This is a genomic window from Kitasatospora sp. NPDC058046 (assembly GCF_042885595.1).
GTDB lineage: Bacteria > Actinomycetota > Actinomycetes > Streptomycetales > Streptomycetaceae > Kitasatospora.
Map to the genome: position 1 here is coordinate 1 of NZ_JBHVRS010000044.1, position 42424 is coordinate 42424.

General features: G+C 74.7%; 37 protein-coding genes. 13 read left to right on the forward strand and 24 right to left on the reverse strand.

Going from position 1 to position 42424, the window contains the following annotated elements; all coding sequences use genetic code 11:
* Positions 1-406: 406 nt before the first annotated feature.
* The gene (locus ACFVU7_RS43710) at positions 407-1411 is read right to left on the reverse strand and encodes a stage II sporulation protein M (protein WP_049660346.1); all 1005 of its coding nucleotides are present in this window, start codon (positions 1409-1411) and stop codon (positions 407-409) included.
* A gap of 320 nt (positions 1412-1731) precedes the next feature.
* Between ACFVU7_RS43710 and ACFVU7_RS43715 the strand changes: the two genes are divergently transcribed.
* Positions 1732-2772: an RDD family protein gene (locus ACFVU7_RS43715; protein WP_117488073.1), complete on the forward strand. Its 1041-nt coding sequence runs from the start codon at positions 1732-1734 to the stop codon at positions 2770-2772.
* Positions 2773-2829: 57 nt separating this feature from the next.
* On the opposite strand, the gene ACFVU7_RS43720 is transcribed toward ACFVU7_RS43715, so the two are convergent.
* The gene (locus ACFVU7_RS43720; protein ID WP_074003857.1) at positions 2830-3468 is read right to left on the reverse strand and encodes a hypothetical protein; all 639 of its coding nucleotides are present in this window, start codon (positions 3466-3468) and stop codon (positions 2830-2832) included.
* Between the two features lie 108 nt (positions 3469-3576).
* On the opposite strand from ACFVU7_RS43720, the gene ACFVU7_RS43725 reads away from it, so the two are divergent.
* Both ACFVU7_RS43725 and ACFVU7_RS43730 read left to right on the forward strand, forming a co-directional pair.
* Positions 3577-4089, forward strand: a complete 513-nt coding sequence (locus tag ACFVU7_RS43725) for a SigE family RNA polymerase sigma factor (RefSeq protein ID WP_049661338.1) — start codon at positions 3577-3579, stop codon at positions 4087-4089.
* Positions 4086-5111, forward strand: a complete 1026-nt coding sequence (locus ACFVU7_RS43730) for a hypothetical protein (RefSeq protein WP_388052195.1) — start codon at positions 4086-4088, stop codon at positions 5109-5111. Before ACFVU7_RS43725 ends, ACFVU7_RS43730 begins: the two co-directional genes overlap by 4 nt.
* Positions 5112-5183: 72 nt before the next feature.
* Here ACFVU7_RS43730 and ahcY read toward each other — a convergent pair whose 3' ends face one another.
* The 6 genes from ahcY to ACFVU7_RS43760 form a co-directional block, all read right to left on the reverse strand.
* Positions 5184-6632, reverse strand: coding sequence for an adenosylhomocysteinase (ahcY, locus tag ACFVU7_RS43735; protein ID WP_380669085.1), 1449 nt, complete (start codon positions 6630-6632; stop codon positions 5184-5186).
* A 356-nt stretch (positions 6633-6988) separates the two neighbouring features.
* On the reverse strand, positions 6989-7966 hold the full coding sequence (locus tag ACFVU7_RS43740; protein ID WP_049659434.1) for a cation diffusion facilitator family transporter: 978 nt from the start codon (positions 7964-7966) through the stop codon (positions 6989-6991).
* 79 nt (positions 7967-8045) lie between these two features.
* Positions 8046-9296, reverse strand: a complete 1251-nt coding sequence (locus ACFVU7_RS43745) for an SIS domain-containing protein (protein WP_388052198.1) — start codon at positions 9294-9296, stop codon at positions 8046-8048.
* A 104-nt stretch (positions 9297-9400) separates the two neighbouring features.
* A complete protein-coding gene (locus ACFVU7_RS43750; RefSeq protein WP_049659271.1) occupies positions 9401-9583 on the reverse strand; it encodes a Trm112 family protein in 183 nt (60 codons plus the stop codon).
* Positions 9584-9739: 156 nt separating this feature from the next.
* A complete protein-coding gene (locus ACFVU7_RS43755; RefSeq protein ID WP_049659270.1) occupies positions 9740-11125 on the reverse strand; it encodes a phosphomannomutase/phosphoglucomutase in 1386 nt (461 codons plus the stop codon).
* 150 nt (positions 11126-11275) lie between these two features.
* Positions 11276-11641, reverse strand: coding sequence for a DUF3499 domain-containing protein (locus tag ACFVU7_RS43760; protein WP_388052200.1), 366 nt, complete (start codon positions 11639-11641; stop codon positions 11276-11278).
* A 164-nt stretch (positions 11642-11805) separates the two neighbouring features.
* Here ACFVU7_RS43760 and ACFVU7_RS43765 point away from each other — a divergent pair, with 164 nt between their 5' ends.
* Positions 11806-12258: a metallopeptidase family protein gene (locus tag ACFVU7_RS43765; protein ID WP_049659268.1), complete on the forward strand. Its 453-nt coding sequence runs from the start codon at positions 11806-11808 to the stop codon at positions 12256-12258.
* 51 nt (positions 12259-12309) lie between these two features.
* Here the strand turns inward: ACFVU7_RS43765 and ACFVU7_RS43770 are convergent, their stop codons facing one another.
* The 3 genes from ACFVU7_RS43770 to ACFVU7_RS43780 form a co-directional block, all read right to left on the reverse strand.
* On the reverse strand, positions 12310-14091 hold the full coding sequence (locus ACFVU7_RS43770) for a DUF5719 family protein (protein WP_388052203.1): 1782 nt from the start codon (positions 14089-14091) through the stop codon (positions 12310-12312).
* A gap of 6 nt (positions 14092-14097) precedes the next feature.
* On the reverse strand, positions 14098-17952 hold the full coding sequence (locus ACFVU7_RS43775; RefSeq protein WP_388052205.1) for a glycosyltransferase: 3855 nt from the start codon (positions 17950-17952) through the stop codon (positions 14098-14100).
* Positions 17953-18177: 225 nt separating this feature from the next.
* Positions 18178-18450: a WhiB family transcriptional regulator gene (locus ACFVU7_RS43780; protein WP_030062195.1), complete on the reverse strand. Its 273-nt coding sequence runs from the start codon at positions 18448-18450 to the stop codon at positions 18178-18180.
* Between the two features lie 623 nt (positions 18451-19073).
* On the opposite strand from ACFVU7_RS43780, the gene ACFVU7_RS43785 reads away from it, so the two are divergent.
* The 3 genes from ACFVU7_RS43785 to ACFVU7_RS43795 are packed head-to-tail and all read left to right on the forward strand — an operon-like array spanning position 19074 to position 22044.
* A complete protein-coding gene (locus ACFVU7_RS43785; protein WP_380777145.1) occupies positions 19074-19754 on the forward strand; it encodes a cysteine dioxygenase in 681 nt (226 codons plus the stop codon).
* 41 nt (positions 19755-19795) lie between these two features.
* Positions 19796-20755, forward strand: coding sequence for a 2-phospho-L-lactate transferase (cofD, locus tag ACFVU7_RS43790; RefSeq protein ID WP_074003863.1), 960 nt, complete (start codon positions 19796-19798; stop codon positions 20753-20755).
* On the forward strand, positions 20752-22044 hold the full coding sequence (locus tag ACFVU7_RS43795) for a coenzyme F420-0:L-glutamate ligase (RefSeq protein WP_388052208.1): 1293 nt from the start codon (positions 20752-20754) through the stop codon (positions 22042-22044). The genes cofD and ACFVU7_RS43795 overlap by 4 nt, the downstream gene beginning before the upstream one ends.
* Before the next feature lie 15 nt (positions 22045-22059).
* On the opposite strand, the gene ACFVU7_RS43800 is transcribed toward ACFVU7_RS43795, so the two are convergent.
* Positions 22060-22971 (reverse strand): DNA-3-methyladenine glycosylase family protein, encoded by a 912-nt coding sequence (locus tag ACFVU7_RS43800; RefSeq protein WP_375877533.1) that lies wholly within the window; start codon positions 22969-22971, stop codon positions 22060-22062.
* Positions 22972-23056: 85 nt separating this feature from the next.
* Positions 23057-24184, reverse strand: a complete 1128-nt coding sequence (locus tag ACFVU7_RS43805; protein ID WP_074003866.1) for a peptidoglycan recognition protein — start codon at positions 24182-24184, stop codon at positions 23057-23059.
* Between the two features lie 104 nt (positions 24185-24288).
* On the opposite strand from ACFVU7_RS43805, the gene ACFVU7_RS43810 reads away from it, so the two are divergent.
* The 3 genes from ACFVU7_RS43810 (at position 24289) to ACFVU7_RS43820 (ending at position 28250) form a co-directional block, all read left to right on the forward strand.
* The gene (locus ACFVU7_RS43810; RefSeq protein ID WP_380741186.1) at positions 24289-25080 is read left to right on the forward strand and encodes a TIGR03089 family protein; all 792 of its coding nucleotides are present in this window, start codon (positions 24289-24291) and stop codon (positions 25078-25080) included.
* A 36-nt stretch (positions 25081-25116) separates the two neighbouring features.
* The gene (locus tag ACFVU7_RS43815) at positions 25117-26409 is read left to right on the forward strand and encodes an LCP family protein (RefSeq protein WP_074003867.1); all 1293 of its coding nucleotides are present in this window, start codon (positions 25117-25119) and stop codon (positions 26407-26409) included.
* Between the two features lie 224 nt (positions 26410-26633).
* On the forward strand, positions 26634-28250 hold the full coding sequence (locus ACFVU7_RS43820; protein WP_388052211.1) for an LCP family protein: 1617 nt from the start codon (positions 26634-26636) through the stop codon (positions 28248-28250).
* On the opposite strand, the gene ACFVU7_RS43825 is transcribed toward ACFVU7_RS43820, so the two are convergent.
* The 6 genes from ACFVU7_RS43825 to ssuE all read right to left on the reverse strand — a co-directional run bounded on the left by ACFVU7_RS43825 (position 28251) and on the right by ssuE (position 36658).
* Positions 28251-28865 (reverse strand): acyltransferase, encoded by a 615-nt coding sequence (locus ACFVU7_RS43825; protein ID WP_388052213.1) that lies wholly within the window; start codon positions 28863-28865, stop codon positions 28251-28253. It abuts the gene before it with no gap.
* A gap of 127 nt (positions 28866-28992) precedes the next feature.
* A complete protein-coding gene (locus ACFVU7_RS43830; protein ID WP_049659498.1) occupies positions 28993-30033 on the reverse strand; it encodes a glycosyltransferase family 2 protein in 1041 nt (346 codons plus the stop codon).
* Between the two features lie 161 nt (positions 30034-30194).
* Positions 30195-32186 carry a hypothetical protein gene (locus ACFVU7_RS43835; RefSeq protein WP_380777150.1) on the reverse strand — a complete coding sequence of 664 codons (1992 nt, stop codon included), beginning with the start codon at positions 32184-32186 and terminating at the stop codon, positions 30195-30197.
* Positions 32187-32402: 216 nt separating this feature from the next.
* Positions 32403-34973 carry an ABC transporter permease gene (locus ACFVU7_RS43840; RefSeq protein WP_388052225.1) on the reverse strand — a complete coding sequence of 857 codons (2571 nt, stop codon included), beginning with the start codon at positions 34971-34973 and terminating at the stop codon, positions 32403-32405.
* 16 nt (positions 34974-34989) lie between these two features.
* Positions 34990-35778: an ABC transporter ATP-binding protein gene (locus tag ACFVU7_RS43845; RefSeq protein ID WP_049658694.1), complete on the reverse strand. Its 789-nt coding sequence runs from the start codon at positions 35776-35778 to the stop codon at positions 34990-34992.
* A 325-nt stretch (positions 35779-36103) separates the two neighbouring features.
* A complete protein-coding gene (gene ssuE / locus ACFVU7_RS43850; RefSeq protein ID WP_049658692.1) occupies positions 36104-36658 on the reverse strand; it encodes an NADPH-dependent FMN reductase in 555 nt (184 codons plus the stop codon).
* Between the two features lie 448 nt (positions 36659-37106).
* Between ssuE and ACFVU7_RS43855 the strand changes: the two genes are divergently transcribed.
* Together ACFVU7_RS43855 and ACFVU7_RS43860 are read left to right on the forward strand one after the other, a co-directional pair.
* Positions 37107-38456, forward strand: coding sequence for an LCP family protein (locus tag ACFVU7_RS43855; protein ID WP_388052216.1), 1350 nt, complete (start codon positions 37107-37109; stop codon positions 38454-38456).
* Between the two features lie 38 nt (positions 38457-38494).
* On the forward strand, positions 38495-38980 hold the full coding sequence (locus ACFVU7_RS43860; protein WP_388052219.1) for a hypothetical protein: 486 nt from the start codon (positions 38495-38497) through the stop codon (positions 38978-38980).
* Positions 38981-39011: 31 nt separating this feature from the next.
* Here ACFVU7_RS43860 and ACFVU7_RS43865 read toward each other — a convergent pair whose 3' ends face one another.
* Together ACFVU7_RS43865 and ACFVU7_RS43870 are read right to left on the reverse strand one after the other, a co-directional pair.
* Positions 39012-39593 (reverse strand): hypothetical protein, encoded by a 582-nt coding sequence (locus ACFVU7_RS43865; RefSeq protein WP_049650011.1) that lies wholly within the window; start codon positions 39591-39593, stop codon positions 39012-39014.
* Positions 39594-39887: 294 nt separating this feature from the next.
* Positions 39888-40382 (reverse strand): peptidylprolyl isomerase, encoded by a 495-nt coding sequence (locus ACFVU7_RS43870; RefSeq protein ID WP_049650012.1) that lies wholly within the window; start codon positions 40380-40382, stop codon positions 39888-39890.
* Positions 40383-40599: 217 nt separating this feature from the next.
* Between ACFVU7_RS43870 and ACFVU7_RS43875 the strand changes: the two genes are divergently transcribed.
* A complete protein-coding gene (locus ACFVU7_RS43875) occupies positions 40600-40977 on the forward strand; it encodes a MerR family transcriptional regulator (RefSeq protein WP_049650041.1) in 378 nt (125 codons plus the stop codon).
* A gap of 36 nt (positions 40978-41013) precedes the next feature.
* Here ACFVU7_RS43875 and ACFVU7_RS43880 read toward each other — a convergent pair whose 3' ends face one another.
* The 3 genes from ACFVU7_RS43880 to ACFVU7_RS43890 all read right to left on the reverse strand — a co-directional run.
* On the reverse strand, positions 41014-41673 hold the full coding sequence (locus tag ACFVU7_RS43880) for a class I SAM-dependent methyltransferase (protein ID WP_387974186.1): 660 nt from the start codon (positions 41671-41673) through the stop codon (positions 41014-41016).
* A gap of 51 nt (positions 41674-41724) precedes the next feature.
* Positions 41725-42228, reverse strand: coding sequence for a GNAT family N-acetyltransferase (locus ACFVU7_RS43885; RefSeq protein ID WP_388052222.1), 504 nt, complete (start codon positions 42226-42228; stop codon positions 41725-41727).
* Between the two features lie 120 nt (positions 42229-42348).
* The coding region (locus tag ACFVU7_RS43890) for an acyl-CoA dehydrogenase family protein (protein ID WP_374214750.1) at positions 42349-42424 on the reverse strand (76 nt) is incomplete at its 5' end.

Below are 42424 nucleotides of genomic sequence, written 5' to 3' on the forward strand. Positions count from 1 at the left end.
CACGCTGTTGAGTTCTCAAGGAACGGACGCTTCCTTCGGACCGCCTTCCAGCGGACCCTCCGGGCTTCGTTCTTTCGTGTTTCCAGCTTACCAGACGTTTTCCGCTCCGTTTACCGGCGCTTCATTCATCCGATTCCCACTGGGGGGATTTCCTGCGAACTTCGTTCCGAAGTCTATCAAGGCTTTCGGAGTGATCCGTCCGTGGGATTTCGCTTCGTCAGAGGACGCGTATTCCGTGGAACACGCTCGCCTCGATTCGGCGGTGTCGTAGACACTAACGCCCGGGACCGACCGTTGTCCAGTCAGTCCCAACCGTTCAAACCTACTAGCCCACCCTCACCACGTCAATGGTTTTGGCCGGACGAGTAGAAGACTAGCAGGTCAGAGACCTGTCGATCACATCGGCTCAGGCCGCGACGGGCTGGAGGTCCGCCCGGTCGGCCGCGTCCAGATCGCCGAACTCCCCGTCCCCGGCGGCCCGCCGGCCCAGCACCAGGGCATAGAGGAGGAAGGCCGCCTCGGCCAGCACACCGATGGAGATGCGGGCCCAGGTCGGCAGGCCGGACGGGGTCACGAAGGCTTCGAGGACGCCGGAGACCGCCAGGACCGTCGCCAGGCCGATCGACATGCCGATGATCGCGCGGCCCTGTTCCGCCAGGGCCACCGAGCGGGTGCGCGGGCCGGGGTCGATGACGGTCCAGCCGAGGCGCAGCCCGAGGCCGCCGGCCACGAAGACCGCGGTCAGCTCCAGCAGGCCGTGCGGGATGAGCAGGCCGAGGAAGACGTCGAGGCGACCGGCGGAGGCCATCAGCCCGACGCCGATGCCGAGGTTGAGCACGTTGGTCCACATCACATAGAGCACCGGAATGCCCAACGCGATCCCGAACAGCAGGCACTGCACGGCGATCCAGGCGTTGTTCGTCCAGACCTGTGCCGCGAAGGAGCTGGCCGGCCGGTCCGAGTAGTACGTCTCGTACTGGCCGCCGGGGCGGGTCAGCTCCTGGAGGTGTTCGGGCGCGACCAGGCTGTTGCGGACCTCGGGGTGGGTGGCCATCCACCAGGCGAGCAGTGCGGTGGCGACCATCGAGACCACCGCCACCGGCACCCACCAGCGGCGCGAGCGGTAGAGCGCGGCCGGGAAGCTCACCGTGTAGTAGCGGGCGACGTCCTGCCAGCCGTTGGTCCGGGCGCCGGTCACCGCGCTGCGGGCGCGGGAGACCAGGCCGGTCAGCCGGCTCACCAGGGCCGGGTCCGGCGCGGCGGCCTGGACCTTGGCGAGGTGTCCGGTGGCGCGCTGGTAGAGCGTGACCAGCTCGTCGGCCTCCTCCCCGCCGAGCCGGCGCCGGCGGGCGAGGGCGTCCAGTCGGGCCCACTCCCCCTGGTGGGTGGCGACGAAGACGTCCAGGTCCATTTCGGCGGCTCCATAGATCGGCGGCGGGCGCGGACGTGCGTGCGCGGGCGGGTCCGCGGGCGGGCGGGTCCGGGCTGGCGGGTCCGGGCGGACACGCGCGGCCCAGCATGCCAGCAGCGGCCGCCGCCCCGGCCGTCGGGATCTCACTTCCCGTGCGCCCACCGGGCCCCGTATGTTTGCGGCTGCGGATCAGACTGCGGAGAGCGCGTCACGGGGAGCCGGTCCGGGGTGGTTCCCTCCCCCGGCACCGCCGCCCTCCCAGGCGCCGGATCCCCATGGGCGAGCCGTACCGGCTCCAAGAACGTGAACGGACAGGTGTCTTGAGCGACCTGGTGACGGGTGAGGCGGTCGTCCTCGGCCTGCAGACGGCGAAGCTTCCGAGCAGGGCCCTGGCGATCGTGATCGACCTGCTGGTGGAGTTCGCCGCCCTGCTGGTGTTCACGCTGCTGCTGAGCCTCGCGCTGATCGGGCTCGACGGCGCGGCCCTGGCCGCCACGATGATCGGCCTGATGGTGTTCTTCCTGGTCGCCGTGCCCGTGATGGTCGAGACCCTCACCCGCGGCCGCTCGCTCGGCAAGGCCGCGCTCGGCCTGCGGGTGGTGCGCACCGACGGCGGGCCGGTGCGCTTCCGGCACTCGCTGGTGCGCGGGCTGGTCGGCTTCTTCGAGATGATCGTGCTGACCGGCGCCCCGGCCGTGATCACCTCGGCGGTGCACTCGGACGGCAAGCGGCTCGGCGACATCTTCGCCGGGACGGTGGTCGTCCGCGAGCGCACCCCGGGTGCGGGCGGCTCCGCCACCCCGCTGCCGCCGGTGCACCCGCACCTGCTCCAGTCGATGGGCCACGAGCTGGTCGCGATGGACCTGTCCGCGGTACCTGAGCCGCTCTGGCTGGCCGTCCGCCAACTGCTCGGCCGGACGAGCCAGTTGGACCCGGCGGTGATGCACCGGATGTCCACCCGGCTGGCCGAGGACCTGTCCGCCCTGATCGGCCACCCGATCGCGCCGGGGCTGCACCCGGCGGCGTACCTGGGCGCGGTGCTCACCGAGCGCCAGCGGCGGGAGTGGACCCGGGCCCAGCAGCAGCTGTGGGCGGCCGGGCCGATACCCGGCCGACCGATACCCGCCCAGGCGCCCGCCCAGGTACCCGCTCCCCGCCCGGCCTCCGGTCCGCTCCCCGCGCCGGCTCCGACCGGCCCGGCCGACGGACGGCCCGTCCGGGTCCTCGGCCTGCCGACCCAGCAGCCCGCGCCCACGGCTCCCCCGGCCCCCGCCGCAGCCCCGGCAGCCGCACCGACCGCCCCGACGGCCCCGTCCTTCGACAAGCCCGCCGCCGGCAGCGGCTTCGCCCCGCCCGCCTGAGGCGAACCGCCCCGGCCGCAGCAGCCCTGCCGCACGGGCCCCGGCCGCGAAGGCCCGCTACTCCTCCTCCGCCCCCACCCGCCAGGCGTTCGGCGGCGACTCCAGCTCCTCCAGCTCGATCCCCTCCGCCGCCAGCACCACGTCGCCCGCCAGGTGCACGACCTGCTGCTCACCCGTCTCCAGGTCCGCCACCTGGTACCGCTCGACCAGCAGCGGCCCCGAATCCGTCTCGTGGGTGTCGACGCCCTCCAGCAACCACCCCTGGTCGAGGGTGCGCGGCGCCAGCACCGGCTCGGTGAAGGCCACCAGCCGCACCCGCGCGCTCGCCCCCTCCCGCAGCCGCAGCAGCCGGGCGGTGGCGACCAGGAAGCCCGGCGAGCGGCCGGTGAAGGCGTGCGCCCGGTCGTGGCCCTCCGCCGCGTGCTCGCCGCCGGGGTCGGCCGCGTCGGTCCGGACCCAGGCCACCCCGTCCACCGCCCCGCCGCGCACCTGCCAGCCGCCGGCCCGCAGCTCCAGCCGCAGCGGCCGGGCGCGCGAGTCCAGCGTCAGGTCGGTGCTGCCGAGCACCCGGCCGTCCGGCGCGTAGGTCTTGGAGACGTACCGCCACCCGGCCGCCCCGGGCGCGCAACTGAAGCGCTCCTCCCCGAGCGGGACGTGGTCGTGCGGGTCGTGGAGCGAGTACCGGCCGTTGGGCATGCCGGAAAGCCTACGTGCGCGGTTCGCGTGCAACGTTCCGGCCGGTGTCCGCATTAGAGGGGCGGACGGCGCGCCGGTGCGCCGCCACCACGACGAGAGGGGGTGCGGATGGCGAAGCAGACGCGCGACGTGGAGTTCACGGAGTACGTGGCCTCCAGGAGCGGCTGGCTGCGCAAGGTCGCCTATCTGCTGTGCGGGGACTGGCACCGGGCCGACGACCTGGTGCAGGAGTGCGCGACCAAGCTGTACGTGAACTGGTCGCGGGCCGGCCGGGTCGAGAACCTGGACGGCTACGCCCGCAGGGTGCTGGTCAACACCTTCCTCGCCGAGCAGCGCTCGTCCTGGTGGCGGCGGACGTCACGGACCGCGGCGCCGGTGGACGTGGCGTCGGTGGCCGCCGACCTCGACGCCCGGCTCGACCTGCGCAAGGCGCTGGCCGCGCTGCCGCCCAAGCAGCGGGCCACCGTGGTGCTCCGGTACTACTGCGACCTCACGGTCGATCAGACCGCCGATGCGATGAGCTGCTCCTCGGGCAATGTGAAGAGCCAGACCTCACGGGCGCTCGCCACCCTCCGGACGACGCTCTCCCCCCGTCCCACCACCGCCGAGAGGACGTCATGAGGTCGCACGAGCAGCGTGATCTGACCGCCCGGCTGAGCGCCCTCGCCGAGGCCCCGGCACCGCCCGCCGCACTCGACACCTCGGCGGTGATCGCCCGCGGCCGGGTCCGGCTGCGCCGCCGCCGGCAGGCCCTGGTCGGTGTGGTGGCCGGGTCGACCGCCGCCGTCCTGGCCGGCGTCCTGCTGCTGCGCCCGGCCGGGGCGCCGCCCGCGCCGGCCGTCCCCGCGCCCACCGCCCCGGTCTCGCTCGCGCCGTCCCCGACGGCCGCGCCGACCCCGGCGGCGCGGACCGGTCCGCTGAGCGCCGAGGCCCGCTTCGGCTGGCTGCCGTCGTGGCTGGCCCGGCCGGCCGTCGGCTACGCGAACAGCGACAGCCGTTCCGTCGCCACCGCGGCCACCACCACCGCCGTCCTCAACGCGACCCCCGCCCTGAAGCTGGAGCTGCTGCGCGGGCCCGGCGAGTCCCCCGCCCCCGGGCAGCACACCGCCCCCGCGCCCCCGGTCGCCGGCCGGGAGGCCCAGTGGCTGCTCACCGACGCGTCGGGATCCCTGGGCGGGCTGCGCTGGATGACCGCCTCCGGCCGCTGGGCCCAGCTGACCGCCACCCTGTGGTTGGACGCGAAGGTCCAGGACGACCTGCTCCGGGTCGCGGCCGGCGCCGAGTTCGGCAGTCGGGACGTCCCCTTCCCGGTGCGCCCGACCGGCCTGCCCACCGACCTCGGGCTGCGGAACGCCGAGGTCCACCGGCCCACCAGGGACTCCGAGCCCCCGTGGAGCGCCATCCTGTCGTACACCGTCGGCGACAAGTGGCTGAGCGTCACGGTCCAGCCGGACGGCTTCGGCAAGTTCGCGGACGGCCGGCCGAACGGCGGCACCCCGGTGTGCCGGGTCGAGAAGGGCGTCCAGCTCTGCGCCAACGGCACCGCGGCGGGACTCCCGTCCGTCCAGGGGGCCGGCGGACTGGCGGGTCTGCTCGAGCGGTTCGAGGTGCTCGGCGCGGACGAGGCCTCCTGGACCCGCTGAACCGCCCCGGCGGAACGCCGACGGCCGGCGCCCCCGGAGGGGAGGGCGCCGGCCGTCGGATCCGCTGATCGGTCAGTAGCGGTACTGCTCCGACTTGAACGGGCCCTCGACCGGGACGCCGATGTAGTCGGCCTGCTCCTGGCTCAGGGTGGTCAGCTTCACGCCCAGCGCGTCGAGGTGCAGGCGGGCGACCTTCTCGTCCAGGTGCTTCGGCAGCACGTAGACGCCGATCGGGTACTGCTCGGTCTTCGTGAACAGCTCGATCTGGGCGATCGTCTGGTTGGCGAAGGAGTTGGACATCACGAAGGACGGGTGGCCGGTCGCGTTGCCCAGGTTCAGCAGGCGGCCCTCGGAGAGGACGATGATGGTGCGGCCGTCGGCCTTGCGCCACTCGTGGACCTGCGGCTTGATCTCGGTCTTCACGACGCCGTCGAGCTTGGCCAGGCCGGCCATGTCGATCTCGTTGTCGAAGTGGCCGATGTTGCCGACGATGGCCTGGTGCTTCATCCGGGCCATGTGCGAGGCCATGATGATGTCCTTGTTGCCGGTCGTGGTGATGAAGATGTCGGCGATCTCCACGACCTCCTCCAGGGTGGTGACCTGGTAGCCGTCCATCGCCGCCTGCAGCGCGCAGATCGGGTCGATCTCGGTGACGATCACGCGGGCGCCCTGGCCGCGCAGCGACTCGGCGCAGCCCTTGCCGACGTCGCCGTAGCCGCAGACGACCGCGACCTTGCCGCCGATCAGGACGTCGGTGGCGCGGTTGATGCCGTCGATCAGCGAGTGGCGGCAGCCGTACTTGTTGTCGAACTTCGACTTGGTGACCGAGTCGTTGACGTTGATGGCCGGGAACAGCAGCTGGCCGTCACGGTGCATCTCGTACAGGCGGTGGACACCGGTGGTGGTCTCCTCGGTCACGCCCTTGATCGTGGAGGCGACCTCGGTCCACTTGTTCGGGGTGTCCTTGAGGGTGCGGTTGAGCAGCTCCAGGATGATCCGGAACTCGTCGTTGTCCGCGGTGGACGGGTCCGGCGCGACGCCGGCCTTCTCGAACTCGACGCCCTTGTGGATCAGCAGGGTGGCGTCGCCGCCGTCGTCCAGGATCATGTTCGGGGTCTTGCCGTCAGGCCAGGTCAGGGCCTGCTCGGTGCACCACCAGTACTCCTCCAGGGTCTCGCCCTTCCAGGCGAAGACCGGCACGCCCTGCGGGTTCTCCGGGGTGCCCTCCGGGCCGACGGCGATGGCGGCGGCCGCGTGGTCCTGGGTGGAGAAGATGTTGCAGGAGCACCAGCGGACCTCGGCACCGAGCGCCGTCAGGGTCTCGATCAGCACGGCGGTCTGGATGGTCATGTGCAGCGAGCCGGTGATGCGGGCGCCGGCCAGCGGCTGCGCCTCGGCGTACTCGGCGCGGATCGCCATCAGACCGGGCATCTCGTGCTCGGCCAGCTGGATCTCCTTGCGGCCGAACGGCGCCAGGGAAAGGTCGGCGACCTTGAAGTCACCGGTGATGTCGGTCGACATGCGTCTGCTCCTCGCTGATGGGGGTGGGGCCATAGGTCCGGGCGTGCGTCGCGTGCGTCAGGCCGTACGGGTGCACGGCCACGCCGGGACCGCCGGGTCCGTGGTGGTGGACCGGCTTCCCGTTGCGCAGCACAAACCGTCGGAGGACCTCTCTCCCTCGACCGGCGCGCGCCCCGCGGGGTGCGGACCGCCGATCGACCGCCATCAGCAGCGACGTTCTGGCTCTGGTGACGAATCTACACCGATGGCCCCGCCGGCCGTCCGCCGATGACCGATTTCGGCCCCCGGTCCGACCCGCTCTCAAGCCGGGCCCCAGGACGGGCCGGTGTGCGGGACAGGTCGGTGCGCGGGAGGGGTCAGTGCGCGCCGCCCGGGCCGGGGCCGCCGGGCGTGGCGGCCGGGTCGTCGCCCGCCGCGGCCTTCTCGGCGCTGTACACGTCGGGCTCCAGGTAGATCGCCCGGGCGATCGGGACGACCGCGCGGACCCGCGACTCGGCGGCGTCGATCGCCTCCGCGACCCGGGCGGCGCTGTCCTCCGCGTTGACGGCGATCTTGGCCGCGACCAGCAGCTCCTCCGGGCCGAGGTGCAGGGTGCGCATGTGGATCACCCGGGTGACCGCCTCGCCGTCCACCAGTGCCTCCCGGATCCGGCGCACCGAGTCCTTGTCGGCCGACTCGCCGAGCAGCAGCGACTTGGTCTCCAGGGCGAGCACCACGGCGATCACCACCAGCAGGAGGCCGATGCACAGGGTGCCGATGCCGTCCCAGACGCCGTCGCCGGTGATCACGGTGAGCCCGACGCCGAACAGCGCGAGCACCAGGCCGATCAGCGCGCCGGTGTCCTCCAGCAGCACCACCGGCAGCTCCGGCGCCTTGGCGGTGCGGATGAACTGGGTCCAGCTCTGCTTGCCCTTGGCCTTCTCCGACTCCCGCATCGCGGTCAGGAAGGACCAGCCCTCCATGCCGATGGCGAAGACCAGCACGCCGACCGCCCAGCCCCAGGAGTCCAGCGCCTCCGGGTGGCTGATCTTGTGCCAGCCCTCGTAGACCGCGAACAGGCCGCCGACGCTGAACAGCACGATGGCCACCAGGAAGCCGTACACGTAGCGCTCGCGGCCGTACCCGAAGGGGTGCTCCTCGTCGGCCGCCCGGCGCGCCCGCTTGCCGCCGATCAGCAGCAGCACCTGGTTGCCGGAGTCGGCCACCGAGTGCACGCCCTCGGCCAGCATCGAGGAGGAGCCGGTGAAGCCGAAGGCGGTGAACTTGGCCACGGCGATCGCCAGGTTCGCGGACAGCGCCGCGATCAGTGCCTTGGTACCGCCTTCGGTGCTCATGCTTCCAGGTCCTCACGGGTCGGTCGGCGTCGTCGAGCGCTTACCGTACCGGCCCCGGGGGCCCGATCGGCCGACCGTCTCAGGACTGCGCGGCGGCGAGCCCCAGGTAGACGGCGGCGAAGTCGGTCAGCGCGACCAGGTCGGCCAGCGCGTGCAGCGCGTCCGGCCGGGTGCTCGCGTACTCGGTCAGCCGGACGTCGTGCGCGGCGGCCAGCCGGTGCGCCCGGGAGACGCCGAAGCTGCGCGGCCCGGCGTCCTCCTCCGGCACCTCGGCCGGGCCGTCCTGCTCGTCCGGCGCCGCCGGGCCGGCCGCGCCGGGGGCGTGCCGCAGCAGCAGGACCTGGAGGTGCAGCGGGTCCGGCTCCTCGACCCGGTCGCGGAAGAAGTCGTCCGGATCGGCGCCCGCGCCCAACTGCCCGGTGAACATGCCGCGGTGGGCGGTGAGCACCTGCGGCAGCGGCCCGGCCAGCGCCGGACGCCCGGCCCGGTCGGCCAGCTGGGCGGCGAACCGGGTGGCGGCCGCCCCGGCGATCGGGCCCTCGGCCCACAGCAGCGGGACCGTCCCGGCCAGCCGGGCGGCCAGGCCCTTCGCCGGGTTGGTGTACGCGGCGGCGTCCGGGCGGCAGCGCACCGCGGCGGCGTCCAACAGGTCGGCGAGGGCCGGCAGCGCGTCGTACGGGAGCTGGGTGAGGCCGATCTTCTGGGCGAGCGCCAGCAGCGGGGCGAGGTGGGACCAGAGCGCCGCCGGGTCCTCGGCCGGCAGGTCCGGCTCGACGGCCGTCACGGGCGCGAGGTCCTCGGGCAGCACCGAGACCACGAACGGCAGCGGCAGCGCGCGCACCTGCAGCGCGGCCTCGGCCAGCGCGCTGCCGGCCGGGGCGGTCACCACGATCGCGCAGCCGCGCGCGTACGCCTGCTCGGCGAGGGCGACCAGGCCCTGCTCGCCGCCGTCGGCGGAGCTGATCACCAGCAGGTCCAGCGGGCCGGCCCAGCCGGGCAGCTGCCAGCCGAGCCCGGCGGTGAAGGCGGGCGGGGCGCCGGCCCGGTCGGCGCGCGGGGCGGCCGCCTCGGTCGGCGGCAGCGGGGTGACCAGGGAGCTCGTACCGGCCAGCGCCGAGAGCATCTCGGCGGCGGTCAGCGCGCTGCCGTGCCCGGCGACCAGGACGGCACGCGGGCGGCCGTCCGGACGCAGCCGGTCGAGGCCGGCCGCCTCGGCCTGCCGCAGCGCGGTGCGGACCCGCGCACCGGCGCCGGCCAGGGCCAGCAGGGCGCGGTCGTGGTCGGCGCGCTGGAGGGCGGCCGGGTCGTCGAGCAGGGTGTCGTCGAGCATGCGGCGAACCTCCGGCTGCGGTCCTGGACGGGCGGTCGGGGCGGGCGGGGCGGCTTCGTCCCGGGGCTTCCGCCCGGGCTTCGTCCCGGGCGTCGCCCCCAGGATCAGGCCGGGCGGCGGGCCTCGTCCACCAGGAGGACCGGAATGCCCTCGCGGACCGGGTACGCGAGGCCGCAGTCCGCGCCGGTGCAGACCAGCTCGGGCTGCTCCTCGGTGCCGCCCTCGACGAGCGCGGCCCGGCACTGCGGGCAGACCAGGATCTCCAGCAGGAAGGATTCGAGCTTCATGGGGCTCTCCAAGGTTCGGGGGTGGCACGGAGGTGCCCCGGCCGATAGGAAACCCTACCGGCCGGGGCACCGGGGCCCGTGCTCAGGCGCTCCGCGCGGGCGCGAGCCCGGTCGGGGGCTCGGGCGCGGCGTCGGGCGAGGCCTCGGGCGAGGGGCTCAGCCGCGGACGACGGCGAGCACGCCGTCGCGCAGCTCGGCCATCTTCGCCGGGTCCTTGGCCTCGACGTTCAGGCGCAGCAGCGGCTCGGTGTTGGAGGCGCGCAGGTTGAACCACCAGTCCGGGCCGGCCACGGTCAGGCCGTCCAGCTCGTCCACCGTGGTGCCCTCCCCGCCCGCGTAGGCGGCGCGGACGGCGGCGGTGCTGGCGGCCTGGTCGGCCACGGTGCTGTTGATCTCGCCGGAGGCGGCGTAGCGGTCGTACTCGGCGGTGAGCCCGGACAGCGCGGACGGCTGCCCGCCGAGCGCGGCCAGCACGTGCAGCGCGGCCAGCATGCCGGTGTCGGCGCGCCAGAAGTCGCGGAAGTAGTAGTGCGCGGAGTGCTCGCCGCCGAAGACGGCGTCGGTCTCGGCCATCTCCTGCTTGATGAAGGAGTGGCCGACCCGGGTGCGCACCGGCTTGGCGCCGAGCTCGCGGACCACCTCGGGGACGGTCCAGGAGGTGATCAGGTTGTGGATGACGGTCGGCTCGGCCTCGCCGGCGGCCCGGGCGCGGGCGATCTCGCGGACGGCGACCAGGGCGGTGATCGCCGACGGGGAGACCGGCTCGCCGCGCTCGTCCACGACGAAGCAGCGGTCGGCGTCGCCGTCGAAGGCCAGGCCCACGTCGGCGCCGACCTCGCGGACCTTGGCCTGGAGGTCGACCAGGTTCTTCGGGTCGAGCGGGTTGGCCTCGTGGTTCGGGAAGGTGCCGTCCAGCTCGAAGTACATCGGGACGAGCTCGATCGGCAGGCCGTCGAAGACGGTCGGCACGGTGTGGCCGCCCATGCCGTTGCCGGCGTCCACCACGACCTTGAGCGGGCGGATCGCGGTGAGGTCGACCAGGCCCAGCAGGTGGTCGGCGTAGCCGCGCAGGGTGTCCTGGGCGGACAGCGCGCCCGGCTTCACGTCCCTGGCCGGGACGGTGACGGTGTCGTCCTCGGCGGTCCAGGACTCGACCAGCTCGCGGATCTCGGACAGGCCGGTGTCCTGGCCGACCGGGGCGGCGCCGGCCCGGCACAGCTTGATGCCGTTGTACTGGGCCGGGTTGTGGCTGGCGGTGAACATCGCGCCGGGCAGGTCGAGCTTGCCGCTGGCGTAGTACAGCTGGTCGGTGGAGCACAGCCCGATCTGCACCACGTCGGCGCCGTAGGCCGCGGCGCCCTCGGCGAAGGCCAGGCTCAGCGACGGCGAGGAGGGCCGCATGTCGTGCCCGACCACGATCGCGGTCGCGCCGGTGACCTGCACGAACGCGGCACCGAAGGCCCGGGACAGGCTCTCGTCCCACTGGTCCGGGACAACGCCTCGGACGTCGTACGCCTTCACGAGCTGCTTGAGGTCGCGCACTGCGGCTCCACCCTGGTTTTAGGACTGATCACGAAACGTCGGGGCCACCGCGCGTCGGTCGACGGGCGCGGTGACGGTAGACGGGCAGCGTACCCGGGCCGGACGAACGCCCCGTGCCAGGACCGGGAACGCCCCGTACCGGGAGGGGTGTCAGTTGTCGGGCGAGCGCAGCACCCGGAGGTGGCCGCGGCGGCCGCCCTCGGGGGACTCGCCCTCGAAGCCGCGGCCCTGACGGGGGGTCTGCGGGCGGGCGGCCTCGCGCACGGCGTTGGCCAGCGCCTCCAGGTCGTCGCTGCTGCGGCGCAGCGGCCCGGCCTCGGCGGCGAGCCGGACGACCTCCCAGCCGCGCGGGGCGGTGAGCCGCTCGGCGTGCTCGGCGCACAGGTCGTAGCAGTGCGGCTCGGCGTAGGTGGCGAGCGGCCCGAGGACGGCGGTGGAGTCCGCGTAGACGTACGTCAGCGTCGCGACGGCCGGCCGGCCGCACGCGGTCCGCGAACAACGACGTACAGAGCTCACGAGGGTGGACGGTACCGCACTCCCCGCCGGGGAGCGAAGACCGCCTGCCCGGAGGGGGTGCCGTGTCGCCCCGCGGGCGCCGGGTCCGCGTATCCGACGCCCCGTGCGATTCCCGGTCGGAGTGGTCCACTTCCGACCGTCCAAGGACTACCCTCGGCAGTGATATGGACAGCTCCGCACCGCAGTCATCGACAGGCCCGGCGCGCCGCCCCCGGCACCGCGACCGGCACGGGCGGGGCCTGCGCGGCCCGCTGGCGCCGCCCCAGGTGCCGATCTCGCTCACCCGCTCCGAACTGTTCGACGACTACGTGCGCGAGTCGGTGGAGCGCCTCGAACGGCGTTGGCCGCAGTTGATCGAGGTGGAGTTCGCCGTCCAGGAGGTGCCGCTGCACGAGCCGGACGGCGCCGACGCCGAGGACGGCGTGCCGCTGGGGCGGGTGTCGCCGGGCCAGCAGGGGCGCAAGAGCCAGATCGTGGTGTACCGGCGGCCGGTGGAGATCCGGGCGAAGACCCGGGAGGACCGCGCGGCGCTGGTGCACGAGATCCTGATCGAACAGGTCGCGGAGCTGCTCGGGCTGTCGCCGGACGCCATCGACCCGCGCTACGACGAGGACTGAGACGGGTCGGGGCCCGCGCCGGGTGTCCGGCGCGGGCCCCGCTCGGCGCGCTCAGCGCAGGACGACGCCCGGGTCCTGGCCGGCCTGCGGGACCTTGACGGTGCTGCGGTCGTCGCGCAGCGCCTGGACGGTGAACATCGGCACGTCCTTGGCCGGCAGGGAGAGCATCCGGGCGGCCACCACCGGGCCGCCGGAGACGGTCTCCACGGTGAGCGCGAAGACGCCGTTCAGCCCGGCGGGCTCGGGCGCCGGGAGGGCGACCGTGCCGCCGGCCGGCAGCTGGACCTCCTTGGTGGCCGGGGTGCCGCCGCCGCTGCCGGCCGAGGCGGTGACCCGGACGGTGGCGGCCTCGCCGCTGGAGGTCAGGTAGAGCGTGGAGGCGCCGGCCCGGTTGTCGGCGACGGTGGCACGGGCGCCGACCGGGTCGCTGCCGGTCAGCCAGGCCGCGTCGGTCTTGCCGTTGGCCGCCGCCCGGTCGACCCGCAGCCCGGCCACGACCGGGGTGCGGTGCTTGTCGTCGCTGGGCGACAGCCGCAGCCCGGCGACCTCGTCCCGGGTGAGCTTGCCGAGGTCGACGGCGGCCACCATGCCCGCCTTGACGTGGATCGACTCGTTGCCGGCCGGGCTGAACCAGCCGTTCTTGCCGGACAGCTGGATCTTCAGGTCGGCGTCGTCCTCCGGCGGCGCCCAGACCACCAGGCGGGCGGAGGCGGTGTCGGCGGGCAGGCCGGGCATCACCTGGACCGGGGCCGGGGCGTCCGAGGCGGGGACCCAGTCGGCGCCCTTGCCGCCGTCGGCGGCGTGCAGCGCGGCGCCGACCCGCCCGGAGCGCACCACCACGTGCACCGCGAGGTCGGCGACCGCGCCCTTGGTGAGGGTCGACAGCAGGACGGCCTGGGAGCTGCCGGGCGAGACGGTGATCCCGTTGGCGGCGTCGTTGTCGATCAGGCCCTTGTCGCCGTACAGCTTGATGTCCACCACCGCGGCGGCGGACTCGGTGTTGACCAGGCTGAGGTAGTCGACCCGGTCGGCGGCGGTGCTGGCCCCGGCGAACCAGAAGCTGGTCGCGGCCGGGGTGCAGGTGAGGCCGGACAGGCCGAGGCCGCGCTGCTCGGTGACCACCGTGGTCTGGGTGACGGTGAAGCCGGGGGCGACGGCCCCGGTGGCGACGGCCCCGGTGCCGGGCGCGGCGTCGCCGTTGGCGGCCGGGCCGGTGGCCGGGGTGCCGGGCTTGGGCACGGTCAACCGGGCGTCGGCGGGCGCCGCGTTCTTGTCCTGGACCGGGGCGCCCGGGGCGCCCGAGCCGGTCGGGGCCGGGGTGGCGGCGGCCGGGGCCGCGGGGGCGGTGGTCGGCTGGGCGGCGGGCACGGCGGGCGCGGCCGCGTCGGAGAGCCAGCCGGCCCCGCCGGTGGCGGAGCCCGTCCCGGGCGGGGTGTAGGCGGTGAGCGTGGTCGAGCCGGTCAGGCCCTGGACCGGCTGCGGGCAGACCACCGAGGTCCGCTCGACCTGCGCGGTGGTCGCGGCGGCTCCGGTGCCGGCCTTGGCCGGGGCGGCCGGCGGGCGCACCTGGGCGATCCCGAACACCGCCGCGAGCACCACGGCCGCGGCGAGCAGGGACTGGGTGGTCTTCGCCGCCCCGCCGGACCCGGCTGCTCCGGGCCCCTCGGCTCCCCCTGCTCGCCCGGCTCCTCCGGCTCGCCCGGCGAGCGGGCCGCGGCCGCGGCCGGGGCGGGACGTCCGGGCCGGGCCGGACGGCTCCGCCGCGACGGCGGGCCCGGCCGGCTCGGCGGCCTCGCCGGCGCCGGACTTCTTCCTGAATGCGGGCTTCTTCATCGCGGGTCAGCTCCCCGATCCGTGCTGGTGCGGGTACCGGCCGGGGCCGTTGGGGTCGTTCGGGTCGTACGGGGCCTCGCCCTGCGACTGGCCGGGCAACCAGGGCTGCTGCTCGGGCTGCTGCCCGCCGTCGTAGCCGTGGACCTCGTAGTACGGCTGCTGCTCGGGCTGGTACGGCTGCTCGTAGCCCTGCTGCCGGCCGTACCCGTGGGCGTCGTACCCCTGGGTGTCGTAGCCCTGGCCGCCGTACGGCGCGGCGACCGGCTGCTGGGCCGCGTACTGGTCGTAGCTGTACGGGTCGGCCTGCTGGTACGCCTGGTACGGGTCCGTGTACTGCTCGGCGTCCTGGATGGCGGCGGCCGCCTGGACGGCGCCGGTCACCGGCTCGGAGCTCGGCTGGGCCGGGATCGCGCCCGGCCGGTCGTACACCCCGGACTCCTCGGCACCGCCCTCGGCGCCCTCCGCGCCCTCGCCCCGCTCGGCCATCCGGCGGGCCCGGCGGCTGCCGGGGGCGGGGGCCTGCGCCTGGGCGGCGGCGGCCAGCGCGGCGGTGGCGACGGCCTCCTCCGGCAGGTCGTCGTCCTTGTGGCTGCGGCGGCCGGGCAGGGCCAGCACCAGGATGGTGAGGCCGAGCAGCACCTGGGCCCAGATCCAGCCGGTGTGGGCGGCGCCGCCCTCGCGGGTGACGGCCAGCTTGCCGCCGGCGGCCGGGAGCTTGAAGCCCTGCGCCCAGCCGTCGACCGTGGTGGGCTCCAGCGCGGTGCCGTTGACGGTGGCCTTCCACTCCGGGGCGGCGGACTCGGCGAGCCGCAGCACCCGGCCGTCCGGGCCGGCCGGGACGGTGGCGGACAGGTCGCGGGCCCCGGACGGGACGACCACCGGGGTGGCCCCCGGGGCGGTGATCACCGCGCGGACCGCGGGGGTGCCGTTGACCTGCCAGAGCGCGGCGGCGCCGTCCTGGTTGGCCTTGACCAGGCCGGGGGTGGTGTCCAGGACGTCCTTGAAGGCGTCGATCACCGGCTGCTGGACCAGCACGTAGGCGATGCCGTAGCCGGCCAGGGCGCTCGCCTGGTCGGCGCCGGAGCCGGCCAGCAGGCTGCCGACCATCTTGTTCAGGCCGTCCTGGGTGCCGGTCGCCGGGTCGACGGTGGACTCGGCCTGGCCGAGCGTCAGACCGGCGCCGCGCAGCACGGTGTAGCGGACCGCGCCGCCGCCCTTCTCCCCGGTGACGACCAGGGTGCGGGCCCGGTCGGTGGTCCCGGCCTCCTCGGCGATGAACGCGGGGACCTGGTCGGCCTGGCCGCGGTGCAGCGGCCCGCCGGCGCCGGTCAGCGCCCACCACAGGCCGGTGCCCAGCGGGGCCAGCACAGCCGAGGCCACCACCAGGGCGGCCACCGGCTGGCGCCAGCCGAAGGCGATCCCGGCGACGCGGGCGTTGGCGCCGTCGGCGCCGATCGCGGCGGCGGCGAGCAGGGCGAGCCCGGCGATCAGGGTCGCCGGGCCGGTCCAGGCGGGCACCGCCGGACCGCCGGAGGCCGGGGTGACGGAGGTGCCCGCCACCACGACCGAGAAGACCAGGCCGGCGCCGGCCGCGCCCCAGGCGACGAGCACCGCACGGCGGCGGTCGGCGCGCAGCAGCGCGGCCAGGGCGGCCAGCACGACACCCGCCGAGAGCCAGACCGGCGGCACCCCGGCGCCGCCCGGGTTGACCAGCAGCAGGCCGGCCGCGCTCGCGCCGGTGCCGTGCAGACCGGGCAGCCCGGCCTCCAGCAGCAGCCACTGCGGGTGCGACAGCACCTTGAGCGACCACGGGGCCAGCACCGCGACCGGCACCGCCAGGATCACCAGGACGCGCAGGCCGAGCGGCCGCAGGGCCGCGCCGCCGGAGCCGAAGGCGCTGCCGCGCAGCACCCCGACGACCAGCATCGCCAGGCAGAGCGGCACCGCGAGCGCCCACGTTATCGGGACGAAGGCGGTGGCCAGGGTGAGCAGCAGGACGGTCATCCAGACCGGGCGCCAGCCCGGGCGGGCGCCCTTGGCGGCGCTCTCGGCGCGGATGCCGAGGCCGGCCGCGATGGCGGCGGCGCGGGCCAGCGGCGGCAGCAGCACGGCGAGCACGGCGGTGCCGATCCGGCCCTGGGCGAGCGCGCCGGTGGCGGCGGGCAGCAGCGCGTAGGTGGCGCTGGCCCAGGCGCGGACCAGCTTGGAGTCCAGCAGCGGCCGGGACACCAGGTAGGCGCTGACCGCGGACAGCGGGACGGAGAGCACCACGAGCAGGGTGAGCGCGAGGTCGGCGTGGTCGAACAGGATCCAGGAGAGCACCGCGAGCACGCCGAGGTACGGCGGTGCGGCGGCGGTGGACCCGGTGCCGACCGGGTGCCAGGCGTCCGCGTACATCGACCAGAGGCCGCCGGCCCCGTCGGCCGCCGGCAGCAGGGCGCCGCCGAACAGCTCGCCACTGCCGAGCAGGCCGCGGCAGGCGATCAGGGCGAACACCAGCAGGGCCGCGAACAGCACCGGCGCCGGGCGCCGGGCGAGCTTCTTGAGCAGGGCGAACTGCTCGACGACCAGGTCCTCGGCGTCCTCGTCGCCGCCGGCCTCGGCCGAGCCGTGCCGGCCGGTGTCGTCGCCGCCCCCTATCCCGAGCGAGCCGACGACGCCCTCGACCGCCAGCCGGGTGGTGGCGCCAGGGGCCGGGAAGAGCGTGCGGTCGTCCAGGGCGTCCGCCGACCGGGACTTGGCGCGACGTTTGCGCCCGGCCAACAGCCGTGGGAAGCGGACGAGTTCGTGGCCGAGGCCGGCGAGTTCGTCGAAGGCCTGGCGCGGGTCCTTGCCGAGCAGGTTGGTGACGGCCCGCAGCAGGGTGCCGAGCACCAGCCGCAGCAGGACGTAGGGGAAGAGCGCGCCCTTGCAGTTGGTGAGCAGGGTGTAGACGGCGCCGGCCTTGTCCATCCGGTGCGGATGGGCGGGGCCGCAGTCGATCGCCCGGCGCTCGCGGGCGGCCGCCTCGGCGTGCCGCAGCACGGCGTCGGGGGCGACCACCACGCGGTGGCCGGCGGCGTTGACCCGCCAGCAGAAGTCGGTGTCGTCCCGCATCAGCGGGAGGGCCCGGTCGAAGCCGCCGAGCTCCTCGAAGACGTCCCGGCGCACCAGCATGCCGGCGCTGGAGACGGCGAGCACCGGACGGACCTGGTCGTGCTGGCCCTGGTCCTGCTCGCGGCGGTCGAGGCCGGTCCAGCGGCGGCCGGAGCGGGCGATGGTGACGCCGACCTCGAGGAGCTGGCGGCGGTCGTACCAGCTGCGCAGCTTGGGGCCGACCACGGCGGCGCTGGGGGTGGAGTCGGCGACCTGGAGCAGTCGGCGCAGGGCGTCGGTCTGCGGCTCGCAGTCGTCGTGCAGCAGCCAGAGCCACTCGACCGGCCGGGTCTCGCGCGGGCCGCCGCGGCCGAGGTCGTCCTCCTGGGCGAGCGGGTCGCCGAAGTCGTCCCAGCCGCCGGTGACCGGGTCGTAGCCGGAGGGGTCGAGCCGGTACGGGAGGTCCTCCGGGCGCAGGGGCGCACTGCCCGCCACGGCCTCGTGGACGGCGGTGCCGAAGCCGGCCCGGCGGCCGAGGACCAGCGGTCCGCTCTCGGGCAGCCAGTCGGCGAGGGTGTCCGCGAGCAGTTGCGGAGAGTTGTCGGTGGATCCGGTGTCGACCGCGAGGACGCGCTGGACCTGGCGGTCCTGACCGAGCAGGCCGGCCATGGCCCGCGGGAGCCAGCGGGCGCCGTCGTGCGAGACGATCACGGCGGTGACCAGGTGGCGCGGATAGGCGGGCGGCCGGGAAGCGGTGGAGCCGCTCTGGTGGCTGTAGACGGTCATCGCGTGCGCGGGCCCCAGTTCTCGGTGGACACAGCCGGTGAACGGCAACCGGATGGCGCACCACACTAACGGCTCCGGGTGGCCGCTTCGTCCGGGGTGTGCGTGCGGGGACGGTGAAGGGGCCCCGGGAACACGAAAGCGCCCCACCACCGCGGTGAGGCGCCCGTACAGCTGTGCGGTTGTCCGTCGCTGTCGAAGGGTCAGCGGGGGGCGGGGGCCGCCCGGTCAGACCGCGCTCTTCTTGAGCCGACGGCGCTCGCGCTCGGAGAGGCCGCCCCAGATGCCGAAACGCTCGTCATTGGCGAGGGCGTACTCCAGGCACTCGGAACGGACCTCGCAGGCGAGGCAGACCTTCTTGGCCTCGCGGGTCGAGCCGCCCTTCTCGGGGAAGAAGGACTCGGGGTCGGTCTGGGCGCACAACGCGCGCTCCTGCCAGCCGAGTTCCTCCTCGTCCTCCGCGATGCCGTCCCCGATCAACAGCTCAAAGAGCTCGCTCATGTGGCGCGCCTCCTCTGCCCCTACTTGGCGTCCCCGTGGTTGCCGTTGCCTCGTGCGGCTGACGACACGAGTGAAATTACAGTTGCGTCACTCTGGCCCAGTCAAGCCGAGCTCTGGTATTGGGGCTGGGATTCACTCCCTGGCACCAAGCCGTTACGAATAGTGTACATATCCGGACACATCGGACCTTCCACCTCAAGGTCCTGAACGGTGCCGAACCATCCGCAACCATTCACCGGGTGACGCTCGGTCACCGTCACAGGCCGGTCATCGGCCTGCCTTCCCGGCGATCTTCCCATCGAAACATAGAGAGTGATGAATCACCCCATCAGGGAAAGATCCGGACCTAACCCACTCGAATGCCGCATCCTTCGGTTTGACACCGCCCCTGCGGATGCGGTGTCCTTGCTCCTATGTCAGAGTTCGCCAGCCCCCGGAGCGGTTCCACGCTCCGCCGTGCCGTGAACTCTTGTTGTCGCCTCTGTTCCTGCTGTATCTAGGCGCCCGCGTCCCACCGCGCGCCGCCCCCAGGAAGCACAGAGGCCGCCCGCGATTCCCGTCCCAGGACATCCCGGATCCGGCCGATCCCGACGAACCGGCCGACCCTTCCGAGGACGACTCCCGTGCGCATGATCCGCATCCGCAAGCGGAACCGCGACCGCAACAAGCTCTCCCGCCGTGGCCCCGCCACCGTCCGCACCGGCACCCCCGCCGACGCCCGGACCCGCCAGTGGGCCGACGGCCTCAGCGACGTCTCCATCGCCGGCGACCCGCTCGCCTTCCCGCACCTGGCGCGCACCGACCTGCCCGCCCACCCCACCACCGTCGCCGAGTACGCCCGGCTGGTGCGCGAGATCGCCGCCGACCGCTCCCGCTGGGAGCCGCTGGTCCGCTACGACGCGCTGACCCGCTGGTACGCCCGGCTGGAGACCGGCCCCGGCTACGAGGTCTGGCTGCTCAGCTGGCTGCCCGGGCAGTCCAGCGGCTTCCACGACCACGGCGAGTCCTCCGGCGTGATGAGCGTCGTCCGGGGCGAGCTGATCGAGCGCTCCCTCACCCTCCCCCAGCCCTCGGCCGGAGGCGACCCCAGCGGCGCGATCGCCCGCACCCTGCGGCCCGGCGGGCAGCGGGTGTTCTCCTCCGGCTACCTGCACGAGGTCGTCAACGGCGCGCTCGAACCCGCCGTCTCCATCCACCTCTACGCCCCCGGCCTGACCGAGATGAACCAGTACGGCGCCACCGCCGTCCCCGAGCAGCACCAGGAGCAGCACAGCGGGCGGCAGGCGCAGGCCGGGTCGCACTGATCACGGCTGACGGAAAGTCGGACCGTGGCAGGATGAACCCCATGCGCATCGTGGCACTGGCAGGCGGAATCGGCGGGGCGCGCTTCCTGCGCGGACTCCTCGCGGCGGTCGGACCGCAGGACGAGATCACCGTCATCGGCAACACCGGCGACGACATCCACCTCTACGGCCTCAAGGTCTGCCCCGACCTCGACACCGTGATGTACACCCTCGGCGGCGGCATCCACGAGGAACAGGGCTGGGGCCGGACCGACGAGACCTGGTCCATCAAGGCCGAGATGAAGGAGTACGGCGTCGGCCCCGAGTGGTTCGGGCTCGGCGACCGCGACTTCGCCACCCACCTCGTGCGCAGCCAGATGCTCACCGCCGGGTACAGCCTCAGCCAGGTCACCGAGGCGCTGTGCGTGCGCTGGAAGCCGGGCGTGCGGCTGCTGCCGATGAGCGACGACCGGGTCGAGACCCACGTGCGGATCACCGACGAGCAGGGCACCCGGGCGGTCCACTTCCAGGAGTACTGGGTCCGGCTGCACGCCGAGGTGGACGCCGAGGCGATCGTCCCGGTCGGCGCGGACACCGCCAAGCCCGCGCCCGGCGTGCTGGAGGCGATCGCCGAGGCGGACGTCATCCTCTTCCCGCCGTCCAACCCGGTGGTCTCGATCGGCACCATCCTCGCCGTCCCCGGCATCCGGGAGGCGGTCGCCGCCGCGCCCGCGCCGGTGGTCGGGCTCTCCCCGATCATCGGCGGGGCGCCGGTGCGCGGCATGGCCGACAAGGTGCTCGCCGCCGTCGGCGTCGAGGCCACGGCGGAGGCGGTCGCGCTCGACTACGGGCCGGCGCTCGTCGACGGGTGGCTGGTGGACACCGTGGACGAGGCCTCGGTGGCCGCCGTCGAGGCCGCCGGGATCGCCTGCCGGGCCGTCCCGCTGCTGATGACCGACGTCGAGGCCACCGCCGAGATGGCGCGGGCGGCGCTCGCGCTGGCCGAGCAGGTGCGCAAGTGACGCTGGAGGTCCTCGGCGTCGAGGGGCTGCCCGAGGTCGCGGCCGGGGCGGACCTCGGCGAGCTCATCGCCAAGGCGGGGACGTACCAGGACGGCGACATCCTGCTGGTCACCTCGAAGATCGTCAGCAAGGCCGAGGGCCGGCTGCTGCACGCCGCCGACCGCGAGGCCGCGATCGACGCCGAGACCGTCCGGGTGGTCGCCCGGCGCGGGCCGGTCCGGATCGTGGAGAACCGCAACGGCCTCGTCATGGCCGCCGCCGGGGTCGACGCCTCCAACACCGCCCCCGGCACCGTGCTGCTGCTGCCCGAGGACCCGGACGCCTCCGCCCGGGCGCTGCGGGCCCGGCTCCAGCGGCTCACCGGCCGCCGGCTCGCCGTCGTCGTCACCGACACCTTCGGCCGGCCCTGGCGCAACGGGCTGACCGACGTGGCGATCGGCGCCGCGGGCCTCTCCGTCCTGGAGGACCACCGCGGCCGCACCGACAGCCACGGCAACCGGCTGGAGATGACCGTCACCGCGACGGCCGACGAACTCGCCGCCGCCGCCGACCTGGTGAAGGGCAAGGCCAGCGGCGTCCCGGTCGCCGTCGTGCGCGGACTCGGACACCTCGTCACCGCCGAGGACGGCGAGGGCGCCCGGCCGCTGGTCCGGCCCGCCGTCGACGACATGTTCCGGCTCGGCACCTCCGAGGCGCTGCGGCAGGCCGTCACCCTGCGGCGCACCGTCCGCTCCTTCACCACCGAGCCGGTCGACCCGGCCGCCGTCCGCCGCGCCGTCGCCGCCGCCGTCACCGCGCCCGCCCCGCACCACACCACGCCCTGGCGGTTCGTGCTGCTGGAGTCGGCGGACACCCGGGTCCGGCTGCTCGACGCGATGCTCGCCGCCTGGCAGCGCGACCTGCGCGAACTCGACGGCTGGGACGAGGCGAAGATCGCCCGGCGCACCGCCCGCGGCGACGTCCTGCGCGACGCCCCGTACCTGGTGGTGCCCTGCCTGGTGACGGACGGCTCGCACGACTACCCGGACCCGCGCCGGGCCGCCGCCGAACGGGAGATGTTCACCGTCGCCGCCGGCGCCGCCGTGCAGAACCTGCTGGTCGCGCTCACCGGCGAGGGGTACGGCTCCGCCTGGGTCTCGTCCACCATGTTCTGCCGCGACACCGTGCGGGAGGCGCTGGACCTCCCCCAGGGGTGGGACCCGATGGGCGCCGTCGCCGTCGGCCGGCCCGCGGAGGCGCCGAAGGTCCGTCCGGAACGCGACGCGGGGGCCTTCATCACCGTCCGGTAGCGGCAGCCGCCGGGGTCAGCGGTGGCGGTGGTCGTTGGGGGTCAGCCGGGGGCCGTAGCGGGGGGCGTGGGCGGCCGTGGCCAGCAGGAGGCGGCAGACCCGGTGGCGCTGGGGGCGGTAGGGCTCCAGGAGAGCGAGCATCTGGGCGTCGTCGCTGCGGGGGCGGCCGGCCAGCGCCCAGCCGACCAGGTTGGGCAGGTGGAAGTCCCCGACCGAGACCGCGTCCGGGTCGCCGTTGCTGCGCTGCAGCGTCTCGGCGGCCGTCCAGGGCCCGATGCCGGGGACGGCGGTGAGGCGGGCGAAGGCCTCCTCGTGGCCCATGGCCGAGGCCTCCTCCAGCCGCGGCGCCAGGCGGACGGCGCGCACGACCGTGCCCGAGCGCTTCGGGTCCACGCCCGCCCGGTGCCACTCCCAGCTCGGCACCAGTGCCCACTCGCGGGCCGACGGCGCCACCCGCATGCCCTCGGCCGGGCCCGGCGCCGGGGTGCCGAAGTCCCGCAGCAGGAGGCGCCAGGCGCGGTACGCCTCGTCGGTGGTGACCTTCTGCTCCAGGATCGCCGGGACCAGCGACTCCAGCACCAGGCCCGTCCTGGTCAGCCGGACCCCGGCGGTACGGCGCTGGGCGTCCCGCAGCGGGCCGGGCGGCAGGACCAGCGCCTCCGGGGCGTCCTCGGCGCCGAGCAGGGCGGGGAGGCGGTCGAGGAGCCAGTCCGCGCCGGGGCCCCAGGCGCTCGCCTCGACCTCGCCGGCGGCCGGACGCGGCAGCACCCGCAGGGTGCCGATGCCGCCCGGGGTGCGGGAGGCGCGCCAGACGGCGCCGTCGCCGGTGCTGCGGTACGCCGGGTCGGCGGGGCCGCGGCGCAGCGGGAGCAGGGTGCGGGCGACGTCCAGCGGGAAGCCCGGGCGCCAGCGCCGTACCGCTTCCACCGCCGTCGCCTCCCGGGTCGCCTCCGGACATGAACGATACGCGGGGGGTCGGACAGCGCCGGCGGGACGGCGGAGGGCCCCGGGGTCAGCGGGTCTGGAGGCGGGCCGCCGCGGCGCGCAGGGCGGGGAGGCGGGCGTAGAGGGCGTTGCCGGGGCACTCGGTGTCGAAGGCGTCGCGGTGGCCGGAGACGGCGTCGAAGTCGACGGTGCTGCCCTTGGGGTAGCGGCTGGCGTCCGAGGAGGAGGTGAGGCGGGCGCGGCCGTCGGCGGGGCGGGCGGCGAGGCCGAGCTTCCAGGCGGCGAGGGCGGCGAGGCCGTCGAGGAGGGGGCGGGACGGCTGGTCGCCGGTGTAGGTGCCGAGGGCGGCGACGCCGGCGGAGTCGGTGTTGAAGCCGAGGGTGTGGGCGCCGTGGACGGGCTGGTCGACGCCGCCAGCCCGGCCCTCGTAGACGGTGCCGCAGCGGTCGACCAGGAAGTTGTAGCCGATGTCCCGCCAGCCGTTGGTCTTCACGTGGTACTGGTAGATCGCCCGGACCACCCGGGGCGCGTCGGCGCAGGCGTAGTCGGTGGTGGTGGCGGTGTGGTGGACGAAGACCTCGCGGACCGGTCCGGTGTACTCGAATTCCGGGTCGCGCAGCGACTCGTCGGCGCCCCAGCCGGCCCGGGTGACGATCCTCGGGCGCGGGGCCTGTCCCTTGGCCGGCCCGGCGGGCGGCGCGGTCGGCGGTTCCGCGGGCAGGGTCCGTACGGCGGCCGGGGCGGCGCCGTGTCCCGGGTCGACCAGGTCGAGCCGCAGTCCGGGCGGCGCTCCGGCGGGCCCGGGCCGGAACTCGACGGCGACGCCGTCGCTGCGGCCGGTCCAGAGCGGGGCGGTGGCGCCGTGCGCCGTGTGGTCGGGGCCGTCCTCGGCGTCGGCCTCCAACCGGTGCCAGCCGCTCCAGCGGCCGGTGGCCGCGTCCCGGGTGCGGACCCGGAGCACCGCGCCGGCGAGGGCGTCCGCCGGGCCGTCCCAGCCGAGGCCGAGGAGTTCGAACGGTGCGGTGCCGCGCGGGGCGAGGCCGGTCCCGGCGGGCAGCGGGAGCGTGGTGGTGGAGCCGCCGCCGGCGAAGTCGTGGCGGCGCGGGGCGGACGAGGGGGTCGCACCGGCGGCGGGCTGGAGCAGGAGGGCGGCGGTGCAGCCGGCGAGCAGGGCGGCCGGAAGTGAGAGGCGCATAAACCGGATCGTCGCCGCAAACCGGACCGCCCGCCACGCCGCTCCGCGCCCGTTCGGCCGCCCCTCCCGACCTCCCACCCGAAGGCCGTAGGCTGGGGCGCACCATGACTGCGCCCTTCGCTGCCGACGCCCGCACCCCCGTCGAGCTGCTGCACGCATTCCTGCGCGGCGGCACGCCTTCGGTCGATCCCGCGGCCCCTCTGGTCACCTTCTACGACGACGCCACCGGCGAACGGGTGGAGCTGTCCGCCCGGACCTTCGACAACTGGGTGGCCAAGACGGCCAACCTCCTCCAGGACGAGCTGAACGCCGGCCCCGGCGACCGGGCGGCGCTGCTGCTGCCCGCCCACTGGCAGAGCGCCGTCTGGCTGCTGGCCTGCTGGTCGGTCGGGGTGACGGCGGTGCCGGGCGGCGACCCGGCCGCCGCCGACCTGGTGGTCAGCGGCCCGGACGGGCTGGAGGCCGCCCAGGCCTGCGAGGGCGAGCGGGTCGCGCTCGCCCTGCGTCCGCTCGGCGGCCGCTTCCCGCAGCGCCCGGACGGCTTCCTCGACTACGCCGCCGAGGTGCCCGGCCAGGGCGACCGCTTCGCCCCGTACTCCCCCGTCGCCCCGGAGGGGCCGGCGCTGGAGACCGCGGTGGACGGGCTGCCGCTGAAGCTGACGGGCGAGCAGACCGTGGCGCTGGCCCGGGAGGGGGCGGCACGGCTCGGCCTGAAGCCCGGCGACCGCGTGCTGTCCACCCTCTCGTACGACGACTGGACCGGTCTGGAGGCCGGTCTGCTGGCGCCGCTGGCAGCCGGCGCCTCGGTGGTGCTCTGCCGCAACTCGCAGACGCTGGACGCCGGGCAGTGGGAGAAGCGGACCGAATCCGAACGGGTGACACTGCGCCTCGGCTAACCCCCGGCCCGGGCCCGGCGGGTAGGGATCGCTGCCATGGCCGAGGACGACACCGAGCACCCCCCGACCGCCACTCCCCCGACGAACGGCGCGGCCCAGGACGGCCCGCCGACGGACACCCCTCCGGGCGGGAGCGGACGCCCGCGCAGGCGCCGGCGGTGGCTGATGATCACCGCCGGCGCCGTCGCGTTCCTGCTGGTCGCCACCGGGGTGCTGCTCTGGATCGCCTACCGCACGCTGGACGGCAACATCCGCGCGGACTCGGCCACCGACCGGCTGCTCGCCAAACTGGAGGCCGAGCGGCCGAGCCGCACCGCCGGGGCGCGGGGCGCCGAGAACCTCCTGCTGATCGGCAGTGACGACCGCTCCGGCGCGAACGGCTCGTACGGCGGCGAGCCGGGCAGCCAGCGCTCGGACACCACGATCCTGCTGCACCTGGCCGCCGACCGCAGGCACGCGACGGCGGTCTCCGTGCCGCGGGACGTCATGGTGACCGTCCCCGCCTGCGAGAAGCCGGACGGCACCCGCAGCAGGCCCGCGCTGATGCAGTTCAACTGGGCCTTCGAGACGGGCGGTCCGGCCTGCTCGATCCGGGCCGTCGAGCAGTTGAGCGGCATCCGGATCGACCACTACGTGATCCTCGACTTCAGCGGCTTCAAGACGATGGTGGACGCGATCGGCGGGGTCGAGGTGTGCGTGCCGCAGCCGATCCACGACAAGGACGCCAAGCTCGACCTGGCCGCCGGCCGGCGGACCCTGCACGGCGAGCAGGCCCTCGGCTACGTCCGGGCCCGGGAGAGCCTGGGCGACGGCAGCGACACCCAGCGCATGGGCCGTCAGCAGCAGTTCCTGGCCGCGCTGATCCGCAAGGTGCAGTCGCAGGGCGTGCTGCTGAACCCGGCGAAGCTGTGGCCGGTGCTGGACGCCGCGACCTCCTCGGTCCGGGCGGACGGCGCGCTGTCCTCGCTCGGCGCGCTGTACGACCTCACCCAGGACCTGCGCGGCATCCCCTCGGCGGACGTGGTCTTCCTGACCGCGCCGCGCCGCCCGTACCGCTACGACTCGGACCGGGACGAGTTCGTGCAGCCGCAGACCGGCCAGCTGTTCGCGGCGCTGCGGGACGACCGGCCGGTCGCCGTCCGGCCGCCCGGGTCCGCGCCGTCCCCGGGGCCGGTCCCGGGGGCGGGCCGCTCGCCGGCGGCGGGGCCGGGCGCCGGGAGCCAGCCGACGGCCGAGGTGGCGGCGCTGGCGAACGCGTCACCCTCGGCGGGCGCCGCGCCCACCTTCGAGGGACGCACCGCCGACGTGGACGCCTGCGCCCAGCACTGAGCCGGACGCCCCTGCCGACCCCGGCCGCCCCGGGCCGGCCGCACCGACCGATCCGGACGCTTCCGCAATTGGTCGGCCACGTACGGTATTTACCTCCGCATTGCCGGAACATGGCGGAGATCACACCGGGAACGACTCCCGCGTTCGGCTCGTCTACTGTGTCCGGATCGGCCCGTCCGTACGGGCGGTCCACAGCCGTGACCGGTCGAAGGTAGGGAACCCCCGTGCACGAGGAGCAACCGGAAACCGGACGGTACCGGGTGGACCCGGCCCCCGGCGTCCCCCGGCAGCGCCGCGGGGCCGCCGCACCGACCGCCGAGGAGCCCGCCGCACCGGCCCCGGAGGGCCGCCGGGACACCCGTCGGCGGGCCGCCGCGCTCGCCAGGCGCAGCCGGCGCCGACGGGCCCTCAAGTGGACGGCCGGAGCGGGCGCCCTGGTGATGGTCGCGGGCTGCGGCGGGGCGTACTACCTGTACCGGCACTTCAACGACAACCTGACCTCGGTCAAGGTCCAGCTGGGCGACGAGTCCGAGCGCCCGCCGGCCGCCGGGGACGCGCTGAACGTCCTGGTGATCGGCACGGACAGCCGGGAGGGCCTCGGCCGGGAGTACGGCGACGAGGGCAGCACCGGGCACGCCGACACCACCCTGCTGTTCCACATCGCCAAGGACCGCACCAACGCGACGGTGATCAGCCTCCCGCGCGACCTGATGCTGCCGATCCCGGAGTGCCAGAGCACCCAGGGGAAGAAGATCCCCGGCTCGGCGCGGGAGGAGTTCAACAACAGCCTCGGCCAGGCCGGGCGCGACGCGGGCTGCACCTGGAAGACCGTCGAGAAGAACACCGGGATCCGGGTCGACCACTTCGTGCAGGTCAACTTCGAGGCGGTGAAGAGCCTGTCCACCGCCGTCGGCGGGGTCGAGGTCTGCGCGGCCAAGGACATCAACGACTCCGGCTCCCACCTCAAGATGACCAAGGGCCGGCACGTGGTCCAGGGCGAGGAGGCGCTGGCCTTCGTCCGCACCCGGCACGCGGTCGGCCAGGGCGGCGACCTCACCCGGATCCCGCTCCAGCAGCAGTTCATCAGCTCGATGATCCGCAAGATCAAGAGCGACGACACCCTGACCAGCCCGACCAAGCTCTACAAGCTCGCGGACGCCGCCACCAAGGCGCTCACCGTGGACTCCGGCATCGGCAGCGTGGACAAGCTCAAGGACCTCGCGCTGGACATCAGCAGGGTCGACACCAAGAACATCACCTTCACCACCGCGCCCGTCCTGGACGACCCCAAGGACGAGAACCGGGTGATCCTCAAGCAGCCGGACGCCGGGCAGCTGTTCGCGATGGTCGCGGCCGACCGCTCGCTGACCGAGACCGCCGCCCCGCCCGCCCCCGAGGCACCGGCCGCCGACGCCTCGGCGGCCCCGGCCGCCCCGGCCCCCACCACGCCGGCCGCCACCCTCCCGGCGATCCACCTCAAGACCGCCCAGCTGACGGTCCGCAACGGCAGCGGCAAGCGCGGACAGTCCGGGCCGACCGTGGAGAAGCTCCGGGCGAAGGGCTTCGACCGGGCCGCGGTGGGCAGCGACGCACCGCCCGCCGACACCACCACGGTGTCCTACCCGAGCGGCATGGAGGCCGAGGCCGGCGCCCTGGCCGCCGCCCTCGGCCTGCCCGGCGACGCCGTCCGGCCGGCCGAGAAGTCCGACCCGAAGAGCGGGCTGCTGCTGGTGCTCGGCAAGGACGTGCTGACCGCCCCCGCCACCCCGGCGGTGCCCACCGAGGCGCCCGAGGACCTCCAGCGGGTGCAGGCGGACGACACCGACGTCTGCGCCAAGTAGCTACAGCGGCACGAGGGTTCCGCCCTGCTCGCGGTAGCGCTCGGCGGTCCGGGGGCACTGCCAGCCGCCGTCCCCGGCGGGCCGCAGCGGCTCGCCGGCCCGGCCCACCCAGCCGATCCGGCGGGCCGGGACACCGGCGACCAGGGCGAAGTCCGGGACGTCCCGGTGCACCACGGCGCCGGCCGCGACCAGGGCCCAGCGGCCGACCGTCACCCCGGCGACCAGCACCGCCCGGCCGCCGATCGAGCAGCCGTGACGGAGCGTCACCCCTTCGGCACGCCAGTCGAGTTGGCCCTTGGGGAGGCCGTCGGGGGTGACCGCGCGCGGGTACCGGTCGTTGGTGAGGACGGCGGCCGGGCCGATGAACACCCCGTCCTCGACCACCGCCGGCTCGTACACCAGCGCGTGGTTCTGCACCTTGACCCGGTCCCCGATCCGGACGCCGGGGCCGACGTACGCGCCGCGGCCGATCACGCAGTCCGCGCCGACCACCGCGTCCTCGCGGACCTGGGCGAGGTGCCAGACCGTCGTCCCGGCGCCGATCGCGGCCCGTTCGTCGACGTCCGCGCTCGGCTCGATCCGGGCCGCGCCCGACCCGCCCTCAACTGTCGCCATGCGCACCGACGATAGCGGTGCCGGGAAGGGTGCCGGACGGGTCCCGGACGGGTTCCGGGCGGTGCCGCCGAGGAGGTGCCGAGAAGGCGCCCTGGCGGCTGCCGAAACGAATCGGCGGATCCGCGGATCAGCCGGTCTTCGAGAGCACGTCCTTGGCGGCCGGGCCGACGCTGGCGATCACTCTCCGGGCCAGCGAGCGCGGTGAGGTCAGGAAGCCGAAGCCCCAGCTGAGGTGCATGGTCGCGAAGGCCACCGGCAGCAGCGCCTTGGCCTTGAACGACAGGCCGCGCCCCTCGACCGCCGCACCGCCGAGGATGCCCAGCAGGTACGCGCCGGGAACCGCGAGGAAGGCCGGGTGGACGGCGGCGCCGAGCCCCAGCCCGAGCAGGACCGCCGCCAGCGCGGCCGGCGGGGCGAGGTAGCGCAGGTTGACCGAGCCCCGGTGGTAGCGGGTGACCACCCGGCGCCAGCGGCCGTAGTCCTTGTACTGCTTGGCCAGCGCCCGCACCGAGGGGCGGGGCCGGTACGTCACCTTGAGCTGGGGGGTGAACCAGACCAGGCCGCCGTCCTGGCGGATCCGGTAGTTCAGCTCCCAGTCCTGGGCGCGGATGAACTCCTCGTTGTAGCCGCCGAGCTTCTCCAGCACCTCGCGCCGGAACACCCCGAGGTAGACGGTGTCCGCCGGGCCGGCCAGGCCTCCGGTGTGGAAGGCCGCGTTCCCGACGCCGATCTTGGAGGTCATCGCGGCGGCGACCGCGTTCTCCCACTCGGTCTCGCCCTCGGCGTGCATGATGCCGCCGACGTTGGCCGCGTCCATCTCGCCGAGCAGCCGGACCGCCGTGGTGATGTAGCCGGGGGTGAGCAGGCCGTGGCCGTCCACGCGCACGACTATCGGGTGCCGGGAGCCCCGGATCGCGGCGTTCAGCCCGGCCGGCGTCCGGCCGGTGGGGTTCGCCACCGTCCGCACCCGCGGGTCCTCGGCCACCAGCTCGGCCGCGATCTCCGCGGTGCGGTCGGTGGAGGGGCCGAGGGCGATCACCACCTCCATCGGCCCGGGGTACTCCTGGTCCAGGATGCGCCGGACCGCCGTGCGCAGGTGACGTTCCTCGTTGAGCACCGGCATGATCACGGAAACAGCCGGCAGCTCCTCAGCAGCCTTGGTGTTCATCGGGGCCAACCGTACCGGTGCGGACGTGTCCTCGTCTTGTCCCGGTCCGGGCTGCCGGGGACGCCTCGCGGTGCCGCGCCGGTGCTGTGATCAAGAACACCGTACTCCCCCTTACGCGCAGGCCGGAAGCGGTGTGGATCCGGTGGCGGTCCGGGGTGGGTTCAGAGTGCGTAGTGGGCGACGGTGAACACCGCGTAGCCGGTCAGCGCGAGCCGGTTCACCAGGTGCTGGGGGCCGCCCAGCCGGTCCGGCAGGGCCTGCGCCGGGCGCAGGTCGGGGCGGTGGGCGGCGGTGGCGACGGTCCGGGCCACCGCCCCCGGGTCGTACCGGCCGCCGAAGAGGGCGGCCAGCCAGACCGCCGGGCGGCTGAAGAAGGAGAACTCCCGCCCGCCGTGCAGCCGGATGGTGAGCAGGTTCCGGTGCGCCGCCGCCGCCGAGATCTCCGCCCACCGGTAGCAGCGGGTGCGCAGCGCGGTGGCCACCCGCAGGCCGTTGCGGTCGGCGACCAGCTGCCAGGACAGCGTCTGGGCGCAGGCCAGGATCGCCAGCGAGCCGATCCACAGCGGGCGCAGCAGCCCCTCCCACCAGCCGTCGTCGTCGAGCAGCACCACGGCGGCGGCGACCACCAGGGCCGCCACCGGTCCGGCGGCCGCGCGCAGCGGCAGCGGCATCTCCCAGCGGCGGGCGGCCAGCGGCTCGGCGTCCGGACCGGCCGCCGGGGCGGCGGCGACGGTCTCGGCGGTCAGCGCGGCGACGGCCAGGTCGCGCTCGCGGTAGCGCCCGGAGCGCCGGCCGACGCGCGGGGGCCGGGCGGCGGGGGCGACCACGGCCGCCACCCAGTGCGGGTCGCCGTCCAGCAGGCCGGGGCGGACCAGGAGCTGGTGGTCGGGCCCGTCCGGGCCGCCGTACAGCACGGCGGGCACGCTGCGGCCGGCCCGGGCCAGCCACTCGGCGGCCTCGGCCGGGGTCGCCCGGTCGAACAGCTCCCAGTGCTCCTCCTCGTCCTCGTCGTGGTCGAGCACCGGGTCGGGGTAGTCGGCGTCCTCGTCCTCGGTCTCCAGGTGTTCGGGCACCCACGCCGGGGCCGCGCCGTCCGGGGCGGCGTTCCGGGCCCAGCGGTAGCGGTCGCGCTCGACCAGCCGCCAGAGCCCGGGGCCGTCCGGCGGGCCGTCCAGCGGCAGCACCAGCAGGTCGCCGCGGGCGTCGGCGCGCACCCGGACGGCCAGCGCGGGGCCGGCTCCGGCGAAGGCGGGCCTGCCCCGGCGGGCGCTCGCGACGGCGGCCGAGCCGAGCAGCACCAGGCCGGGCAGGGCGATCAGGCCGCCGGCGGCCAGCTGGCCGGAGACGTCGTAGTCGTCGCCCAGGGCGCGCACCGAGTCGCCGTCCACCAGCAGCGGGACGGGCTCGCCGGGCTGGGGCCGGCGCTGCCACCAGACGTCCAGGGCGGCGGTGCGCTCGGGGCCGCCGCCGGGCGGCTGGAAGCGGACGGTCAGCGCGCCGTCCCGGTCGCTCCCGTCCGCGGTGCCGGTCACCCGGGTGGCCCGCTCGGCGGCGCCGTCCGCCCGGGCCTGCGCCCAGAGGCCGTACACCGGGAAGGCCGCGGCGACCACCAGCAGCAGGACGCCGAGGGCGCGGCGCAGCACGGGCGGGCCGTCCCGGTGGACGGGCGAGGGCCCGCCCGCGGCGCTCCAGGGATAGGGGACGGGCGGGGCCATCAGCTCGTCCAGCTGCTGGCGGGCGCGGCGGCGGCCGGACTCGGCGCCGAGCAGGACGGCGGTGAGCAGCACGTGCAGCAGCACCGCCGACCAGCGGGCGACCGGGGTGACCAGGCCCTCCGGGAGGTACCAGAGCAGCGCCAGGACGACCGGCGGGACGAGCACCCGGACCCGGGCCCTGGTGGCCAGCAGGACGATCTCGGCCAGCACCGACCAGCCGGCCAGCCCCGAGCCCCAGGTGTCCCGGCAGACGTTCTGGACGTTGCACCGGCCCACGTCCGGCTCCACCGCGCCGGCCAGGACCACGAACGCGAGCGGCACCAGCGCGAGCCAGCGGCCGTCCAGCCGCCAGGCGGTCCGGGCGGCGCGCCAGCGGGCGGCGGCCGCGCTGGTGAGGGGCGCTGCGCTGGGCAGGGGCGGGGCGTCCGAGGGGAGCATCGGACGATCATCCCAGCACCCGGGAAACGGACGGTACGCCCGCCGGACCGGCCCGGACCTGCGGGGGCGGGGCACGGCGCAGGGGCCGGGCGCTGTGCGCACCCGGCCCCTGTCCCCCGTGCCCCCCGGTCCCCCGTGGGTCCCCCCGTTTCCCCCGTCCCCCCGTGGGTCCCCCCGTTCCCCCGTGGTCCGGGCCCGGCGCCCCCCGGCGCCGGGTCAGTCCGTCGCGATGGCCGCGAGGACGTTCATGCGTCCGGCCCGGAAGGCCGGGACGAGTGCGGCGAACAGGCCGATCAGCACCGAGGCGACCAGCGTGACCGCCACCGTGACGGTCGGGACGGAGAGCGTCCCGAGGCCCTGGTCCCGCAGCACCCGCTGGGCGGTGACGCCCCAGCCGAGGCCCAGTCCGGTGCCGAGGACGGCGCCGAACACCGCGATCACCACGGACTCCAGCCGGATCATCCGGCGCAGCTGGCGGCGGGAGAGCCCGATCGCCCGCAGCAGGCCGATCTCGCGGGTCCGCTCGACCACCGACAGCGCCAGGGTGTTGACCACGCCGAGCACCGCGACCGTGATCGAGAGGGCGACCAGCCCGTAGATCAGGTAGAGCAGGGTGTTGATCTGGGACTGGGCGAGCTCCTTGTAGCCGGCCCGGTCCTTGATGGTGAGCTGCGGGTACTCCTTCAGCCCGTCCTCCAGCGCGGTCAGCGTCCGGTCGACGTCGGCGCCCGGGGAGGCCTTGGCGAAGAAGGTCCACACCGGCGGCTGCTCGGCGGCCGGGACGACCTTCTCCATGGTGTCCATGGCCACGAAGGAGCCGTCGCCGAACAGCTCGCCCTTGCCGAAGACCGCGCCGACCGGCACCGTCTGGGTGCGGCCCTGGCCGTAGTCGACGGTGACCTGGTCGCCGACCTTCAGGCCGTGGTCCTTGGCGAAGGCGGCGCCGATCCCCAGCGAGCCGCGCTGGAGCGAGTCCACCGCACCGGAGTCGACGGTCGGCCGGAAGTCGGTGCCGAAGAAGGACGGCGGCACCGCGGTCAGCGGGGTCTTGGCCTTCTGCCCGTCCGGCAGCTGGACCTTGGCGGCGAAGAACCGCTGGGTGGTGACGTGGTCGATGCCCGGGGTCTTCCGGACCGCGTCCGTCATCTCGGGGGTGATCGCGGTACGGCCGCCGGAGACGATGTAGTCCGCGCCCACCGACTTGTCGATCTGCGCGCTGGTCGAGGTGACGGCCGAGGAGCTGAACACCGCGGAGGCGATCACCAGCGCCAGGCCGATCATCAGCGCGGCGGCGGTGGCGCCGGTGCGGCGCGGGTTGCGCATCGCGTTGCGCTGGGCGAGCCTGCCGGACGGGCCGAACAGCGCCGGCAGCAGCGCGCCGAGCACCCGGACGACGGCCGAGGCCAGCAGCGGGCCGAGCACCACGAAGCCGATCAGGGTGAGCACCACGCCGAGGCCCAGGTACCGGCCGCCGGTGGCCGCCTTCTCCGCCCCCGCGCCGAGCACCAGCACCGCGCCGCCGCCCGCCGTCAGCAGCAGGCCGAGGCCGGTGCGGACGAGGTTGGCCCGGGCCTCCGCCGGGGTGCCGTGGTCGCGCAGCGCGGCCATCGGCGAGATCCGGCTCGCCCGGCGGGCCGGGAACCAGGCCGCGACCAGGGTGACCACGATGCCCAGCGCGTACCCGGCGACGAACACGTCCGGCCCGATCTGCAGGTCGGCCGCCTCCAGGTCCATGCCGATCGCCGTCATCAGCTTGATCAGGCCGACCGCCACGCCCAGGCCGGCCGCGACCCCGAGGGTCGAGCCGAGCACGCCCAGGATCAGCGCCTCGACCAGCACCGAGCGGTTGACCTGCCGCCGGCTGCCGCCGATGGCGCGCAGCAGGCCGATCTCCCGGGTGCGCTGGGCGACCAGCATCGAGAAGGTGTTGACGATCAGGAAGGCGCCGACGATCGCCGAGACGAAGGCGAAGCCGAGCATCGCGTACTTCATGAAGCCGAGGCCCTTGCCGACCTGCTCGCTGCGGTCGGCCTTCTGCTCGGCCGCCGTCTTCACCTGGTACCCGCCGCCGAGCCGGGCCAGCGCGTCGGCCTTGAGCCGGTCGTCGCCGCGGCTGCCGTCGCCGTACGCCTCGACGGTGCTGAAGGCCGGCCCGCCGAGCAGCGCCTGCTGGGCGGTCGGGGTGTCCAGGAAGCCGAGCGCCGCGCCCGGGTTGGTGGTGGTGAAGGTGCCGATGCCGACGATGGTGAAGTCGTGCCGGCCGAGGGGGTTCTCGACCCTGAGCGTGTCACCGAGGGCGAGCTTGGCCTTCTTCACGGTGTCCGCGTCCAGCAGCAGCTCGGTCGGGCCGCGCGGCGTGTGGCCGGAGGTGACCTTCAGCGGGTTGCCCGGGGTGTCGGTCCAGTTGCCGAGCAGGGTGGGCGCGCCGGTGGTCGGGCCGACCAGCTTGTTGGTGGCCGGGTTGATCATGACGGCGTTCTCGACCAGGACCTGGCCGACGGCGCTCTTCACCCCGGGCAGCGCGGCGACCTGCCGCTCCAGCGCGACCGGGACGGTCGGCGGCTTGACGGCGGCCTGCTGCTCCTCGTCCTCGGCCGGCTTGGGCGGCTGGACCGAGACGTCGGAGGAGGTCGCGGCGAAGAGCTTGTCGAAGGTGCCGGTGGCGGTGTTGGAGAACACCAGGGTGCCGGAGACGAAGGCCACCGACAGCACGACGGCGATGAGCGAGAGCGCCATCCGGCCCTTGTGGGCGAGGAAGCTCCGCAGTGAGGTCTTGAGCAGCATGATGGTGTCGTCCCGCCGCTCAGCTGGTGCGCTTGCCGTCGAAACGGCGCATGCGTTCGAGGACGGAGTCGGCGGTGGGCGCGTACATCTCGTCCACGATCACGCCGTCGGCGAGGAAGAGCACGCGGTCCGCGTAGCCGGCGGCGACCGGGTCGTGGGTGACCATCACGATGGTCTGGCCCAGTTCGTCCACCGAGCGGCGCAGGAAGGTCAGCACCTCGGCGCCGGACCGGGAGTCCAGGTTCCCGGTGGGCTCGTCGCCGAAGATGATCTCGGGCCGGGCGGCCAGCGCCCGGGCCACCGCGACGCGCTGCTGCTGGCCGCCGGAGAGCTGGGCGGGGCGGTGCTTGAGCCGGCCGGACAGGCCGACCGTCTCCACCACCTGGTCCAGCCAGGCCTGGTCGGGCCTGCGCCCGGCGATGTCCATCGGGAGCGTGATGTTCTCCAGCGCGTTCAGCGTCGGGAGCAGGTTGAAGGCCTGGAAGATGAAGCCGATCTTGTCGCGCCGGAGCCTGGTGAGCTGCTTGTCCTTCAGGCCGGTGATCTCGGTGTCGCCGATCCGGATCTGCCCGGAGGTGACCGTGTCGAGGCCCGCCAGGCAGTGCATCAGGGTGGACTTGCCGGAGCCCGACGGCCCCATGATCGCGGTGAACCGGCCGCGCTGGATGTCGACGTCGACCGCGTCGAGCGCGGTCACCCTGGTCTCGCCCGAGCCGTACGCCTTGGTGACCTGACGGGCCGACGCGGCGACGGCGGGCGCCCCGCCGGGAAGCTGGGGGTCGTACACGGCTGCTGCTGCCGTCGTCACTGGGACACTCCTAAGGAAGATGCGCTCACCCGTTGGCCCCCAGCCTCACGGGCCCGCCCGCCGCGCGACATGGCGCGGGCGGTAGTCCTCGACCGGGAGTTGTCTCCACCCTCCCGGTGGACCTGGCCACCGGACCCGGCGCAACCGGGCCGCTTCCTGGCGGGTGGGGATGTGTGAACCACGTTAGGAGTCGGCGGCGGAGCGCTCGTCATCCGCCGGAATGAAGCCTCTCAACCAAGGTTCTACGGGCCGCGGCGCGGCTCCCCCTAGGGGTCGCCGCGGCCCGTCTCGGGGACGCCCCGTACGGGCCGGCGGCGACGGTCCGTCAGCTCGTCAGCGCGGGTGCGGCCAGCCGCTCCAGGGCCGTGGCGAAGCCGTCCACGACCGGGGCCAGCAGCGTTTCGGTCTCGCGCTCCACCAGGGTCGTCCCGTCCTCCCGGGCGGTGATGTGGCGGTCGAGCACGAACCAGCCCTGGGTGATGTGGCCGGCGCCCATCGAGCTGAGCACCGGGCGCAGCGCGTAGTCCACCGCGAGGACGTGCGCGGGCGAGCCGCCGGTGGCGAGCGGCAGGACGGCCTTGCCGGCCAGGGCGTACTGCGGGAGCACGTCCAGCAGGGCCTTCAGCAGGCCCGAGTAGGCGGCCTTGTAGACGGGGGTGCCGACGACCACGCCGTCGGCGCGGGCGAACAGCTCGGTGACGGCGACGATCTCGGGGTGGTCGAAGTCGCCCGACAGCAGCGCGTGCGCGGGCAGGCTGCGGGCCTCGAAGGGGACGACGTGGTGGCCGCGCTCCGCCAGCCGCGCGTCGACGTGGCGCAGCAGGCGGGTGGTGCGGGAGGTGGCGGACGGGGAGCCGGAAACGGACAGGACGACGGCCATGGGTTTCACCTCTGGCTGGAAGCGGGGCGGCGCGGTGCGGCGGAGTGCGGCGGCGGGGGAAGGCGCCGCGGTGGGGGCCGGTACCGGGGGCGGTGCGGGAACGGTGCGGGGGGGGCGTTGCGGGGCACCGGGCGCTACGTCGGCGGACGTGCGGGGCCTGCGGGGAGTACGGGGACCCGACGGGCGCGTGTCAGCCGCGACAGAGCGAACAGGCCACACCGCGCCGCAGGTCGACGTGCCGCCGACGCGTGAGTGCCCAACGCTGATCCATGCCTGGAATGCAAACACGCTGTGTTCGAGCTGGTCAAGAAACGTTTCAGCCGCTGGAACGGCGGGTGTCCGGATGTTTCGGCGGAACGATTCGGGGCGTGCATCAAAACTGCTACAAGAGGCCTGGTGGGCCCCCCGGGGGGAGTCAGCCCGACCGGGGTCGGGCATCCTCGTCGGCATGAACACGTGGCAGGAGGGCCGCCCGGGGGGCGGCGGGAACCCGTACGGCGGCAGCGGTGGAGGCGGCTCGGCCGAGCCGCCGCTGCCGTCCTCGCTGAACCCGCGCGGGCCGGGGGCGGCCGCGCCACGGCAGCCGCGACAGCCCGGGGGGCAGCCGGGGCAACCGGGGCAGTCCCGGCTGGGCGGCGTCCCGCCGCAGGGGGCCGGCGCACCCGGCGCCCGCCCCGGCGGCCCGGGGCGCCCCGGTGGTCCCGGCGGGCAGGGCGGGCCTGGCGGTCCCGGTGGCCAGGGTGGTCAGGGCCGCCCCGGCGGCCCCGGCGGCCCCGGCGGCACCCGCCCGCCCGGTGCCCAGGCCCGGCGCTGGCCGCGGCGGCGGATCGTGAAGTGGTCGGTCTTCGGCCTGCTGATCGCCGTCATGGTGACCGCCGTCTCCACCTGGTTCTGGGCGGACTCCAAGCTCAACCACGAGAACGTGCTCGCCGACTACCCCGGCCGCCCCGCCGCGGGCAAGGGCACCAACTGGCTGATCGTCGGCTCCGACAGCCGCCAGGGCCTCACCGACTCCGAGCAGGACGACCTGCACACCGGGCACGACACCGAGGGCAAGCGCAGCGACTCGATGATGATCCTGCACGTCGGGGACAACGGGAACACCCTGATGAGCATCCCGCGCGACTCCTGGGTGCCGATCCCCGAGCACCCGGGCAGCAACGGCAAGCCGGTCAAGGGCACCACCGCGAAGATCAACTCGGCCTTCGGCAACGGCGGCGGCCGCCTGCTGGTCCAGACCGTCGAGCAGAACACCGGCATACGGATCGACCACTACGCCGAGATCGGCTTCGGCGGCTTCGTCGGCATCGTCGACTCGATCGGCGGCGTCGAGATGAAGATCGACCAGGACGTCAAGGACAAGGACTCCGGGCTCGACCTCAAGGCCGGCGACCAGACCCTCACCGGCAAGCAGGCCCTGGCCTTCGTCCGCCAGCGCCACCAGATGGCCGACCAGGACCTCGGCCGGATGCGCAACCAGCAGAAGTTCCTCGGCGCCCTCGCCCACCAGGCCGCCTCCCCGGGCAACCTGATGAACCCGTTCACCTTCTACCCGCTGGTCGACTCCGCGCTCGGCACCCTGATCGTCGACGAGGACTGCGGGCTGACCGACCTCGGCTCGCTCTTCCTCGCCATGAAGGACGTCAACGGCGGCAGCGGCAAGTCGCTGACCGTGCCGATCGGCAACCCGGACTACCGGACCAAGACCGGCGAGTCCGCCGTGCTCTGGGACGCCGGCAAGTCCAAGCAGGTCTTCGACGCCTTCAAGAACGACACCGCGGTGCCGGAGTTCAAGTAGTCGGCCACTTCGCGTGACCGCTCCACCACAATGAGTGGATGCCACTCGTCACCGCACTGATCCGCCGCCGTCGCCACCGCCTCCTGGGCCGCCTGGTCCAGGAGGCGCTCGCGTTGTACGGGATGGAGGTGCCCGCCGCCTGCGAGATCGGGCCCGGGCTGATGGTCTTCCACCGCGGCTTCGGCACCGTGCTGCACCCGTACACCACCCTCGGCACCGGCGTGACGCTCTACAACGGCGTGACCATCGGCCGGGCCGACCCCTGGGTGCCGCAGGAGGAGAGCGCGATGCGGCGGGTGGTGGTCGAGGATGGGGCGGTGCTGTGCGCGGGCGCCAAGGTGGTGTGCAAGGAGGGCGTGCTGACCGTCGGCGCGGGCACCGTCGTCGGGGCCAACGCGGTGCTCACCCGCTCGACCGGCCCCGGCGAGATCTGGGCCGGCGCACCGGCGCGCAAGGTGGGGACGCGGGCGGGCGACTGGGGGCCCGCGGCGGCGCCGGCCCGGCCCGCTCCGAGCCCCGCCTGAACGCGCGGGGGTACGGGACGTGCCATGCGGCCTATACGTACGGCAGCAGGCCGGTGCCGCACTCCGGGAAGCGGACCAGCCACTCCCCCTCGCCGCCGGCCGCCTCCTCGGTCGCGCCCGAGAAGCCGTAGTGGATCGGCTGCCCGTCGCCGCCCAGCCACCGCGCGTGGGTCAGCTGCACCGACAGCGAGGCCGGGCGGTGCGCGGCGGCGGCCGCCGACACGGGCGGCGCGGGCTGCTCCAGCACCAGCTCGTGCTCGGTCTCGCCCGGCCGGAAGGTCACCACCGTCTCGGTGCCCGGGCGGCGCGGGAAGGCGCCCGCCGGGTCCGTCCAGTACGCGGCGACCATCACCGCGAGGGTGCCCTCCAGGCTGCCGGTGTCCGGCCGCACGTACTCCTCGTCCGCGATCCAGCGGGAGTGGTGGCGGACCTCCTCCGGACCCCACCGCTCGTCCCAGCGCACCCAGTAGCCCGCCACCCGCTTGACGGTCATGCCCTCGCGGGCGACCCGGACGGCGAACCGCGCCGGGCCGACCGGCTCGCAGCCGGCCAGGGAGACCACCGTCACCTGTTCGTAGGTCACCTCGCCGTCGTCGGCGCCCTGCTCCATCATCGGTCAACCACCTTGCCGCAGAGTCGAGTTCGGCCGCGGCTGGGGCCGCGTCCGAATCGAGCGTAGGGCTCCGGCGCAGGCAGGCCGCACGATTGCCCGGTTCCGGCCCGGACGGCCGCGCTCCGGGCTACCCTGCCCGCCGCACGGCGGCGCCCGGCGCGAAAGGGGGCGGGAACCGGGCGGCGTCCGGGCGCGGGCGCGGGTACGGGGGCGGACGCGAAACCGCCCCGGAGCGGGAGATCGGAAGATCCGACGTCCCGCTCCGGGGCGGTGCGTGCCAGGTGGCGGCGGTGCTTAGGCGACCACGCCGGACTTGGCGATGGTGATCTTGGCCGAGGTGCGGCCGCTCTGCGAGCCGAGGCCCTCGATCTTCTTGACCAGGTCCATGCCCTCGAGGACCTCGCCGAAGACGACGTGCTTGCCGTCCAGCCAGTCGGTGACGATGGTGGTGATGAAGAACTGCGAGCCGTTGGTGTTGCGGCCGGCGTTGGCCATCGACAGCAGACCCGGGCGGTCGTGCTTGATCTTGAAGTTCTCGTCGGCGAACTTCTCGCCGTAGATGCTCTTGCCGCCGGTGCCGTTGTGGTTGGTGAAGTCACCACCCTGGAGCATGAAGGCCGGGATCACGCGGTGGAAGCCGGAGCCCTCGTAGCCGAAGCCGTTCTGGCCGGTGGCCAGCTCGCGGAAGTTCTGGGCGGTCTTGGGGACGACGTCGTCGTAGAGCTTGAAGACGATCCGGCCGGCCGCCTCGCCGTTGATCTCGATGTCGAAGAAAACGTTGGAAGACATGCAGGGATCATGGCACGATCGCCTGTTCCTCGCGCGTCACCCCCGGTCGGGCCGGGCCGGACACCGCTGTGTTATCCGGTTCCGCCCCCCGCGCCGGGACCGGGAAGCTACCATCGATGTCAGGTTTCCGGGCGGCCCGATCCGCGACGGCGGGCGGGGCCGGTGAACGGCGACGGCGGACGGCGACGGCGGCACGGCACGGGACGGGGTGGACGGCATGCGGATCGGCGAACTGGCCCGGCGGACGGGCGTGAGCGAGCGCTCGCTGCGCTACTACGAGCAGCAGGGCCTGCTGGCCGCCCGCCGCACCGAGGGCGGCCACCGGGAGTACCCGGAGGCCGCCGTCGACCGGGTGGTGCACATCCAGGAGCTGTTCGCGGCCGGACTGCACAGCCGGACCATCTACAAGATCCTCCCCTGCATGCGGGACTCCGACGGCAGCCCGAACGAGATCGCCACCCCGCTCCTGGTCGAGGAGCTCACCGCGGAGCGCCAGCGGATCGACCGGACGATCGACGACCTGCTCCGCTCCCGCGAGGTGCTGGACGAGGTGATCGCGACCGCCTCCGGGCAGCCGTCGGCCCCGGCCGCCTGACGTGCGGCCGTCGGCGTTCGGCATCCGGCCTCCGGTTCAGCCCCCGGCCACCGGCTTGCGGGCCAGCAGGTAGGCCTGCGGGGTCCTCTCGTCGCCCTCCGGCTCCCGGACCGTACGGGAGGTGACCGGCAGGCCGGCCTCCCGGGCCAGCTCCTCGACGTGCTCCGGCCGCAGCCGGCGGAAGTCCAGCGACACCGGCTGCCCGAACGGCCGCTCCAGGTGCAGGGGCCGGTCGCCGACCTGGAAGGCGAGCATCAGGTGGCCGCCGGGGGCGAGCACCCGGGCGAACTCGGCGAACACCTCGGGGAGCCGATCCGCCGGGGTGTGGATGATCGAGTACCAGGCCACCACGCCGGTCAACTCCCCGTCCCGGAAGGGGAGGTCGAACATCGAGCCGACGCTGAACGGCACCTCCGGGTGGGCCTTCCGGGCCAGCTCGACCATCCGCGGCGAGAGGTCGATCCCGTGCACGTCCACGCCGAGGCCGTGCAGGGGCCCGGTCATCCGGCCCGGGCCGCAGCCGACTTCGGCCGTCCTGCCGTCCGGCCGCTCGGCGCGGACCAGGTCGGCGAAGAGCGCCAGCATCGCCCGGTCCATCGGCATGCGGTCCAGCGCGTCCCGGAAGAGATCGGTGTACTCGGTGGCGACGGCGTCGTAGAACGCCCTGGTCTCGGTGAGGAAGCCCGGCTCGGTCATGGCCCCGGACCCTACCCGGCGGCCGCCGGACCGCGGCAGGCCGTGGCGGTCCTACAACTCCCGTTCGGCGACGGCCTGGTCGCCGCTGAGCTCGCCAGTCGGGCGGAAGCCGAGGCGGGCGTAGAACTCCGCCGGGCCGTCCGGGCCCGGGTGGTAGGTGACGGTGGCGCGGGTGCCGCCGCGGCGGCGGATCTCGGCGCAGACCTGCTCGACGGCGAAGCGGCCGTACCCGCCGCGCTGCTGCCCGGCGTCGACCAGCAGCCGCCACAGGCCGGAGCGGGGGCGGTCGCCGGGGCGGTCGGGGTGGAAGACGATGTCGAAGAAGGCCATCACGAAGCCGACCGGCCGCCCGTCCTCCAGGATCAGCCGGGGCCAGGCCGTCTCCCCGTACGCGTACGCCTCGGCCAGCGACTTCACCACCGGCGCCACCAGGTGCTCCTGGTCGGGGCGGACCCGCAGGGCGAGGGCGGCGTCGATGTTCCCGGGGGTGATCGGGGCCAGGCTGAGCGTGGCGGGCGGTGCGGGCGGCGTCGTCGCGGCGGGCGTGGAGGACATGGCGGGCAGCCTACGGAGCGCGGCCGCCCGCCGTCGCACGGTTTTCCGGCCCCCGACCGCGGACGGGCGGTCGGGGGCCGTGGCTGTACGCCGGTGCGTGCCGGTGCGTGTGTGTGCGCGTTACGGGAGGTTGCGGGCCATCACGATCCGCTGGACCTGGTTGGTCCCCTCGTAGATCTGCGTGATCTTCGCGTCC

Bases quoted from the DNA above. Each gene is read 5' to 3' on its own strand.
- ACFVU7_RS43710 (WP_049660346.1), bottom strand. From the start codon at position 1,411: ATGGACCTGGACGTCTTCGTCGCCACCCACCAGGGGGAGTGGGCCCGA.
- ACFVU7_RS43720 (WP_074003857.1), bottom strand. From the start codon at position 3,468: ATGCCCAACGGCCGGTACTCGCTCCACGACCCGCACGACCACGTCCCG.
- ACFVU7_RS43725 (WP_049661338.1), top strand. From the start codon at position 3,577: ATGGCGAAGCAGACGCGCGACGTGGAGTTCACGGAGTACGTGGCCTCC.
- ACFVU7_RS43730 (WP_388052195.1), top strand. From the start codon at position 4,086: ATGAGGTCGCACGAGCAGCGTGATCTGACCGCCCGGCTGAGCGCCCTC.
- ahcY (WP_380669085.1), bottom strand. From the start codon at position 6,632: ATGTCGACCGACATCACCGGTGACTTCAAGGTCGCCGACCTTTCCCTG.
- ACFVU7_RS43740 (WP_049659434.1), bottom strand. From the start codon at position 7,966: ATGAGCACCGAAGGCGGTACCAAGGCACTGATCGCGGCGCTGTCCGCG.
- ACFVU7_RS43745 (WP_388052198.1), bottom strand. From the start codon at position 9,296: ATGCTCGACGACACCCTGCTCGACGACCCGGCCGCCCTCCAGCGCGCC.
- ACFVU7_RS43750 (WP_049659271.1), bottom strand. From the start codon at position 9,583: ATGAAGCTCGAATCCTTCCTGCTGGAGATCCTGGTCTGCCCGCAGTGC.
- ACFVU7_RS43765 (WP_049659268.1), top strand. From the start codon at position 11,806: ATGGACAGCTCCGCACCGCAGTCATCGACAGGCCCGGCGCGCCGCCCC.
- ACFVU7_RS43770 (WP_388052203.1), bottom strand. From the start codon at position 14,091: ATGAAGAAGCCCGCATTCAGGAAGAAGTCCGGCGCCGGCGAGGCCGCC.
- ACFVU7_RS43775 (WP_388052205.1), bottom strand. From the start codon at position 17,952: ATGACCGTCTACAGCCACCAGAGCGGCTCCACCGCTTCCCGGCCGCCC.
- ACFVU7_RS43780 (WP_030062195.1), bottom strand. From the start codon at position 18,450: ATGAGCGAGCTCTTTGAGCTGTTGATCGGGGACGGCATCGCGGAGGAC.
- cofD (WP_074003863.1), top strand. From the start codon at position 19,796: ATGCGCATCGTGGCACTGGCAGGCGGAATCGGCGGGGCGCGCTTCCTG.
- ACFVU7_RS43805 (WP_074003866.1), bottom strand. From the start codon at position 24,184: ATGCGCCTCTCACTTCCGGCCGCCCTGCTCGCCGGCTGCACCGCCGCC.
- ACFVU7_RS43810 (WP_380741186.1), top strand. From the start codon at position 24,289: ATGACTGCGCCCTTCGCTGCCGACGCCCGCACCCCCGTCGAGCTGCTG.
- ACFVU7_RS43815 (WP_074003867.1), top strand. From the start codon at position 25,117: ATGGCCGAGGACGACACCGAGCACCCCCCGACCGCCACTCCCCCGACG.
- ACFVU7_RS43825 (WP_388052213.1), bottom strand. From the start codon at position 28,865: ATGGCGACAGTTGAGGGCGGGTCGGGCGCGGCCCGGATCGAGCCGAGC.
- ACFVU7_RS43830 (WP_049659498.1), bottom strand. From the start codon at position 30,033: ATGAACACCAAGGCTGCTGAGGAGCTGCCGGCTGTTTCCGTGATCATG.
- ACFVU7_RS43835 (WP_380777150.1), bottom strand. From the start codon at position 32,186: ATGCTCCCCTCGGACGCCCCGCCCCTGCCCAGCGCAGCGCCCCTCACC.
- ssuE (WP_049658692.1), bottom strand. From the start codon at position 36,658: ATGGCCGTCGTCCTGTCCGTTTCCGGCTCCCCGTCCGCCACCTCCCGC.
- ACFVU7_RS43855 (WP_388052216.1), top strand. From the start codon at position 37,107: ATGAACACGTGGCAGGAGGGCCGCCCGGGGGGCGGCGGGAACCCGTAC.
- ACFVU7_RS43860 (WP_388052219.1), top strand. From the start codon at position 38,495: ATGCCACTCGTCACCGCACTGATCCGCCGCCGTCGCCACCGCCTCCTG.
- ACFVU7_RS43865 (WP_049650011.1), bottom strand. From the start codon at position 39,593: ATGATGGAGCAGGGCGCCGACGACGGCGAGGTGACCTACGAACAGGTG.
- ACFVU7_RS43870 (WP_049650012.1), bottom strand. From the start codon at position 40,382: ATGTCTTCCAACGTTTTCTTCGACATCGAGATCAACGGCGAGGCGGCC.
- ACFVU7_RS43875 (WP_049650041.1), top strand. From the start codon at position 40,600: ATGCGGATCGGCGAACTGGCCCGGCGGACGGGCGTGAGCGAGCGCTCG.
- ACFVU7_RS43880 (WP_387974186.1), bottom strand. From the start codon at position 41,673: ATGACCGAGCCGGGCTTCCTCACCGAGACCAGGGCGTTCTACGACGCC.
- ACFVU7_RS43885 (WP_388052222.1), bottom strand. From the start codon at position 42,228: ATGTCCTCCACGCCCGCCGCGACGACGCCGCCCGCACCGCCCGCCACG.